The 47,543-nt window shown below is 73.3% G+C and carries 34 protein-coding genes and 1 pseudogene (1 of these 35 only partly in view); 10 read left to right on the forward strand and 25 right to left on the reverse strand.

Annotated elements, in window-relative coordinates; translation table 11 throughout:
- On the forward strand, nucleotides 1-764 hold the 3' portion of the coding sequence (locus C8054_RS03355) for a methyltransferase domain-containing protein (RefSeq protein ID WP_107155181.1). 19 nt of this gene lie to the left of the window's left edge; the window shows 764 of its 783 coding nt (coding positions 20-783); its start codon lies beyond the left edge, outside the window; its stop codon occupies nucleotides 762-764.
- Nucleotides 765-815: 51 nt separating this feature from the next.
- Here the strand turns inward: C8054_RS03355 and C8054_RS03360 are convergent, their stop codons facing one another.
- A complete protein-coding gene (locus C8054_RS03360) occupies nucleotides 816-1,520 on the reverse strand; it encodes a response regulator transcription factor (RefSeq protein ID WP_233219476.1) in 705 nt (234 codons plus the stop codon).
- Complete coding sequence (locus tag C8054_RS03365) at nucleotides 1,517-2,680, reverse strand: sensor histidine kinase (protein WP_107155183.1); 1,164 nt, start codon at nucleotides 2,678-2,680, stop codon at nucleotides 1,517-1,519. The genes C8054_RS03360 and C8054_RS03365 overlap by 4 nt, the downstream gene beginning before the upstream one ends.
- 135 nt (nucleotides 2,681-2,815) lie before the next feature.
- Between C8054_RS03365 and C8054_RS03370 the strand changes: the two genes are divergently transcribed.
- Nucleotides 2,816-3,499 carry a hypothetical protein gene (locus C8054_RS03370; protein WP_107155184.1) on the forward strand — a complete coding sequence of 228 codons (684 nt, stop codon included), beginning with the start codon at nucleotides 2,816-2,818 and terminating at the stop codon, nucleotides 3,497-3,499.
- Here the strand turns inward: C8054_RS03370 and C8054_RS03375 are convergent.
- Nucleotides 3,477-4,304, reverse strand: coding sequence for a hypothetical protein (locus C8054_RS03375; RefSeq protein WP_107155185.1), 828 nt, complete (start codon nucleotides 4,302-4,304; stop codon nucleotides 3,477-3,479). The two genes, C8054_RS03370 and C8054_RS03375, sit on opposite strands and share 23 nt — an antisense overlap.
- A gap of 290 nt (nucleotides 4,305-4,594) precedes the next feature.
- Between C8054_RS03375 and C8054_RS03380 the strand changes: the two genes are divergently transcribed.
- Entirely contained in the window at nucleotides 4,595-6,784 is a 2,190-nt protein-coding gene (locus tag C8054_RS03380) for a carbohydrate-binding module family 20 domain-containing protein (protein ID WP_107155186.1), read from the forward strand.
- Nucleotides 6,785-6,861: 77 nt separating this feature from the next.
- Here C8054_RS03380 and C8054_RS33325 read toward each other — a convergent pair.
- Both C8054_RS33325 and C8054_RS03390 read right to left on the reverse strand, forming a co-directional pair.
- Nucleotides 6,862-8,052 (reverse strand): annotated as a pseudogene (locus C8054_RS33325) (MFS transporter); the annotation flags it as partial.
- An 80-nt stretch (nucleotides 8,053-8,132) separates the two neighbouring features.
- Complete coding sequence (locus tag C8054_RS03390) at nucleotides 8,133-8,612, reverse strand: hypothetical protein (protein WP_107155187.1); 480 nt, start codon at nucleotides 8,610-8,612, stop codon at nucleotides 8,133-8,135.
- Nucleotides 8,613-8,922: 310 nt separating this feature from the next.
- Here C8054_RS03390 and C8054_RS03395 point away from each other — a divergent pair, with 310 nt between their 5' ends.
- Nucleotides 8,923-10,998 carry a family 43 glycosylhydrolase gene (locus C8054_RS03395; RefSeq protein WP_107155188.1) on the forward strand — a complete coding sequence of 692 codons (2,076 nt, stop codon included), beginning with the start codon at nucleotides 8,923-8,925 and terminating at the stop codon, nucleotides 10,996-10,998.
- A gap of 108 nt (nucleotides 10,999-11,106) precedes the next feature.
- Complete coding sequence (locus tag C8054_RS03400; protein ID WP_107155189.1) at nucleotides 11,107-12,756, forward strand: ricin-type beta-trefoil lectin domain protein; 1,650 nt, start codon at nucleotides 11,107-11,109, stop codon at nucleotides 12,754-12,756.
- An 85-nt stretch (nucleotides 12,757-12,841) separates the two neighbouring features.
- On the opposite strand, the gene C8054_RS03405 is transcribed toward C8054_RS03400, so the two are convergent.
- Genes C8054_RS03405 through C8054_RS03420 form a run of 4 tightly spaced genes read right to left on the reverse strand, consistent with a single transcriptional unit; the run spans nucleotide 12,842 to nucleotide 15,903 of the window.
- A complete protein-coding gene (locus C8054_RS03405) occupies nucleotides 12,842-13,603 on the reverse strand; it encodes an SDR family oxidoreductase (protein WP_107155190.1) in 762 nt (253 codons plus the stop codon).
- Complete coding sequence (locus C8054_RS03410; protein ID WP_107155191.1) at nucleotides 13,600-14,625, reverse strand: zinc-binding dehydrogenase; 1,026 nt, start codon at nucleotides 14,623-14,625, stop codon at nucleotides 13,600-13,602. Before C8054_RS03410 ends, C8054_RS03405 begins: the two co-directional genes overlap by 4 nt.
- On the reverse strand, nucleotides 14,622-14,957 hold the full coding sequence (locus tag C8054_RS03415) for an L-rhamnose mutarotase (protein ID WP_107155192.1): 336 nt from the start codon (nucleotides 14,955-14,957) through the stop codon (nucleotides 14,622-14,624). The genes C8054_RS03410 and C8054_RS03415 overlap by 4 nt, the downstream gene beginning before the upstream one ends.
- A gap of 1 nt (nucleotide 14,958) precedes the next feature.
- Nucleotides 14,959-15,903 carry an aldo/keto reductase gene (locus C8054_RS03420; protein WP_107155193.1) on the reverse strand — a complete coding sequence of 315 codons (945 nt, stop codon included), beginning with the start codon at nucleotides 15,901-15,903 and terminating at the stop codon, nucleotides 14,959-14,961.
- 157 nt (nucleotides 15,904-16,060) lie between these two features.
- On the opposite strand from C8054_RS03420, the gene C8054_RS03425 reads away from it, so the two are divergent.
- Complete coding sequence (locus C8054_RS03425) at nucleotides 16,061-16,756, forward strand: FadR/GntR family transcriptional regulator (protein WP_107155194.1); 696 nt, start codon at nucleotides 16,061-16,063, stop codon at nucleotides 16,754-16,756.
- A gap of 9 nt (nucleotides 16,757-16,765) precedes the next feature.
- On the opposite strand, the gene C8054_RS03430 is transcribed toward C8054_RS03425, so the two are convergent.
- The 8 genes from C8054_RS03430 to C8054_RS03465 all read right to left on the reverse strand — a co-directional run bounded on the left by C8054_RS03430 (nucleotide 16,766) and on the right by C8054_RS03465 (nucleotide 29,561).
- The gene (locus C8054_RS03430; protein ID WP_107155195.1) at nucleotides 16,766-17,647 is read right to left on the reverse strand and encodes an amidohydrolase; all 882 of its coding nucleotides are present in this window, start codon (nucleotides 17,645-17,647) and stop codon (nucleotides 16,766-16,768) included.
- Nucleotides 17,644-18,963: an enolase C-terminal domain-like protein gene (locus C8054_RS03435; protein ID WP_107155196.1), complete on the reverse strand. Its 1,320-nt coding sequence runs from the start codon at nucleotides 18,961-18,963 to the stop codon at nucleotides 17,644-17,646. The genes C8054_RS03430 and C8054_RS03435 overlap by 4 nt, the downstream gene beginning before the upstream one ends.
- A gap of 61 nt (nucleotides 18,964-19,024) precedes the next feature.
- Nucleotides 19,025-20,071 (reverse strand): ABC transporter permease, encoded by a 1,047-nt coding sequence (locus tag C8054_RS03440; RefSeq protein ID WP_107155197.1) that lies wholly within the window; start codon nucleotides 20,069-20,071, stop codon nucleotides 19,025-19,027.
- Nucleotides 20,064-21,605 (reverse strand): sugar ABC transporter ATP-binding protein, encoded by a 1,542-nt coding sequence (locus C8054_RS03445; protein ID WP_107155198.1) that lies wholly within the window; start codon nucleotides 21,603-21,605, stop codon nucleotides 20,064-20,066. Before C8054_RS03445 ends, C8054_RS03440 begins: the two co-directional genes overlap by 8 nt.
- Nucleotides 21,602-22,672 (reverse strand): sugar ABC transporter substrate-binding protein, encoded by a 1,071-nt coding sequence (locus tag C8054_RS03450; RefSeq protein ID WP_107155199.1) that lies wholly within the window; start codon nucleotides 22,670-22,672, stop codon nucleotides 21,602-21,604. The genes C8054_RS03445 and C8054_RS03450 overlap by 4 nt, the downstream gene beginning before the upstream one ends.
- A gap of 34 nt (nucleotides 22,673-22,706) precedes the next feature.
- Nucleotides 22,707-24,689 (reverse strand): alpha-L-fucosidase, encoded by a 1,983-nt coding sequence (locus C8054_RS03455; RefSeq protein ID WP_107155200.1) that lies wholly within the window; start codon nucleotides 24,687-24,689, stop codon nucleotides 22,707-22,709.
- Nucleotides 24,690-25,110: 421 nt separating this feature from the next.
- Nucleotides 25,111-25,410 carry an STAS domain-containing protein gene (locus C8054_RS03460; protein ID WP_107155201.1) on the reverse strand — a complete coding sequence of 100 codons (300 nt, stop codon included), beginning with the start codon at nucleotides 25,408-25,410 and terminating at the stop codon, nucleotides 25,111-25,113.
- Nucleotides 25,407-29,561 carry a SpoIIE family protein phosphatase gene (locus C8054_RS03465; protein WP_107155202.1) on the reverse strand — a complete coding sequence of 1,385 codons (4,155 nt, stop codon included), beginning with the start codon at nucleotides 29,559-29,561 and terminating at the stop codon, nucleotides 25,407-25,409. Before C8054_RS03465 ends, C8054_RS03460 begins: the two co-directional genes overlap by 4 nt.
- Before the next feature lie 432 nt (nucleotides 29,562-29,993).
- Between C8054_RS03465 and rph the strand changes: the two genes are divergently transcribed.
- Entirely contained in the window at nucleotides 29,994-32,600 is a 2,607-nt protein-coding gene (rph, locus tag C8054_RS03470; protein WP_107155203.1) for a rifamycin-inactivating phosphotransferase, read from the forward strand.
- Between the two features lie 6 nt (nucleotides 32,601-32,606).
- On the opposite strand, the gene C8054_RS03475 is transcribed toward rph, so the two are convergent.
- The 7 genes from C8054_RS03475 to C8054_RS03505 all read right to left on the reverse strand — a co-directional run bounded on the left by C8054_RS03475 (nucleotide 32,607) and on the right by C8054_RS03505 (nucleotide 41,239).
- On the reverse strand, nucleotides 32,607-34,298 hold the full coding sequence (locus C8054_RS03475) for a serine/threonine-protein kinase (RefSeq protein WP_107155204.1): 1,692 nt from the start codon (nucleotides 34,296-34,298) through the stop codon (nucleotides 32,607-32,609).
- A 197-nt stretch (nucleotides 34,299-34,495) separates the two neighbouring features.
- The gene (locus C8054_RS03480) at nucleotides 34,496-35,953 is read right to left on the reverse strand and encodes an arabinofuranosidase catalytic domain-containing protein (protein WP_107155205.1); all 1,458 of its coding nucleotides are present in this window, start codon (nucleotides 35,951-35,953) and stop codon (nucleotides 34,496-34,498) included.
- Nucleotides 35,954-36,225: 272 nt separating this feature from the next.
- Nucleotides 36,226-37,095 carry an STM4011 family radical SAM protein gene (locus C8054_RS03485; protein ID WP_107155206.1) on the reverse strand — a complete coding sequence of 290 codons (870 nt, stop codon included), beginning with the start codon at nucleotides 37,093-37,095 and terminating at the stop codon, nucleotides 36,226-36,228.
- The gene (locus tag C8054_RS03490) at nucleotides 37,092-38,417 is read right to left on the reverse strand and encodes an STM4012 family radical SAM protein (protein ID WP_233219472.1); all 1,326 of its coding nucleotides are present in this window, start codon (nucleotides 38,415-38,417) and stop codon (nucleotides 37,092-37,094) included. Before C8054_RS03490 ends, C8054_RS03485 begins: the two co-directional genes overlap by 4 nt.
- Entirely contained in the window at nucleotides 38,414-39,217 is an 804-nt protein-coding gene (locus tag C8054_RS03495) for an STM4013/SEN3800 family hydrolase (RefSeq protein WP_107155253.1), read from the reverse strand. Before C8054_RS03495 ends, C8054_RS03490 begins: the two co-directional genes overlap by 4 nt.
- Entirely contained in the window at nucleotides 39,205-40,284 is a 1,080-nt protein-coding gene (locus C8054_RS03500) for an STM4014 family protein (protein ID WP_107155208.1), read from the reverse strand. The genes C8054_RS03495 and C8054_RS03500 overlap by 13 nt, the downstream gene beginning before the upstream one ends.
- Nucleotides 40,285-40,306: 22 nt before the next feature.
- Nucleotides 40,307-41,239, reverse strand: a complete 933-nt coding sequence (locus C8054_RS03505) for an STM4015 family protein (RefSeq protein WP_107155209.1) — start codon at nucleotides 41,237-41,239, stop codon at nucleotides 40,307-40,309.
- Nucleotides 41,240-41,426: 187 nt separating this feature from the next.
- On the opposite strand from C8054_RS03505, the gene C8054_RS03510 reads away from it, so the two are divergent.
- Entirely contained in the window at nucleotides 41,427-43,289 is a 1,863-nt protein-coding gene (locus C8054_RS03510; protein WP_107155210.1) for a BTAD domain-containing putative transcriptional regulator, read from the forward strand.
- Here the strand turns inward: C8054_RS03510 and C8054_RS03515 are convergent.
- Nucleotides 43,253-44,176: a hypothetical protein gene (locus C8054_RS03515; protein ID WP_107155211.1), complete on the reverse strand. Its 924-nt coding sequence runs from the start codon at nucleotides 44,174-44,176 to the stop codon at nucleotides 43,253-43,255. The genes C8054_RS03510 and C8054_RS03515 overlap by 37 nt on opposite strands.
- Before the next feature lie 136 nt (nucleotides 44,177-44,312).
- Between C8054_RS03515 and C8054_RS03520 the strand changes: the two genes are divergently transcribed.
- On the forward strand, nucleotides 44,313-46,190 hold the full coding sequence (locus tag C8054_RS03520; protein ID WP_158273794.1) for a BTAD domain-containing putative transcriptional regulator: 1,878 nt from the start codon (nucleotides 44,313-44,315) through the stop codon (nucleotides 46,188-46,190).
- 188 nt (nucleotides 46,191-46,378) lie between these two features.
- On the forward strand, nucleotides 46,379-47,543 hold a 1,165-nt coding region (locus C8054_RS03525; protein WP_107155254.1), incomplete at its 3' end, for an endo-1,4-beta-xylanase.

The following is a 47,543-nucleotide window of genomic DNA, read 5'->3' on the forward strand; positions in this document are numbered from 1 at the left end:
TCGACCGTCAGCCGAACCCGGAGGCGTGGGTCGCGGTGCTCGACCGGCTCGCCGAGGAACCCTTCTACCAGGCCTACCAGCGGCGGGTCCGGGAGTTGCTCCATCCGGCTCCCGGGAGGCGCTACGTCGAGGTCGGCGCCGGCACCGGAGCGGGCGCGGCCTCCCTGCGACACGACCACGACGTCACCGTCGCCACCGTCGATCGTGCGCTGACGATGGCTGCTGCCCAGCGGGCCCGCGGCCTGTCCCAGTGCGCCGTCGCCGATGCCCATCACCTGCCGTTTCTCGACAGCTCCTGCGACGGCGCGTGGGCCGACCGCACGCTGCAACACCTCGCCGACCCGCCCGCCGCGATCCGGGAACTCGTCAGGGTCGTCCGGCCGGGTGGCCGCATCGTCCTCGCCGACCCGGACTACGACACCCAGGTGCTCGACATCGCCGACCAGGGTCTGGCCCGGCGCGTGCTGAGATTCCGGGCCGACGTCCTGCTGCGCAACGGCGCCCTGGCCCATCAGCATGCCGGGCTCCTGGCCGCACACAGCCTGCTCGACGTCGCCGTGGAGCCCTGGACGCTGCTGGTGCGGGACCCGGCCGCCGTGGACAACGTGCTCGGTCTCCGTAGCTGGGCGGCCACCGCCGCCCACCGGGGCGCACTCGACCCCGCCGAGGCCCGGGCGTTCGAAGCACAGGTCGACGAGGCCGTCGAGGCCCGCCGGTTCACCTACGCGGTGACGTTCTTCCTCACGTGCGCCACGGTCACCTGAGGCGAGCCGTCGATCCCACCCGGTGACTCCTCGGCGCGGGGCAGTCGACGCTCAGACGAGGGCGGCGTCGTGCACCAGCAGGGCGAGCTGCACCCGGTTGTTCAGGTCGAGCTTGGCCAGCAGCCGCGACACGTGGCCCTTCACGGTCGGCACGCTCATGCCCAGCCCGGCGGCGATCTCCGCGTTCGACCGGCCCTCGCCGACGAGCACCACCACATCCCGTTCCCGCTCGGTGAGGGCGGCCAGCCGGTCCCGCGCCCGGGCCCGACGGATCCCCGCGGCCGGATCCGCGATGTGGTCGACAAGTCGGCGGACCGCGGCGGGGGAGAGGATCGCCGCACCCCGGGCGACGGTGCGCACCGCGGCGAGGATCTCCCGGGGCGGAGTGTCCTTCAGCAGAAATCCGCACGCGCCGCCGCGCAGCGCGTCGAGCACGTACTCGTCGGCGTTGAACGTGGTCAGCACGATGATCTCCGGTGCGCCCGGCCGGGACCGGATGCGCCGGGTGGCGGTGAGCCCGTCGACGCGGGGCATCCGGACGTCCATCAGGATCACGTCCGGCCAGTGCGCGTGCGCCATCGACACGGCCTGCGCGCCGTCGGCCGCCTCGGCGACCACCTCGATGTCGGGCGACCCGCCGACGAGGATGCGCAGCCCGGAGCGGACCAGCGGATCGTCGTCCACGACAGCCAGCCGGATCGGCCGCCGGCCGGGGTCCGACGCGGTGGCGGACGGCCCGTCGGGTGCGTCGGTCAGGCCGGCCACGGCAGCCAGGCCTCGATCCGGTACTCCCCGCCCTCCGCGCCGTACCGCACCCGCCCACCGGCCATCGCCACCCGCTCGTCGATGCCGACCAGTCCCATCCCGCCGGGCCGGCCGCCACGCCCGCCGGTGCCCGGATGGGGATTGGCCACGACGATGCGCAGCCCTTCGCCGACCCGACCGGTCAGCCGGATCGTCGCGCTCGCGTCGCTGCCGTGCTTGCTCGCGTTGGTCAGCGCCTCCTGCGCGATCCGGTAGACCGTCCGTCCCACCATCGTCGGTGGCTCGTCGCCGGCCACCTCGTCGGCGAATTCGACGCGCATCCCCGCCTCGCGGGCGCTGGCCACCAGGTCGGGCACGTCCGTGAGCCCGGGTTGCGGCGGCTCGGGCCGGCCCGCCACGCCGACGACGGCCCGCAGCTCCGCCAAGGCCTCGTGCGCGCTGGACCGGATCGCCCCGGCCGCGACCGCGATCTCGTCGGGTCGCGCGTCGACACGCACCTCCAAGGCGCCCGCGTGCAGGCTGATCAGCGACATCCGGTGCGCCAGCACGTCGTGCATCTCGCGGGCGATCCGGGCCCGTTCGGTGAGCCGTGCCTGCTCGACGCGCAGGTGCTGCTCGGCCTGCAACCGCGCCGCGTGTGCGCGCAGCGAGGCGGTGAGCCGCCGGTAGGCCTGCACGAACTGGCCCCACCCGATCGCCGCCGCGCCGGTCACCGCGCGGAGGACGACATCCACCCAGACCGGATACGGCGGATCGCCCTGGAGCAGGAAGTAGCCCACGCCGGTGCCGACGTGCGCCGCGCCCAACGCGAACAGCAGCCGGGCCCGGTGTCGGATCGCCGCGGTGAACAGCGCCACCAGGATCGGCCCGGTCGCCGTCACCGAGATCACGCCGAACGGGAGCAGGGCGAGCAGCATCGCCAACGAGCGTTGCCGCCGCATCGCCAACGGAACGGCGCAGAGCGCCCCGAGCAGCACGTCGACCGGCCACGGGATCGCCGCCCCGGCGGCGGTCGCGTCACCGATCCGCAGCATCGTCAGCCCGTACCCGAGCGCCACGGTGACCGCCACGGCGTCCGCGACGCGGTCCCGCACGGTCGCCCGATCCCCTGTCGGGTCCGGCACGAGCAGGGCGAAGAGCGCGGCGGCCATGCCCGCAGCCTAGGCGCTCCGGCGGCGGGCGGTAGCTACCAAAGTAGGGGCGCGGCCGGATCCTCCGACCCGTGCGGTCCGGCGGGTCCATCGGCGATCGTCATCCCGGTCGGAGTACCCGAGCGGGAGGTTGACATGGTCGGAGAGGGGGCGGTCGCGCACGCGCTGCGGCGGGCGGTCGGGACACGGGGCCGGATGGTCCTCCTGGTGGTGACGATCGGCGTGGGACTCGCCGCCGCGGCGCTCACGGCCGGGCTCCCGTCCGGCGAGCGCACCGTCGCCACGGTCGGCGAGCTGGTGCACGGGGCCGTCTCCGTCCCGCTGCCGTTCGTGGGTGTGCTGCTCGCGAACGATCTCCGCCGGTTCCCCGACGCGGGCGTGCGGGCCACGATCGCCGCGGCGGTGTCGATCGCCGTGGTCGTGGGGCTCGCCGGCGACGCCCTCTCCGTCGCCGCGCTGGCCGTGGCCGGATCCACCGCGCCGGACCCGTGGGCGCACGTCGGCGCGATCGCCGTGGCGGGCGTGCTGGTGCAGGTGCTCGCGCAGCTCGTCGGAACCGGGCTGGGCTTGCTGATCGGACGGCCGGCGTGGGCCTGTCCGGCGACGATCGTGCTGCCGCTCGGCGCGTACGCGCTGCTGACCCCGCTGGCCGCGGTCCGCGACTGGCTCACCCCGTACGCGGCCCTGCGGGCGGTGCTCGTCGAGTCACCCGGGGGCCCGGGGTGGGCGCGGTGGGTGAGCGCGGCGCTGCTGTGGGGCGTGGCGCTCAACGTGGTCGGCGCCCGGAGGATCCGGGCTACCGGTGGTGGACGGTGGTGACGGTGACCCGGTCGTCGGTCGCCTCGATGGTGCCGGTCCACTCGCCGTCGTCCTTGTCGAACGTGAGGGTGGTGGTCCCGTCGACGGTGCGGTCGCCGGTGACGTCGAAGAAGCCCCGGGGCAGGTGGTCGCGGTAGAACGCGAGCACCCGCTCCGGGGCGGGCTCGACCAGGGTGAGCCGCGCGCCGGCGGTGGTGTCGGAGAGGTCGCGCAGCCGGCTGCCCGGCGGGAAGCGGAAGTTGAACGGCAGGTTCGTCACGCCCAGGTCCCGGCCGGTCAGCGCGGCCTCGGTGTCGTCCTGCGGCGGCGGCGCGGTCGTCCCGGCCGGTTGCGTGCGGGCGAAGGTGACGGTGGTGTCCCGGGAGCTGGTGATGACCGCGACGGTCCAGCCGCGTCCGGCGAGGTGCAGCGTCCCGGCGGTGTCGGTGCCCACCGGATACCCGGCCGCCGGACCGGCCTGACGGTAGTGGGTGAGCACCTGCTCCGGCGGGGGAGCGGCCAGGATCACCGTCGCCGAGGCCGGGTCGCCGAACACGGTGTCGACCTTGCTGCCGGCGGGAAAGCCGAGTCCGGGTGCCACCGCGGGGACGGTCCGTCCGTCCACTGTCGTGCCGCCGTCCCGGCTCGGGTCGGTCGACGGGCTCGTCGGCGCGGCGGCGCCGGTCGCGCCGGTGCTCGTCGGGCCGCTCACCGGCTCGGCCGCGCCGCCGCAGCCCGTGGCCACGGCCAGCAGCGCGAGCCCCGCCAGCGCGGGCAGCAGCCGTCGGGCCGGTCCGCGGGCGGGCGTGGTCGGGGCGTGTGCCATGACGGGTCCCTTCAGGATGCGGTGCGGCTGCTCCGATCATGCCGGCCCCGTCAACCGTCGTGTCGGCGGTCCCACAGCGTTGGAATTCTTGCCATCCGGTCGTCGGCGTGCCAGGGGCGCGTCTGGCCTGTTCAGGAGCGTTTTGAAGCGGTTGATGTTGCGGACCGGTTTCGAAAAGTTTGCCGCAAGGTATTGCAAAGACTTTCATGAATCCCGCATGGTGTTCGCTACCCGGATGGCCGTCCACCCCCGCGCACCCTTTCGAGCACCCCGGAAGAGGTACCCCTGCCATGGAATCCCCCAGGCCACACCCGCGTGGTCGCGTCGCTCGCCTGTTGCTCGCCGCCGCGCTCGTCGCGACCGGCGGGACGGCGGTCGTCGCCGCTGCCACCACCGCCACCCCCGCCCGCGCCGCTACCGTCCTCAACGACAGCGAGGTGACCGCCAACCTCTGGGAATGGAACTGGCCCTCGGTCGCCGCCGCCTGCACCGACCACCTCGGCCCCGCCGGCTACGGCGCGGTGCAGGTGGCCCCGCCGCAGGAGTCGGTCAGCCTGCCGAACAGCCCCGACGGCGTGCACCCCTGGTACGAGGTGTACCAGCCGGTGTCGTACAAGCTGGACAGCCGGTTCGGCAACCGGCAGCAGTTCGCCGCCATGGTCACCGCCTGCCACGCCGCCGGCGTCCGGGTCTACGTGGACGCGGTGGTCAACCACATGGCCGGAACCAACAACCCGGCCGGCACGCGCGGGTACGCCGGCACCGAGTTCAGCGGCTACAGCTATCCGGCGGTGCCCTACGGCAGCGGGGACTTCCACCGGCCGGGGGACAACTGCCCGACCTCCGGCGGCATCAGCGACTGGAACAACGAGTCCCAGGTGACGAGCTGTGAGCTGCTGTCCCTGTCGGACCTCTACACCGAGAAGGACGCGGTCCGCAGCAAGATCGCCGGCTACCTGAACGACCTGATCGGCCTCGGCGTCGACGGCTTCCGGGTGGACGCGGTCAAGCACGTCAGGAAGGACGACTTCGCGGCGATCCTCGGCAAGCTGAACAACACCGTGGCGGAGGGCCGCCGCCCGTACGTCGCGCAGGAGATCTTCGACGGCGCCAGCAACCCGGCGTTGCAGGCCCGGGCGTTCATCGGCAACGGCGACGTGCTCGACTTCGGGTACGCCAAGGGCATCCGCTCGGCGTTCCTGGGCTCCATCTCCTCGCTGGCCAACGTGCCGAACTGGAACCTCGACGCGCCCAGCGCCAACGTCTTCGCCATGGTCACCAACCACGACCTGGAGCGCGACGGGGTGGTGCTGTCGTACCAGAACGGCAGCGACTACGTGCTCGCCAACTACTTCGCGCTGGCGTACCCGCACGGCAAGCCGTCGGTCTACGACAGCTTCACCTGGTCCAACCGGAACCAGTCGCCGCCCAGCGACGGCACCGGGCGCGTCACCGACACGGTCTGCGGCGCGGCCTGGAACTGCCTGACCCGCAGCGTCGGCATCAAGGGCATGGTCGGCTGGGCCAACGCGGCCCGCCCGGTGAAGACGGTCTCGGACTTCACCACCGTGAACAACAACGTGATCGGCTTCCACCGGGGCGACCGGGCGTGGATCGGCATCAACGACTCCGGCACCGCCACCACCGCCACGTTCACCACCGGCCTGGCCGACGGGCGGTACTGCGACGTCATCACGGGCGGCGCCACCGCCGCCGGCTGCACCGGCGGCACGGTGACCGTCTCCGGCGGCCGGGCCACCGTGACCGTCCCGGCCAACGGCGCGGTCGCGGTCCACGTCGGCGCGCGGCCCGGCACGAGCCCGTCGCCGACCGCCTCCCCGACGGTGTCGCCGACGGCCAGCCCGACCACCAGCCCCACCGACCGGGTCGCCACCACGTTCACCGTGAGCGCGACCCCGAGCGCCGGCCAGGACGTGTACGTCGTCGGCAGCGTCCCCGAGCTGGGGTCGTGGACGCCGGCCAACGGCGTCCGGCTCACCGCTCAGGGCGGCGGCACCTACCGCGCGACCGTCGACCTGCCCCGGTCGACCGCGGTGGAGTACAAGTTCGTCAAGGTGACCACGGCCGGCGCGGTGACCTGGGAGTCCGGCGCGAACCGGAGCTTCACCACGCCGGCCGCCGGCACGTACGCGGTGACCGAGACGTTCCGCGGCGACACCGTCTCGACGGCGGTGGCCATCTCGTTCGCGGTCACCGCGACCACGGCCTACGGCCAGAACGTGTTCGTGGTCGGCAACGTGGCGGCGTTGGGCGGGTGGAACCCGGCCAACGCGGTCGCGCTGTCCTCGGCCACCTACCCGGTCTGGCGGGCCACTGTCGACCTGCCGCCGAACACCGCGGTCGAGTACAAGTACGTCAAGAAGAACCCGGACGGCTCGGTGACCTGGGAGTCCGGCGCGAACCGGAGCTTCACCACGCCGGCCGGCGGCACCCGCACCGCCACCGACACCTGGCGCTGAGCGTGCGCGGCCCGTCCCCGCACCTCGGGGACGGGCCGCGCCCGACGGCCGGGCCGGCGGGAACGGTCGGGCGCGTGGGTTCGCCGTCCGCGTCCGGCGGCCGCCAGCAGCGCCACGACCAGGCACGTCACGGCGGCGGCGACGAGCGGCGGCCGGCCGCCGAGGCGTACGGCCGCCGAGCCGAGCGGGATGGCCAGCGTGATCGGCCCGAACATCAGCGTGTTCGCGGTGCCGGACACCCGGCCGAGCAGCGCCGGCCGCGTGTGCGTCTGGACCGCGGTGACGGCGGCGACGAGCGTCCACGGCAGACCGACGCCGATCACCGCCGAGGCGGCGACGGTCGCCGGCCACCAGGGCAGGCACCGACCCAGGCAGCCGGCGGCGAACAGCGCGGTGCCGGCGACGCCGACCGCGACCGCGCCCCGCCTGTCGACGAGTCGTCCCACCGCCAGGCCGGCGAGCACCGAACCGCCGCCCTGGGCGCTGGCCAGCACGCCGAGGAACGTCGACGGCAGGGCCAGCTCCGTGGTCACCACGGTGTAGAGCGCGGCGGTGGTGAAGCCGGACATCGCGATCGACACGGCGGCGAGCGTCACCGGCACGCGCACCGCACGCTCGTCGAGGAGGGCGGCGAGTCCGGCGCGCAGGCCGGGTGGGCGGCCCGCCGCCGGGCCGGGCGGCGCGGTCGGCGGGTCGGCGGCGGCCTGGGTGCCGCCGGTGGCGGGTAACCGCAGCGCGGCGTAGAGGAGCGCGACGAGCACCGGCGCGGCGGCGCTGAGCACGGCCACCGGGTAGCCGCCCCGCCACGCGTAGAGGCCCGCGCCGGCGAGCGGCGCCACCAGCTTCATGCCCTCCTGGGCGCTGGACCGCCAGCCGTTGACGTCGGCGAGCTGCGCCGGGGACAGCGCCGCCGGCAGCAGCGCCGTCTCGCCGGCGTCGATCAGCACGTAGCTGACCCCGTAGGCGGCGGCGACCACGAAGATCAGCCAGGTCTGGTCCGGCCCGCGTACCGCGAGCAGACAGAGCAGGGTCGCGGCCAACGCCAGGTTGACGCCGATGACCAGCGGTCGCCGGGGCGTCCGGTCCAGCACCCCGCCGAGCCACGGTCCGGCCAGCACCGGCACGTACACGCAGAGCCCGGCGAGCGCGGCCTGCCCGGTGGAGCCGGTGAGGTCCAGCACCCAGATGCCGGCGACCAGGGCCATGGCGCTGCCGCCGAGCCCGGACAGCAGCGAGATGGTCACGAACAGTGCGGCATTGCGACGCATGAGTCGTCCTCCGGAACTGAGCGGGGATGACTCATATCCTCAGTTCTTGAGTGTGGGGCTGGCAATGCCGCCCGACGACGTCAATCCTTTGTTGACAGTGCGGCGGCGACGCGGTCCGCCGCGCTGCGGGCCGGCGCGGGTAGTCGCGGTCCGACGTCGGCCAGGTCCGCCACGAGGTACGCGGCCAGCGCGTACAACGGCCCCGGCTCGGCGTCGAGGGCGGACGCGCTGGTGTCGCGCACCAGCGCGGCGCGGCGGAACCGACCGTCCCACGCCCGGTCCGCCGTGATCCAGCGGTGCAGGTCCGAGACGGCGGCCCGCAGCGCCACCACCTCGGCCGACCAGGCCCGGTCGAGTCGTCCGAGTCGGGACCGGCGGGCCGCCACGAGTCGTTGCCGGCGTTGCTCGGCGGCCTGCCGGCTGCTCAGTCCCAACGCGCCGGCGATGTCGGCCCAGGTCGCGCCGTCGTGCCGGGCTCGGTCGATCAGCTCCAGCTCCCGCTCGTCCAGTCGGGCCCGGGCGGCACCGATCTCGGACAGGCCTGCCAGCTCCGGAGTCATCTGTCAACATTACATTGACACATCTCCGTCGGCGGGCCGCCCCGGGTCCGTGGCGTCCGGCCGGTCCGCCGCGACCGGCCACCCGTTCGCCCGTGCGAAGACATCGATGATTGTGACGACTTGACGTCCGGCGTGTTATCGCTCACAGTCGATGTGTGCATCTCCGGAATCGTGGCGCATCATCGGCGGTCCGGAGTGCCCGCCCGGCCCGGGCGCGCACCCCTCTCGCGTGGCAGCTCGAATGTTAGCGCTAACAGGCTGAGCTGTCCGTCGTCCTCGCACCGCGCGCCGGCCCGAACGAAGGAGGAGCATGGTGCGAATCAATAGACTCGCGGCCCGGGTCGGACGTGGCGGCCGGTGGTCGCGCGTCGTGGCCGCGACGCTGGCGGTGCTGCTCGGCGCCGGCATCGTCGCGGTGACGCCGTCGGGCGCGTCGGCCGCGACCGTGGACACCAACGCGTGGTACGTGCTGGTCAACCGCAACAGCGGCAAGGCGCTCGACGTGTACAACCAGGCGACCAACGACGGGGCCCGGATCACCCAGTGGTCCCGCAGCGACGGCAACAACCAGCAGTGGCAGTTCGTCGACTCCGGCGGCGGCTACTACCGGCTGCGCTCGCGTCACTCGGGCAAGGTGCTGGACGTCTCCGGCGTCTCGACCGCCGACGGCGCCAGCATCGTCCAGTGGACGGACAACAACGCCACCAACCAGCAGTTCCGGCTCGCCGACTCCGCCGACGGCTACGTACGGCTGATCGCCCGGCACTCCAGCAAGGCGGTCGAGGTGCAGAACGCCTCGACCGCGGACGGCGCGAACGTGGTGCAGTACAGCGACTGGGGCGGCAACAACCAGCAGTGGCAGTTGGTCAAGCTCGGCGACAGCGGCACCCCGGGCGGGTCGACGTACACCAACCCGGTGGTCTGGCAGGACTTCGCGGACGTCGACATCATCCGCGTCGGCGACACCTACTACATGTCCTCGTCGACCATGCACTACTCGCCGGGCGCGCCGGTGCTGCGCTCCTACGACCTGGTCAACTGGGAGATCGCCGGGCACTCGGTGCCCCGGCTGGACTTCGGCACCAAGTACGACCTCAACGGCGCCCGCGCGTACGTCAACGGCATCTGGGCCTCGACGTTGAACTACCGCAGCAGCAACGGCACGTTCTACTGGATCGGGTGCATCGACTTCAACAAGTCGTACGTCTACACCTCGACCTCGGTGAGCGGCACCTGGCAGAAGCGCTCCGAGATCAACAACTGCTACTACGACGCCGGCCTGCTCATCGACGACAACGACACCATGTACGTCGCCTACGGCAACAGCACCCTGAGCGTCGCGCAACTGTCCGCGGACGGCCTCAGCCAGGTGCGCACGCAGCAGGTCTACACCACGCCGTCGAACATCGGCACGCTGGAGGGCTCCCGCTTCTACAAGCGCAACGGGTACTACTACATCTTCGTCACCCGGCCCGCCAACGGTCAGTACATCCTGCGCTCCACCAGCCCGTGGGGGCCGTACGAGACGCGGCAGGTGCTGCTCAACATGTCCGGCCCGATCGCCGGCGGCGGCGTGCCCCACCAGGGTGGCCTGGTGCAGACCCAGAACGGCCAGTGGTACTACATGGCGTTCGTGGACGCGTACCCCGGTGGTCGCGTGCCGGCCCTCGCCCCGATCACCTGGACCAGCGACGGCTGGCCCCAGATCCAGACCGTCAACGGCGGCTGGGGCAGCTCCTACCCGTCGCCGCTGCCGACCCGCGCGGTGCAACCGATGACCGGTGCGGACACGTTCACCGGCACCACGCTGAGCCACCTGTGGGAGTGGAACCACAACCCGGACAACACCAGGTGGTCGGTCGGTGACGGGCTGCGGCTGCAGACGGCGACCGTCACCAACGACCTCTACAGCGCGCGCAACACGGCGACGCGGCGCATCCAGGGACCGACGTCGACGGCGACCATCGAACTGGACTACTCGACGATGCGCGACGGCGACCGCGCCGGGCTGGCCATGCTGCGGGACTCGTCGGCCTGGATCGGCGTACGCCGGGACAACGGCGCGACACGGGTGGTGATGACCAACAACCTGACCATGGACAGCGGTTGGCGCACCACGAACACCGGCACCGAGATCGCCGGCGCGGCGGTCAGCGGTGGTCGGATCTGGCTGCGGGCCAAGGCCGACATCAGACCGGGCAGCGGGCGGCAGGCGACCTTCTCCTACAGCACCGACGGGACGAACTTCGTCCCGCTGGGCAACGCGCTGACGTTGAACAACGCCTGGCAGTTCTTCATGGGCTACCGCTTCGGAATCTTCAACTACGCGACCCAGGCGCTCGGCGGCGCGGCCACCGTCCGCCGGTTCGACCTGACCACCCCGTGACGGGGCGCGGGCCGGACGCGTCACCCGCGCGTCCGGCCCGCGCGCTGTCCTGACCACCACCGGACAACGCCTGCGGCGGGCGTACCACCGTCGCGGAGAGGATCACCGATGAGACACCTCACCTCGGCCCGCCGCCGGGCCGCCGCCGTCCTGGCGGCCGGACTGCTGCTGGCCGGCGCGCTGGTCGGCCTGCGCCCGTCCACGGCGTCGGCGCTGGAGAACGGTGCGGCGCGGACGCCGCCGATGGGTTGGAACAGTTGGAACACGTTCGGTTGCAACATCAACGAGACGTTGATCCGGCAGATGACCGATGCGATGGTCAGTTCCGGGATGCGCGATGCCGGTTACCAGTACGTGGTGGTGGACGACTGTTGGATGAACCCGAACCGGGACTCGGCGGGGAATCTGCAGGGTGATCCGAGCCGGTTCCCGTCGGGGATGAAGTCGCTTGGTGACTACATCCATGCGCGGGGGTTGAAGTTCGGTATCTACCAGGGGCCGTTGACGAAGACGTGCGCGCAGTACTTCAACAGCTATCCCGGCTCCACCGGCGCGCAGGGCCACGAGGCCCAGGACGCCCGGCAGTTCGCGGCGTGGGGGGTGGACTACCTGAAGTACGACTGGTGCTCGCCCAGCGGCACGATCGATGATCAGGTGCGGGTGTTCAACCTGATGCGCGACGCGTTGGCCGCCACCGGCCGGCCGATCGTGTACAGCATCAACTCCAACAGCGTGCACTCGAAGACCGGTCCGCAGCGGGACTGGGGTGATGTGGCGAACATGTGGCGGACCACGGAGGACATCACCAACGCGTGGAACACCGGCCAGACCAACGGCTATCCGATGGGCATCCAGAACATCGTGGACGTGACGGTGCCGTTGGCCGGGCGGGCGAAGCCGGGCGCGTTCAACGACATGGACATGTTGGAGGTCGGTCGGGGCGGGATGACCGACACCGAGATGCGTAGTCACTTCGCGTTGTGGGCGGTGCTGGCATCGCCGCTGATCGCGGGCAACGACCTGCGCAACATGACGGCGGCCACGCAGACGATCCTGAAGAACGCGAACCTGATCGGTATCAGTCAGGATCCGCTGGCGTTGCAGGCGGGTCAGGTGTCGTTCGACGGCACCCGGCGGGTGCTGGCCAAGCGGTTGGCCAACGGTGACGTCGCGGTCGCGCTGTTCAACCAGGGCAGCGCCAGCACGACGATCTCGACGACCGCCGCCGCCATCGGCAAGACCGGCACGTCGTTCACCCTGCTGGACGCGTGGACCAACGCGACGAGCACCACCTCCGGCGCCATCTCCGCCACCGTCCCGGGGCACGGCACGGTCGTCTACCGGGTCAGTGGCGGCGGCACCGGCACCCCGCCCCCGACCACCGGCGGGGCGCTCGTCAGCGCCGCCTCCAGCCGGTGCCTGGACGTGCCGCAGAGCAACACCGCCAACGGCACCCAGCCGGTGATCTGGGACTGCAACGGCGCCGCCAACCAGCGGTGGACGTTCAGCGGGGACGCGATCCAGGCGCTGGGCAAGTGTCTGGATTCGCCGGCCAACGCCGGCGCGGGCACGAAGGCGCAGATCTGGGACTGCAATGGCGGCGCCAACCAGCGGTGGACCCGTAACAGCGACGGCACCATCCGCAACCAGCAGTCCGGCCTCTGCCTGGACGTCAACGGCGCCGCCACCGCCAACGGCACCACCGTCATCCAGTGGACCTGCACCGCCGCCGCCAACCAGCGGTGGACGGTGCGCTAGTACGTCCACCCGACGTCGCCCCGGCCGGGTCCCACCCGGTCCGGCCGGGGCGCGTCGTCGTGGAACCGCCCGCGTGCCGGGGGAGTCAGCGGGCGAGCCAGCCCCCGTCGACCGCGAGCACCGTGCCGTGCACGTACGCGGCCGCCTCCGAGGCCAGGAACACGGTGGCCCCGGCGAGATCCTCGGGCCGGCCCCAGCGTCCGGCCGGGATGCGTGCCACGATCGCCCGGTCGCGTTCCGGCTGGTCCCGCAACGCCTGGGTGTTGTCGGTGGCGATGTAGCCGGGCGCGATCGCGTTGACGTTGACGCCGTGGCCCGCCCACTCGTTGGCCAGCGCCCGGGTCAGCCCGGCGATCCCCGACTTCGCCGCCGCGTAGGACGGCACGGTCACGCCGCCCTGGAAACTCAGCATCGAGGCGGTGAATATGATCTTGCCGGAACCGCGCCCGACCATGTTCCGGCCGACCTCGCGGGCGAGGACGAACGGGGCGGTGAGATCGACCTCCAGCACCTCGTCCCAGTCCTCGTCCGGGTGCGCGACGGCCGGGGCGCGGCGGATCGTGCCGGCGTTGTTGACCAGGATGTCCACCGGCCGTTCCCGCCGGCCCAGCCATCCGGCGAGCGCGCGCACGGCGGCCCGGTCGGCCAGGTCGCACCGGTGCGGCACGAACGAGCGGCCGTGCGCGGTCACCCGCGCCTCGACCTCGCTCCCGGTCTCCTCCAGGGTGGCGCTGACGCCGATCACGTCCGCGCCCGCCGCCGCCAGCGCCTCCGCCATCGCCAGGCCGATCCCGCGCCGGCAGCCGGTGACCACGGCGAGCCGGCCGCTCAGGTCGAACGGGTTCACACCCCACCTCCACAGTCCACCAGCACCTTCACGTCGCCGCCGGCGGCGAGCGCCCGGAACGCCTCGGTGACGTCGTCAAGCGGCACGGTCCGGGAGATGAGCCGCGCCGCGGGCACCTCCCGGCGGTGCACCAGGCGGACCGCCTCGGCGTAGTCCTCCCGCTGGTAGACCCGCACCCCGATCACCTCCAGCTCGCGCCAGAAGATCCGGTGCAGGTCCACCTCCCGCGGCGTGGGATGGATCGCCACCACCACCAGCCGCCCGCGTACGGCGAGCAGGTCGGTCGCGAGGCGTACCCCGGTCGTCGACCCGGACGCCTCGAAGACCACGTCGGCGCCGGCGCCCCCGGTCGCCTCCTGGACGAGCCCGACCGGGTCCGCCGCCACCGGGTCCACGGCGGACAGGCCGAGGTCGGCGGCGAGCGCGCGGCGGCGCGGATCGATCTCCAGCACGGTCACCGTGGCGCCGGCCGCCCGGGCGACCGCGCCGATGAGCAGACCGACCGGACCCGCGCCGATGACCACCGCGTGCTCGCCCGCCGTCAGGCGGGAACGCCGCACGTCGTGCACGGCCACCGCGGTGGGCTCGACCAGGGCCGCCTCGGCCAGTGGCAGGTCGTCCGGCAGCGGCACCACGATCCGGGCCGGCACCGTCCAGGAGCGCTGCATCGCGCCGGGGGAGTCGATGCCGATGAAGGTCAGCCGGTGACAGATGTGCTGGTGACCGGCCCGGCAGGCGGGGCACCGACCGCACCAGTCCAGCGGCATCACCGTCACCGGCTCGCCCACCCGCCGATCGGTGACGCCCGGGCCGATCTCCGCGATGCGACCGGACATCTCGTGCCCGATCACCGCCGGCACGTGGACCCGGTGATCCATCGCGCCGTGCGCGACGTGCAGGTCCGTGCCGCAGATGCCGGTGTACGTCACCGCGATGCGTACCTCGCCGGGTCCGGGTGGCACCGCCCGGGTGTCCTCGACGACGAACCTCTGGTCGCCGACGTAGTGCGCGCTACGGTTCACCAAGCCTCCTCGGTCAGGTGCCAAACCTCGTGCATCGGTGCCCACCAGTGGCCGGAGCCAGGCTCGGCGAGCGATTCCTGGCAGGGGTCGGTCAGCCGCCACCACGCCCGGGTCTGCGGATCGGCGGCGATCCGACGCTGGTCCGCGTCGTGGTCGTCGCCGACGTACTCGTAGTAGCCGAACAGCAGGTCCCCGTGCAGGAAGATGCTGTAGTTGCGGATGCGCGCCGCCCGCAGCGTCTGCTCGACGCCGGGCCAGACGGCGGCGTGCAGCCGTAGGTAGGTTTCCCGGTGGTCCGGCCGCAGCCGGATCACCCAGCCGTAACGTCGCACCTCATGCCTCTCCGGTAGGGGTGTTCTCCGGTCGGCCGCTGGGCCAGGCGAGGTCACGCACCGGCGTCAGCAGCTTCTCGATGTCGTCGAGCAGCTCGGGATCGGGCTCGGACAGGGCCCAGCGCACGTTGCGGGCCATGTTCGCGGCGTCGGCGGAACCGACGAACGTGGTGGCGAACCGCGCCGGCGCGGCGGCGAAGCCGAGCGCGACCCGGGCGATGTCGACGCCACGTCGCGCACACAGGTCGGCCACGGCGGTCGCGGCCCGCCGGAGTTCCGGCGGGGCCGGATGCCAGTCGGGTGCGCCGCGCCGGGAGAGCAGCCCCATGGCCAGCGGGGAGGCGTTCAGCACCGCGGTGCCCCGGGCGGTGAACTCCGGCTCGGCCGTGGCCAGCGCGCGGTCCAGCAGCGTGTAGCGGCAGTACGACAGCACGGTGTCCAGCGGGACCGCCGCCGCGACCCGACGCAACGCGGCCAGGGGGTAGCCGGTCACGCCGATGAAGCGGACCTTCCCCGCGTCGCGCAGGCGGGCCAGCGCGGGCAACGTCTCACCGATGATCTGGTGGAGGTCGCCGAACTCGATGTCGTGACACTGGACCAGGTCCAGGTGGTCGGTGCCGAGGCGGGCCAGGCTCTCCTCGACGCTGCGGACCGTGCGGGCCGCCGAGAAGTCGAACGCCGCCTCGCCGTACCGGCCGACCTTGGTGGCCAGGACGTAGCCGGCCCGGTCGACGCCACGCAGGGCGCGTCCGAGCACCGTCTCCGCGGTGGTGGCGCCGTAGTAGGGCGAAACGTCGATGATGTTCACGCCGAGTTCCAGCGTGGCGCGCACGGCCTCGATGCCGGCCCGTTCGTCGATCCGGCCGAAGACGCCGCCGAGGGGGGAGGCGCCGTACCCGAGCATCGACACGGTCAGGCCGGTGCGGCCCAGCGGGCGGTATCGCATGGCGTCAGGACCCTTTCCGCGGACGGCGGGGCTGGCGACGACGGCCGGAGTCGGGCAGACGTCGGATGAATCTATAGTGGTGGGCACGGCCGCTGCCCGCCGCAGGCGACGGAGCCCCTTCCCAGGCACCCGGTGGGCCGGCCCGAAGGGGGCGGCAATGGCACTGACCGACGACGCGATCGCGCGGATCCGCGGCATGATCTCCAGCGGTGAGCTGCCGCCGGGCGCGCGGCTGCCACCGGAGCCGCAGCTCGCCGCGCAGATGGGCCTGTCGCGCAGCGGGGTGCGGGAGGCGGTCAAGGTGCTCGAGTCGGCCCGGGTGCTCGACGTCCGTCGCGGTGACGGCACCTACGTGACCAGCCTCGCCCCGCGGCTGCTGCTGGAGGGTCTCGGCGTCGCGGTGGAGCTGCTGCGCGACGACACGCTGCTGGAGGTGATGGAGGTCCGCCGGATGCTGGAGCCGGTGGCCACCGGTCTCGCCGCGTTGCGGATGACCGACACCGAGCTGGACGAACTCGACCGGATCCTGCAGGACATGCGGGCCGCCGCCGACGACGCCGAGAAGCTCATCCAGTTCGACACCGCCTTCCATCACACAGTGGTCGCGACCACCGGCAACGAGACGCTCACCTCGCTGCTCGACGGGCTCTCCGGCCGTACGCTGCGGGCCCGGGTCTGGCGAGGGCTGATCGAGGCCAACGCGGCGCACAAGACGATCGACGAACACCAGGCGATCTACCTCGCCCTGCGGTCGCGCGACCAGTTGCTCGCCCAGGCCACCGCGCTGATGCACGTCAACACCTCCGAGGCGTGGTTGCGGACCGTGCTCGCGGCCCAGGCGGGGGACGCCTGACCGGCCGGCTCATGTCGCCGGCCCGGGCGCGGCCGGTTCGGCCGGCGGTGTCAGGCGGTAGGTGCGTACGGCGGTGCCGGCGAAGATCTCCCGCCGGTCCCCGGGCGACAGGGGCGGCAGCGCGGCCGTCAGGGCCCGCCGCACCCCCGGGTAGTCCGACCTGAGCAGGCACACCGGCCAGTCCGAGCCAAACATCAGACGACCCGGGCCGAACTCGTCGACGGCGACCTCGACGAACGGGCTCAGGTCGGCCGGCGACCAGTCCGGTGCCGCCTCCGTGACCAGGCCCGACAGCTTGCCGGTGACGTTGGGACTGGCGGCCAGCGCGGCGAGCGGCTCGCGCCAGCCGGCCAGCCCGGCGGTGCCCCTGTCGATGCGCGGCTTGCCGAGGTGGTCGAGGACGAAGGAGAGCCGCGGCACCGCCCGGGCCGCCCGCGCCGCGGCGGGCAGTTGGTCGGCCCGGATCACCAGGTCGAACACCAGGCCGGCGTCGGCCACCTCGGCGAGACCGCGCCGTACGTCGGGACGGTCGAGGTGGTCGGGGTCCGCCTCACCCTGGACCTGCGACCGCACCCCGACCAGGAGTTCGCCGCCGGGCAGTTGCCGGTAGCGCCGGACGGTGGCGGAGACCTCGCCTCCGGCGATGTCGACCCAGGCCACCACGCCGAGGATCGCCGGCGTGTCCGCGGCGTGACCGAGGAACTCGGCGGCCTCATCGGGGTGGCAGCGGCCGCCCTCTACCAGCACGGTGCCGTCCACGCCGGCCGAGGCGAGTTCGGCGGTCAGGTCGGCGGGGGTGAAGGGGCGACGGATCGCCGCCAGCGCCGGGTCGTCGAGCCAGTGGTACCCGCGGTCGGGCTGCCAGAGATGGTGATGCGCGTCGATGATCATGGGAGCGCGGCCCCGGTCGTCGCCACCGTCCAGCGGGGTCCGTCGGGGAAGCGGTAGTCGGCCAGCGAGGGCGCGAGGATCTCCGCGCTCATGCCGGGGGAGCGGGGCGCGAGGTAGCGGCCGTCGCGGATCCGGACCGGGTCCGCGAAGTGCTCGTGCAGGTGGTCGACGTACTCGATGGCCCGGTCGGTGGTGCTGCCGGTGAGGGCGACGAAGTCGAACATGGCGAGGTGCTGCACCAGCTCGCACAGCCCCACCCCGCCGGCGTGCGGGCAGACCGGCACGCCGAACTTCGCCGCGAGCAGCAGGATGGCCAGGTTCTCGTTGACCCCGGCGACCCGGCAGGCGTCGATCTGGACCACGTCGACGGCGTCGGCCTGGAGCAGTTGCTTGAACATCACCGCGTTGTGCCCGTGCTCGCCGGTGGCCACCTTCGTCGGGGCGACGGCCGAGCGGACGGCGGCGTGCCCGAGGATGTCGTCGGGTGAGGTCGGCTCCTCGATCCAGTACGGGTCGAACGGGGCCAGTTCACGCATCCAACGGATCGCCTCGGGCACGCCCCACACCTGGTTGGCGTCGACCGCGATGCGCACGTCCGGGCCGACGGCCCGGCGGGCGATGCCCAGCCGGCGTACGTCGTCGGCGAGGTCCCCGCCCACCTTGAGCTTGATCAGCCGGAACCCGGCCGCGACCGCCTCCGCGCAGAGCCGGGCCAGCTTGTCGTCGTCGTAGCCGAGCCAGCCCGGCGTCGTGGTGTACGCCGGGAAGCCCTCGGCCAGCAGGCGGCGCTCCCGGTCCGCCCGCCCGTCGACGGCGGCGCGCAACAGCACCAGCGCTTCGTCCTCGGTGAGGGCGTCGCGCAGGTAGCGGAAGTCGACCTGCGCCACGAGCTGCTCCGGGGTGAGGTCGGCGAGCAGCTTCCACAACGGCTTGTCGGCCCGCCGGGCGGCGAGGTCCCAGACCGCGTTCACCAGGCCGCCGGCGGCCATGTGCACGACCCCCTTCGCCGGGCCCAGCCAGCGGATCTGGCTGTCGCCGACCAACCGGCGCGCGAGCGTCCCGGGGTCGGCGACCAGCGCCTCGACCGGCTGGCCCTCGAGCATCGGGGCCAGCGACCGCAGCGCCCGGATCTGGATCTCGGTGCCCCGCCCCACGGTGAACACGAGGCCGTGTCCCTCGGCGCCGGCCGAGGTGCGCAGGATGACGTAGGCGGCGGAGTAGTCCGGGAACGGGTTCATCGCGTCCGAGCCGTCGCGGTGGCGCGACGTCGGGAATCGGACGTCGATGGTCTCTACGGATGTGATGTGTTCGGACAACGGTTCTCCCGGTCGGTGGAGGTGGGCTGGCTCGTCGGCGGCGCCGGACGCGGCGGCGGCGTCATGTCTGCGCCTTGCCGCCGGTGATCCGGGAGACCGTCAGGGCGACCAGGATGACGGCGCCGTTGAGGAAGTTCGTCCACTGGGCGGGGACCCCGGCGAGCGTGAGCACGTTGATGATCATGAAGAGGAGCAGGACGCCGGTGAAGGCGCCGAACACGCTGCCCTTGCCGCCGTTGAGACTGACCCCGCCGATGACCGCCGCCGCGAACACCTGGAAGATGGCGCCGTCGCCCTGCGCCGCCGGCACCGCGGCGAGCCGCCCGCTGATCAGCAACCCGGCGAGCGCGGCCAGCACGCTCGCCACCACGAGGGCGGCCCACAACACCCGGTCGGTGCGGATGCCGGCGGCGCGGGCCGCGTCGGCGTTGCCGCCGATGGCGTACAACGCCCGGCCGACACGGGTGTAACCGAGCACCACGATCCCGACCGCGAACAACAGCAGCGACACCCAGATGGACGCCGGCGCGCCGAACCAGGTGGCCGAGCCGAGGTAGGTCATCGACGCCGGCAGCGCGAAGAACGTCTGACCACCGGAGATCCCGGTGAGCAGTCCGCGCAGGACGATCAGCATGCCCAGCGTCACGATGAAGCCGTTGAGGCCGAAGCGGACGATCAGCAGCCCGTTGACGGCGCCGACCAGGGCGCCGACGAGCAGGACCACCGGCACCGCCAGGCCGTCGGGCAGCACGTCGAGCCCGAGACCGCGGGTGAGTGCCGGGTCGACGACCAGCCAGGCCGCGATGCCCGGGGCCAGGCCGAAGGTGGACTCCAGCGACAGGTCCATCTTGCCGGTGATCAGCACGATGGTCTGGGCCAGCACCAGGATGGCGATCTCCGACATGCTCTGCAGCACGTTGAGGAGGTTGTCGGTGCTGAGGAAGACGGGATTCACGAGCGAACCGACGACGGCGACCGCGATGATCGCCGGCACCAGGGCCAGGTCCCGCAGGCGGGTGAGGACCAGGCTTCGTGCGGAGGTCGACGGCGGGGCCGACGGGGACGCCCCGGCCGGCGGCGACGTCATGGTGGACAGCGTCTCAGGCATGGTGGAGATCCACCCCTTCCATGGCGGCTACCAGCTCGTTGTCGGGCCAGCCGTGGGCCAGCTCGCGGATGACCCGCCCGGCGAACATGACCAGGACGCGGTCACAGATCCGCAGGTCGTCGAGTTCGTCGGAGACGATCAGTACGGCGGCGCCCCGGCGGCGTACCTGTTCCACCACGCCCAGCAGGGTCTGCTTGGACCGCACGTCGACGCCGGCCGTCGGCGTGATGAGCACCAGCAGTTTCGGGTCGTTGGCCAACGCCCGGCCCATCACCACCTTCTGCTGGTTGCCGCCGGACAGGTCGGCGACGGGGACGTGTGGTCCGGCCGCCTTGACGGCCAGCTCGGTGATGGCGGCGCGGGCCGCGGCGTCCCGGCGCCCCGGTGAGATGAGCCCACGCCGCGCGATGCGCTCCGGCACGGTCATCGTGACGTTCTCCGCGATGGACAGCAGTGGCACCAGGCCCTCGCGGTGCCGGTCCTGCGGCACCAGGCCCACCCCGGCGTCGAGGGCGTCGGGCACGCTGCCCGGCCGCAGCACGCGCCCGTCGACGGCGACCGTCCCACCGGCGCGGCGGGTCAGGCCGACGATCGCCTCGGCCACCTCGACCTTGCCGCTGCCGCCGCCGCCCGCGAGGCCGACCACCTCGCCGGCCCGGGTCTCCAGGGACAGTTCGGCGCCGGACGGGGTGACCAGGTCGCGGACCGACAGCAGCACGGGGGCGTCGGCCGGCAGCGGCGGGTGGTCGGCCGCCGGCATGGTCACGTCCTCCCCGGTCATGGCCGCCACCAGGGCCGGCCGGCTCAGCTCGGCCACCGGTGCGGTGACGACGTGCCGAGCGTCGCGGAAGACCGTCACCTGGTCGCAGATCTCGTAGATCTCCTGGAGGTGGTGGCTGATGAACAGGAAGGTCACCCCGTGGGCCCGCAGGTCACGGAGCCGGTCGAACAGCCGGTTGATGCCGGCGCCGTCGAGCTGCGCGGTCGGTTCGTCGAGGATGATGAACCGGGCGCCGAACGACAGCGCCCGGGCGATCTCCACGAACTGCCGCTGCTCGACCGACAGGGTCGAGGCGGGTTGCCGCACGTCCACGTCGACCGACCAGGTCGCCAGCAGTTCCTGCGCCGCCCGGCGCAGCCGCGACCAGCGGATCAGCCCGCCGCGACCGCGGTCGTGCCGGTTGAGGAACAGGTTCTCCGCCACGGTGAGCGTGGGGATGATCGTGGACTTCTGGTAGACGCAGGCCACCCGCCGACGCCAGGCGGCCCGGTCACCGAGCGGCGGCGCGGGCCGGCCGTCGAAGGCCACCGCCCCGTCGTCCGGCGCCTGGAGGCCGGTGAGGATGCTGACCAGCGTCGACTTGCCGGCGCCGTTGCGGCCCACCAGGGCGTGCGTCTCGCCGGGCCGGACCACGATGCCGGCGTCGGCGAGGGCGGTCGTCGACCCGAAACGCTTGGTGATGTGGACGGCCTCCACGACGGGCCGGAGGTCGCCGGCCGGCCCGTCGGTCGAGGCGGGTGAGCGGACGCTCATGCGGTGTTGCCCCACAGGGACCTGTCGTCGAACTTCAGGGTGGGCTCGCCCGCGACCGGCGCGCCGTCCTTCGTCACCAGTGGCGCGGGGAGCTGGTCCTCCAGCAGCCCTTCCCGTACCTGGATGATCGTGCTGTGGTGGTCGGTCGGGCCGGGCTGGAACGTCTTGCCGTCGATCGCCGCCTTCACGTACTCCAGGCCGTACCTGGCGTACAGGTCGGCGGGCTGGCTGACGGTGGCGTCGATCAGATCCTTGCCGATGTCGGCCAGCTCCTCCGGGATGCCGTCGTTGGAGACCACGAAGACGTGCTTCGGGTCGCTCGCCGGGACCTGGAGACCGCGCTGCTTGAGGATCTGGAGCGTGCCGGAGAGCGCGAACGAGGACTGCATGTAGATGCCCTTGATGTCCGGGTCCGACGCGAACCGGGTCTGGAGCTTGCTGGCCGCCACGTCGGCCTTCCAGTCGGTCGCCTCGCCGAACACCGTGACGCCCGGGTAGTCGGCGCGCATGCACTCGTGGAACGCCTCGGTCCGGTCCCGGCCGTTGATCGAGTCGAGGCCGCCCTGCAACATCACCACCTTGCCCTTGCCGCCGAGCTTGGTGCCGAGGAACTTGCACGCCTTGGTGCCGTAGGCACGGTTGTCGGCGCGGATCACCATCGCCACCTCGCCGGAGTCCGGGCGGGTGTCGATGGTGACCACCGGGATCTTCTTGGCGGCCAGTTGCTGGAGCGTCGGCGCGATCGCGGCGGTGTCCTGCGGGGCCATCACCACGCCCTTGACCCCCTGGCTCATGAAGGTCTGGGCGTTCGAGATCAGGTTGGCGATGTCGTTCTGCGAGTTGGTGGTCTTCAGGTCGACGCCCAGCTCGTTCGCGAACGTCGGCACGTACCTGATGTACGAGTTCCAGAAGTCGGTGTCGGATCGGGGGTAGTCCACCCCGACGAGCGGGGCGGAGCCGCCCGAGCCGCTGTCCTTCCCCGCACCGTCGCCGCAGCCGGCGGCGAGCGTGGCCGAGGCGACGAGCGTCATCGTCAGGCCCAGCCCCAGCAGAGCTCTACGGGTCATCGTGGTCCTCCAGGTCGGACGTGGCTTCGGGGATTCAGACGGTGGCGAGGGTCCACAGCAGGTTGGTGCTGCCGTCCCAGCTCCACTGCTTGACCGTGGAGCCGGAGGCGACCTGGCCGCCCCCATCGAGCACCAGGCCGGTGGCCCGGTTGGCGATCCGGTACCGCCCGTTGCCCTGGTCGGTGAGCTGCCACTGCTGGCTGTTGCCGCCGTTCCAGGACGCCTGCTGGGCGGCGGCGCCGTTGGTGGTCTGGCCGAACCCGTCGACGACCATGCCGTTGGTCCGGTTGACGATCCGGTGGTACCCGGTGCCCAGGTCGACGAGCTGCCACTGGAGGTTCGTGCTGCCGTCCCAGCTCCACTGCTTCAGCGGGGAGCCGGAGGCGACGTTGCCGCCGCTGTCGAGCGCCAGGCCGTTTGTCACGTTGGTGATCCGCTGCCAGGTGGTCGAGCCGCCGCCGAGCGCCGGGATCGGGCCGCTGAACGTCAGCTTGACCACGTACGCGGGCGCGTTGAACGGCGCGCCGGCGGACGGCATGGTGATCCGCAGGCCGCTGGAGTCCTGGGTGCGGGTCGGCAGGTTGACGTAGCTGCCGGCGTTGGTGTCGAGCAGTTGCACCCCGGTCAGGGTGCCGAGGTTGATCCGGCCCGACGCCAGCGTGGTGATGGTGGCGGTGCTGCCCGGCCAGCCGAGGAACGTGGCGTACAGCACCCGGTTGTCCTTGCTGCGGGTGAACCGGATGTCCCGGGCGGTGCCGGCGCGCGGGGTGCTGAAGGAACCGCCGCCCATCTGGGTGGGGCCCTCGCCGTACGTCGTCCAGGCCCGGGTGGCGTAGACGGACTCGCCGAAGCGGCGCAGGTAGTCGCCGATGGCGAGCAGGATGCTGCGCTGTCCGTCGGGGATGGTGCCGTCGGCCACCGGCGCGATGTTGAGCACCATGTTGCCGTTCTTGCTGACCCGGTCGAGCAGCGAGTGCAGCATCTGGTTCAGCGAGTAGTAGCCGATCCCCACCGTGTAGCACCAGCTGGAGCTGCTGATGCTGTCGTCGGTGAGCCAGTACGGCTGACGCAGTGCGGCGGGACCGCCGCGCTCGTAGTCGAAGACCGTGCCGCCGAGGTCCAACCCGTCCTTGTAGGTGGCGACGACCTCCTTGTTCCACGCCACGGCCCGGTTGTAGTAGTAGGCCAGGAACCGCAGCCGTTGCGCCTCGCTGATCCGGCTGAGGTTGAAGTCCTGCCAGATCATGTCCGGCTGGGCCTGGTCGATGACCTCGCGGAGCTTGTCGTACCAGAGCTGCTCCTCCGCCGCGGTGCCCAGTTGCCCGTAGAGCTTGCGCAGGCTGGCGTCGGACTGCTGCGGTGCCCACTGGTAGAAGCCGGTGAAGTTGTACGCGTGGTGCATGGCGACCATGACCTTGAGGCCGCGGGCCCGGATCGCGTCGGTGTGCAGGCGGAGCAGGTCCAGCCGTGGACCGCGGGCCACCGAGTTCCACTCGTTGACCTGGCTGTTCCACATGGAGAAACCGTCGTGGTGCTCGGCCACCGGCCCGGCGAACTTCGCGCCGGCGTCGGCGAACAACTGGGCCCACTCGCCGGGGTCGAAGTTGCCGCCGGCCGAGCGCAGCCGGGGCGCGAACTGCACGAACCGGCCCGACCGGTCGTTCGCGCCGTTGATGAAGTTGTGGTAAGGCCACACCGACGGGTCACCGTAGACGGACTTGTGGTGGTTGTTCTCGTTGGAGCCGTTGTTGTACATGTTGCGCGGGTACCACTCGTTGGCGTACGCCGGAACGCTGAACGCTCCCCAGTGGAAGTAGACGCCGAACTTGGCGTCCTGGAACCACTCCGGCGCGGCCGGGTGCTGACCGACCGACGCCCACGTCTCGGCGTAGCTGGCGGGTCCGGGGATGGCGGCGGCGGCGGACCCGGGACGGAGGACGCCGCCGACGGCGACCGCGGCCCCGCCGGCACCGAGAGCGGCGAGGAGTGAACGGCGGGTGAGGTGGGGACGGGACATGGTGATCCCTCCGAAGGTGGTGGGTGAGGGGGCTCACATGACTGAGACATCAGACGTTAAGCGTTACATCTGCGTAACGTCAACGCTTGCACTCGGGTAAAGGTGGGCAGACAAGAGGCCATACGTCTTATGAATGCCGCGTCAGCGCCGCCACCAGCGTTAACGCTAACATCGATGCTTCTGAAGGTTGCGGGATGCGAGGGGTGCGGTGCTGCGGGGACCGGGTAGGAAGCACAGGTTCCCAGTGGCTCCGGCGAGCAGGAGCCGCCCGAGCGGAAGCGAGGGACTCGTCGAAGGGCCTCGGAGATGTCACGAGGAAGCTCCCGGGGAAACGCCGGCGGGGACGCTCGTATCAGAACGATCCGCTGGGCACCGTCAGCTCAGCCGGAGACCGTCCGCCCGCCCACCTCCGGTCGGATCCTCAACCGCTGCGCACGGTGGTGAGGTCGGCCAGCCCGGAGATGGTGAGCAGCGGTTCCAGCAACGGACTGGCGACGAGCGCGATGCGTTCGGCGTGCGGGAACAGCACGGCCAGGCCGGCGCTGTCCAGATATTCCACCGCGGTCAGGTCGACCACGAGGGGGCCGCCGTCGGGCCGGACGGCGTCGTCGAGCGCGGCGGCGAAGGCGGCCGCGTTGCTCATGTCGATCTCGCCGACCGCGGTCAGCACGCGCCCCCCGTCGGGGTCGCTGCCGGTGGTGAGCGTCAGGGCCGTGCTCATCGGATGATCCTTGCCTGCATGTCGACTGTGGTGCCGGTGGCCCCCGGGGTCACCGTGATGGAGTCCATCAGAGCACGCATGAGCACCAGCCCGCGGCCCCGGTGCGGGTCCGACGGACGGTCCCGGTCCCGCCAGTGCCCGCTGTCGGTGACGCTCAGCCGCAGGGCGTCGGCGGTGGCGGCGGCGCGCAACCGGATCCGCCCGCCGGGACTGTCCCGGTGGCCGTGCTCGATCGCGTTGGCGCACGCCTCGCCGGCGGCCACCAGCACGTTGTAGGAGTTCGCCGGGGCCAGCCCGCACCGGTCCAGCCACCCGCGCAACGCGGTACGCACCTCGGCCAGCCGGGACGACTCGGCGGGGAAGTCCAGCTCCAGCGGCCCGGGGTGCCGGTAGAGCAGCAGAGCCACGTCGTCGTCGTACCCGGCCTCCGGGGTGAGCTGGTCCATCACCGCGGTGGCCAGCGCCTCGACCGGGACGCCCCGGCCCTCCTGGATCGCCGTGACGGCCCGGTCGATGCCGGCGGTCAGCGGCTGGCGGCGCCGTTCGACCAGCCCGTCGGTGTAGAGCATGAGCGTGGCCCGGGCCGGCACGGTGACCTCCGCCTCCGGGCGTTCCCGCCCGGTGCGGACCGCGAGTGGGCGGGACCGGCCCTGGTCGAGGAGTTCGGACGTGCCGTCGGGGTGCACCACGATGGCCGGTGGGTGCCCGGCGCTGGAGTAGCGCAGCCGGCCGGACGCCGGGTCCAGCACACCGCAGAGGACGGTCGCGCACTGCGCGCCCGGGAGCAGGGCGGCGAACCGGTCCAGCGCCATCAGCGTCTGGGCCGGGCTGGCGTCCTGCAACAGCAGCGCCCGGCACGCGCTGCGTAGCTGCCCCATCACGGTGGCGGCCCGCAGGCCGTGGCCGACGCAGTCGCCGACCACGATCGCGATCCGCCCGTCCGGCAGCTCGACCGTGTCGTACCAGTCGCCGCCGACCTTGAGCGGCAGCGACGCCGGGGCGTAGCGCACGGCGAAGCCGGCGGGCAGCTGGGCCGGGCCGAGGATCGCCCGTTGCAGGGCCAGCGCGGTCTCCCGTTGCTGGTCGATCTGGTGCACCCGGTGCAGCCCCTGGGCGACGTGGCCAGCGAGCAGCGCCAGCAGCGTCTGGTCCTGCTCGGTGAAGGGCCGCTTCTCGCCCAGGTCGATCCAGAGCGCCATGGTGCCGTCCGGATGCTCCAGCGCGATGCCGGCCCCGTGCGCCGGCGTCGCCACCGGGGTCAGCAGCGGCGTGTCCCGCAACGCCAGCAACTCCTGCCGGCGCTCGTCGGGCAGAGTGTCCCACTGGAGCAGCGGGTCGGTAGCGGTGACGTCAGGCCCGGCGGTGTCGCCGAAGACGGCGGTGACCACGCCGGTGGCGCGCCACAGCTTGCGCATCTCGTCCAGCACCCCGTGCAGGGCGTCGGCGAGATCCTCCGCCTGTGACAGCCGGAGGCTCAGCCCGGCCAGGGCGGTCTCCCGCTGCACGGCGTAGTGCTCGGTGGTGACGTCGCGGAACGTGCCCACGATGACCCGGCGTCCGGTGTCCGGGTCGTCGACCTGGTTGAACGCGGTCGCGATCCAGAGCCGGTGCCCGTCGCGGTGGGTCACCGGCACGGTGTAGGTGCCCTTCGTCTGGCCGATCAGCACCGAGAACGCGGCGGACACCTGACGGTGCGCCTCGGGTTCGGCCTCCGGGTCCGGCCACCACGGCTGCACCGGCAGGTAGGGCAGGTCCTCGGGGCCGTAGCCGAGGATGTCGGTGAACGCCGCGTTGATCTCGACGACCGCGCCGGCCTCGTCGCAGACGAAGAACGCCTCCTGCAACGAGTCGATGAGCGCGGTGCGCCAGCGGGCGTGGTGGTTGCGCAGCCGGGCCAGCTCCACGTTCGCCCGCACCCGCGCCAGCAGCTCGGCGGCCGGGAACGGCTTGACCAGATAGTCGTCGGCGCCCGCCTCCAACCCCTCGATGGCGGCCTCCTCGCCGGCGCGGGCGGACAGCAGCAGCACCGGCGTGCCGGCGGTCCGGGAATCGGCCCGCAGCGCGGCCACCAGTTGCAGGCCGTCGAGCCGGGGCATCATCACGTCGCTGACCACCAGGTCCGGCGTGTGCGTGCGGGCGGCCTCCAACGCCTCCTGGCCGTCGGCCACCGCCCGCACCCGGTGCCCGGCCGAGCGCAGCAGACGGGTGAGGTACTCGCGCATGTCGGCGTTGTCGTCGGCGACCAGGACCCGGGCCGGGACCTGCCCCGGCCGGGCCGGCGCGGGACCCTCGACCGGTGTCGCGTCCTCCCGGACGACCTCGGCCGTCGGGTCGCCGGGCAGCCAGCGCAGCGCCTCCTGCACGAACGGCTCGGCGGAGACCGCCACCCGGCCGGAGCCGGCCGGGGCGATCGCGTCGGCCGGCAGGTGGGCGTAGCCGAACGGCAGCCGGACCGTGAACGCGGTGCCCCGGCCCACCGTGCTGCTGGCGGTGATGCTGCCACCGTGCAGCGTGACCAGCTCCTTGACCAGGGCCAGCCCGATGCCGCTGCCCTCGTCGGAGCGGGAGCGGGCGTTCTCGATGCGGTGGAACCGCTCGAACAGCCGGGGCATCTCCTCCTCGGCGACGCCGATGCCGGTGTCGACCACCCGAAGCACGGCCTGCCCGTGCTCGGCGCGCAGCTCGACCCGCACGCTGCCGTCGAAGGTGAACTTCAGGGCGTTGCTGAGCAGGTTGAGCACCACCTTCTCCCACATGCCGGGGTCGATGTGCACCGGCTCGGGCAGGGGCGGGCAGTCGACCTCGAAGGTCAGGCCGGCGCGTTCTACCGCCGAGCGGAAGACGCTGGCCAGGTCGGCGGTCACCGCGGCCAGGTCCACCGGCTGGTAGCGGGCCTGCATCCGGCCGGCCTCGATCCGGGAGAAGTCGAGCAGGCTGTTCACGAGCTTGCCCAGGCGCAGCCCGTTACGGCGGATGACCTCCAGCTCCTCGCGGACCGGCCCGTCGGCGTCCCGCAGCCGGCCCCGCAACTCGTCCACCGGCCCCATGATCAGCGTCAGCGGGGTGCGGAACTCGTGGCTGATGTTGGAGAAGAACGCGGTCTTCGCCCGGTCCAGCTCGGCGAGCTCCTCGGCCCGCCGCTGCTGGGCCTGGTAGCTGCGGGCGCTGGCGATCCCGGTCGCCACATGCCCGGCGGTCAGTTCCACGAACCCGCGGTAGCCGTCGTCGAGGGCCCGGTAGCGGTTGAGCCCGGCCACCAGGAACCCGTACGGCGTGCCGCCCTGCTGGCGCAGCGGCACCAGCAGGGCCTCGGTCGGCGGGTCCGGCCAGGCGCCCGTCGGCAGGTCGTGGCGCACGGCGGAGTCCAGCGGCACCCGGACCAGGTCCCCCTCGGTGACCGCCCGGGCCGGCCAGACCGCGTCGGGGTCGTCGAGCGAGAGCGTGGCCGGCGCCGCCGGATGGCCGGCGGCGAACCCGGTCGCCTCCGCCAACCGCGCGTCGCCCTCGTCACCGAACAGGTACGTCAGCGTGAACGGCAGGTCGTGCGCGTTGCGCCCCAACTGGCGACCGGCGAAGGCGAGCGTCTCCTGCTCGGTGCGGATCACGCTCGGGTCGGAGCCGAGGTCCCGCAGCGTGGCCATCCGGCGCTCGCCGATGACCCGCTCGGTCTCCTCGCTGACCACGCAGAGCATCCCGACCAGCGTGCCGTCGTCGTCGCGCAGTGGGCTGTAGGAGAACGTGTGGTAGGTCTCCTCCCGGTAGCCGGCCCGTTCCAGGAACAGCAGCAGCCCTTCGTCCCAGGTCGCCTCGCCGGTGCGCAGCACGGTGTCGATGCGGGGGCCGATGTCGGCCCAGATCTCCGCCCACACCTCGTTCGCCGGTCGGCCCAACGCCCACGGGTACTTGCGGCCCAGCGTGTCGCGGCGGTAGGCGGCATTGCAGAAGAACGTCAGCTCGGGGCCCCAGGCCATCCACATCGGGAAGCGGGAGGAGAGCAGGATGCGCACCGTCGTCCGCAGGCTCTGCGGCCACGCGTCGGGCTGCCCCAGCGGATGGGTCGACCAGTCGACCCGAGCCAGATCCGGGCCGATCTCACCGTCGACGGCGAACACGTCGGCACGTGTCCGCGGGTCGGTGCCAGCGCCGGTCATCGCCCGAGTCTCCCTCACCACAGCAGATCCCGCTCGTCCAGGTCGACGCACCACCGTGGGCGACAAATCCGGATACAACCCGTCAGCGAGTCGCTCGAACGGCCCCTCGGAGTAGCTCTCCGTTCCGGTCTTGCCCCGATGGCGTCCCTGCCATGCCACCGACCGCCGTCGGGAGTGCCACACTCCCGGCCGCTGCCCGCCCGGCCGCTGTGACGCTTCCCGTCGTCGTCGGCCGAGGCGTGGGTGTGCGCGGACCGGGGCCTGCCGCCGGACGCCACGGACGCCGCGGGGAAGGCCGGAAAACGCCGAAGGCAGGGAGACGCGCTCCCTGCCACTTCTAACGTATATCGCACCCCGGGGCTTGCGGCAAGACCCCGGTGGTGCCGCAGAATCGTCGGCCGGACGCGGATGAGCTGGGGAAACGGGGGCACGATGAGGGCCGGACGATACGTGGTCGGGTTCGACGAGATCGACGAGGAGCAGCTCGCAACCGTCGGTGGGAAGGGCGCGCACCTGGGGGCGCTGTCGCGGCTCGACGGGGTGAGCGTGCCGCCCGGCTTCTGTGTGACCACCGACGCGTACCGGCGGGCCGTGGCGGACCTGCCGGCACTCGACGCGCCGCTCGACCGGCTCTGCGGGCTGGGCCCCGACGAGCGGCAGGCGATCCGGACGGTCAGCGCCGAGATCTGCCGCGTCGTCGAGGAGGCGACCGTGCCGGGCGAGGTCGCGGCGGCGATCAGCGGGGCGCTGGCCGGGCTCGGCGCGCACGCCGCCTACGCGGTGCGGTCCAGCGCGACGGCGGAGGACCTGCCGACGGCCTCCTTCGCCGGCCAGCAGGACACCTACCTGAACGTGGTCGGCCCGGACGAGATCCGCACCCACGTCGCCAGGTGCTGGGCGTCGCTGTTCACCGAGCGGGCGGTGACCTACCGCCTCCGCAACGGCATCGATCACCGTACGGTGCAGATGGCCGTGGTGGTGCAGCGGATGGTGCTCCCGGACGCGGCGGGGATCCTGTTCACCGCCGACCCGGTCAGCGGAAACCGGAAGGTCGCCACCGTGGAGGCCGGCTTCGGTCTGGGCGAGGCCCTGGTCGCCGGCCTGGTCACCCCGGACCGGTTCACGGTACGCGACGACCGGGTCCTCGCCCGGACCATCGCCACCAAGGCGCGGGCCGTCCGCGCCGTGCCGGGCGGCGGGACGCGGACTGAGGCGGTCGATCCGGCCCGGCGGGAGCAGCCCGCGCTGACCGACGAGCAGGTCGTCCGTCTCGTCCGGCTCGGGCGGCTGATCGAGGCGCGGTTCGGCGGCCCGCAGGACGTGGAGTGGGCCCTGGCCGACGGCGAACTCCACATCCTCCAGAGCCGCCCGATCACCACGCTGTTCCCGGTCCCGGTGGTCGACGACGGGCAGAACCACGTCTACCTCTCGGTCGGCCACCAGCAGATGATGACCGACGCGATGAAGCCGCTGGGGCTGTCGATGTGGCGGCTGACCGCCATGGCGCCGATGCACGAGGCCGGTGGCCGGCTGTTCGTCGACGCCACCCGGCACCTGGCCACCCCGGCGGGCCGGGCCGCCTTCCTGGACCTGATGACCAGATCGGATCCGCTGACCAGGGACGCGCTGGAGACGATCCTGGAGCGCGGTGACGTCGTGCCGACGCGGGCCGACGACGGCCCCGCCGGTCCGCCCCCCGGGCTGCCGTCGGCGACGATCGAGACCGACCCGGCCGTGGTCACCGCGCTGATCGAGCGGAGTCGGGCCAGCATCGCCGCGCTGCGGCGCGACATCGGCACCCGGACCGGGCCGGCGTTGTTCGACTTCCTGGTGGCGGAGGCGTTCCCGGAGCACAAGCGGGCCCTCGTCGACCCGGTCAACATGCAGGCGATCATGGCCGGGATGGAGGCCACCTGGTGGCTCAACGACAAGCTGGGGGAGTGGCTGGGCGAGCGGAACGCCGCCGACACGCTCACGCTGTCCGCCCCCGGCAACGTCACCTCGGAGATGGGCCTGGCGCTGCTCGACGTCGCCGACGTCATCCGCCCCCACCCCGAGGTGGTGGCGTTCCTGCGGGACGTCGCGGACGACGACGGCTTCCTGGACGAGCTGCCGAAGCTGCCGGGCGGACGCGAGGCACACGACGCCCTCCAGGACTACCTCGACCGGTACGGCATGCGGTGCGTCGGCGAGATCGACATCACCCGGCCACGGTGGAGCGAGCGGCCGGCCACCCTCGTACCGCTGATCCTCGACCACGTCCGGAACTTCGCGCCCGGCGCCGCCGGACGGCGTTTCGCGCAGGGCCGGCAGGCGGTGCAGCGGAAGGCCCGGGAGGTGCTCGACCGGCTCCGGGCCCTGCCGGACGGGGACCGCAAGGCCGACGAGACCCAGCGGATGATCGACCGGGTCCGGACCTTCATCGGCTACCGCGAGTACCCGAAGTACGCCATCGTGAGCCGCTACCTCGTCTACAAGCAGGCGCTGATGGCGGAGGCCGACCGGCTGGTACGCGACGGTGTGCTGCCCGACCGGGAGGACGTCTTCTTCCTCACCTTCGACGAGTTCCGCGACGCGGTGCGGACGCGCCGGGTGGACGCGCGGCTCGTCCGCGAGCGCGCGGAGACGTTCCGGTTCCACCAGGCGCTCACGCCACCCCGCGTGCTCACCTCGGACGGCGAGGCGGTCCACGGGGCGTACCGGCGCGACGACCTGCCGAGCGGCGCGCTGGCCGGCGTGCCGGTGTCGGCCGGCACGGTGGAGGGTCGGGCCCGGGTCATCCTCGACCTGGCCCGCGCGGACCTCGAACCGGGCGACATCCTCGTCACCGTCCACACCGACCCGAGTTGGACGCCGCTGTTCGTCGCCGTGGCCGGCCTGGTGACGGAGGTGGGCGGGCCGATGACCCACGGCGCGGTCATCGCCCGGGAGTACGGCCTGCCGGCCGTGGTGAACGTGCCGCGGGCCACCCGGCTGATCCCCGACGGGCAGCGGATCCGCGTGCACGGCTCCGGCGGGTACGTCGAGCTGCTGACCTGATCCGGCTCAGGCGGCGCCCCGGTCGACCAGGCTGAACGTGGTGTCGATCGGGGCGTCGCCCATCTCCTGGACGTAGATCTCCTTCTCGGTGTCCTCCCACTGCACCACGCCGTACTTCTCGCTGACGATCGAGTAGGAGGTGCGGCCCTTGTCGTCCTTGCCCTCCTTGGAGATGCTGAACACGGTGGCCCCGGTGGGTTCGCACTCGGCGCCGACCAGGGACGCGTACCCCTCGGGGTCGAGCTTGACGCCGAGGCACGGACGGTGCGCGATGTCCGGGTTCACCGACTTGATCATGTAGTCGACGCCGACCGGTTCGAGCACGAAGAGCGCGTCCTTGCCGGTGCCGTCGCCGACCGTCAGCTCACCGTCGAACGGCAGCGACAGGTCCCGGTCGATCTCCACCACGTGCAGCAGGAGCCGGCGCTGACCGGCCAGCATGGCCCGGGTCCGGTCGGCCGTCGCCGACGGCGACCCGCCCGGGGTGCGGGACGCGGGCGTCGCGGCGGGCGTGCCGCCGGTCGAGGGGGACGCGGACGGCGGGCCGCCAGGGGTCGGCGTGCCGCTGCCGGCGGAGCCGGTGGGCGTCGAACCGGACCGGTCGCCCACCAGGTCCGCGCCGAACAGCGCGGCCGGCACCAGCACCGCCATCACGGCCGCGCCGGCGGCCAGCCCGATGAGCCGGCGGCGCCGCGTCGTGGCCGCGCCGGCGTCCGCCGCGGCGCCCCGGTCCGTGCCGTCGGGGCCGCCTCCCGCCGCAGGGTCGGCGTTCGCTCCCGCGCCGGTGGCGGGGCCGGGACCGGCACCGGGGCCGCTCGCCGCTGCCGCGCCGGCGGGCGTCACCGGCCCGGCGGCCCGGACGGCGACCCCACCCGCCGGCGCGGCCGCGGTCAGGAGGCCGTCGAGCAGGTCCCGGGCCGAGGGCCGGTCGGCCGGATCCTTCTCCAGCGCCCGGGAGACCAGCTCCCGCAGCGGCCCGTCCAGACCGGTCAGGTCCGGCGGCTGGGTCATGATCCGCATCGCGGTGGCGGTGGCGGACTCGCCCTCGAACGGCGTCCGGCCGGTCGCGGCGAAGGCGACCACGGCGCCCCAGGCGAAGATGTCCGCGGCCGGGCCGGTGCGTTGGCCGGACGCGCTCTCGAACCGCTCCGGAGCCATGTACGCGACGGTGCCGACCATCTGGTCGGTCCGGGTGTGCTGGCTGGTGGCCTCGAACGCGCGGGCGATGCCGAAGTCGATGACCTTGATCCCGCCGGGCGCGACCAGCACGTTGGCGGGTTTCAGGTCCCGGTGGATCACGCCGGCGCCGTGGATGGCGGTGAGCGCGGTGGCCACCCCGACCGCGATGCCGTGCACGCCGGCCGTCGTCATCGGCCCCCGGTCCCGGACCACCTGCACCAGGCTGGGCCCGTCGACGTACTCCACCACCAGGTACGGCGGTTCGTGGTCCGGGTCGGCGTCCAGCACCTCGGCGGTGCAGAACGGCGGCACCTGGCGGGCCCGGTTCACCTCGCTGCGGAACCGGCCCCGGAACTCGTCGTGGTGGGACAGTTCGGCGCGGACCACCTTGACCGCTACCTGCCGGCCCTGGGGCGACCGGGCCAGGAACACGCTGCCCATGCCGCCCTCGCCGAGCCGGCCGAGCAGTTCGTAGCCACCGAGCCGGACCGGGTCACCGGGACGCAGTCCCTCGTTCACTCCGGGCCTCCGCAGGCCGCAACCGCCCCGCGAACCGACACGCCTGTCACGCAGTTCCCCTTCGGACGCCCCGATGACCGCCCGCAGCCTACCGTCCGTCCCGCGCCCGCCCGGCGTGCGGCGTCCCGTCCCCGGCGACCGGGTCCGCCCGTGATCCGGCCGCCGCCCCGTGGGGACCCGGCGGCGGCCGGATCGGCTCAGCGGTAGCCGGCGGCCACGACGTTGGCCTGGACCGCGTTCTCGGTCGCGTCCGAGGGGTAGCCGGCCACCATGGCCCCCTCGTAGAACGTGCCGACGCTCTGGTTCTTGTTGTCGATGCAGCAGTCGCCGCCGCTGCCCAGGATGATCGCGCCCTGCTTCTTCATCGGGCTGTAGCCGGGAGGCAGCGACCCGTCGTAGAGCGTGTACAGGTTGCCGGACTGGGCGTTGCTGCCCTTGATGGCGAACCGTGAGGTGCCGTTGTTCTTCAGCGTGGCGGTGACGAACTTGCTGGTGAAGGCGCGCTGGTTGGGGTTCCAGGTCTGGCTGCCGCCGGGGTAGAGGCCCCACTCCAGGTCGGCCTGGACCCAGGGGCCGCTGCCGGAGCAGCCGCCGAACCAGCAACTGGTGCCGAAGTAGATCGCGTCCATCGCGCCGGCGCCGTCGGCCCGGCGGGTGGTCTCGCTGTTGCCGTAGTCGAAGCAGCAGCCGCTGTTGACGTGCGTGCCGCTGGTGACCATGTACATGCCCTCGGGCGCGCTGCCGGTCGGGACGCCGGTCAGGTGACCGTCGCGCCAGTAGCTGCTGTTGCCGGGGATGAACAGCGAGTACGCCTTCGCGCCGCCGACCGTGATCGCCTCGCGGTTCGCCACGGCCGGTTGTACCGCGCCGCCGATGCCGCCGGAACCCTGGTAGCCGAGGTTGTTGCCCCGCGTCGTCTGGTCGTAGATCCAGGTGATGACGCAGGTGGTGTTGGCGCAGAACGAGTCCTGCGCGGCGGCGTTGGCGGGCCCGCCCGCGCTGAGCGTGGCGATGTCGCGGGTGGTGTTGTCGGAGGCGCGGCGCACCTGGTAGAGCCGCCCGCTGTAGGCGCGGAACAGCGCCCGGGTGGTGCTGTGCGCGGCGACGCAGGGGGTGCCGCCGGCCGCGTAGATGTCACACGGCCCGTCGCCGCCCGGGGGCGGGGTGCTCGGTGGCGGCGTGGTGGGTGGCGTGCTCGTCGGCGGCGTCGTCGAGGGCGGCGTGCTGACGCCGCCGGTGCAGGTGGTGCCGTTGAGCGCGAAGCTGGTGGGGGCGGGGTTGCTGCCGGTCCACGATCCGTTGAAGCCGAAGCTGGTGCTGCCGCCGGTGGGGATGGCGCCGTTGTAGGAGACGTTGGCGGCGGTGACGGCGGCGCCGGTCTGGATGATGGTGGTGTTCCAGAACTGGGTGACGGTCTGGCCGGCGCCGAACGTCCAGGTCAGTCGCCAGTTGCTGACCGGGTCGCCGAGGTTGGTGACGGTGACGTTGGCGCCGAACCCGCCGGACCAGGACGAGGAGACGGTGTAGCTGACCGCGCAGCCGGTGGCGGCCGCGGCGGGCAGTTGGGTGGCGGTGAGGCCGGCGGTGGTGAGGGTGAGTGTGGTGGCGGCGGCGATCAACGCCGCCCGGTGGCGGGGATGGTGCGTGAGTCGCACGGGGACCTCCCGGTCCGTGAGTGGCGGTGGCGACGACCGACCGAGGCGAAGTGAGCGCTCACATATGGCGCATGAGGTGAGCCTCGCGCGGGGGAGTGGCCGGTTGTCGACCCCTGCCGTTCCTCGGTCAACCGTCCCGAGCAGCGCCGGCCTGCCCTGGACCGGCGGCGGTGCGAAGTGCTGAGCTCCCGGTGCGCTCGCCAAGAGGCACCTGTCAATGTTTTCGTTAACATCAACGGTCTGTCAATGGGCGGAACCGTTCCGACCGGCCGTCAGCGCGGCGTCGAGGCCGGCGGCGGCCAGCCGGCCGGAATCCGCTCCAGCACCCCACCGGCGAAGACCTCCCGCAGGCCGAGCGGCTTGAGGTGGACGTATCCGATGTGGCAGTCGCAGACCGCGGTCTCGCACCCACGGGGCTTCAACGCGGCCCGCCACGAGCCGTCGTAGAGGTTGCCGATCGGGGTGGGGATGAAGTGGCACCGGCGGACCGTGCCGTCGCCCCGCACCGAGACGGCGGTCTCCCCGGCGTGGCACGGCCGGCCGAGCGACAGGTGCGGCCGGACGCTGTAGCCGAAGTGCGGGTCCAGCGCCGTCCAGGCCGCCTCCTCCTCGGCGTCGTAACGGCGACCCTCGGCCGCGTTGACCCACAGGTAGACGGCCGGCGGCAACGCCGCCCGCAGCGCCCGCGCCTCGTCGAGGTGTTCGGGCAGGCCGACCACCCCCACCGAGTACCGGACGCCCAGCTCGGTCAGGCGCGCGCAGCGGCCCAGGAACCGCGCCCGCTCGACCTGCCCCGGGTGGTAGGTCGTCCAGAGCGCGGCCGAGCCGGGGTCGGCGTCGGCCAGCCAGTCGACGCGGGCGGCGAGATTGGTCTGCACCACCACGCGGTCCACGTGCGGCAGGTGCGACAGCGACACCATCGCGTCCCGGTACCAGCGCCGGGTCAGCGCCTCGCCCCACGGCGTGAACAGCACCGACAGCCGCACGTCGGTGGTCGCCGCGACCCAGCCGGTGAACCGGGCAAGCGCCGCCCGGTCGGCGCGCAGCAGCTCCGGCGGGTCCTGCCGCTTGGCGAACGGACAGTAGGGACAGTCGTAGTTGCAGCTCGCCAGCGGACCGCGGTAGAGGATCGACAGCGTCATCGCAACGCGTACCCGGTCATCGCGTGCCGGACCTCGGCGGAGGTCAACCACGGGCCGACGGCGTCGGAGCGGGCCAGCCCGGCCGCGGTGAGCCGCAGCCCGCCGTCGGTGGCCCAGCCCCGCTCGACGAGCCGGCCGAGCTGCGGGAAGTCGTCGACCGGCAGCCGCCCGAAACGGGCCCGGTAGGCGTCCGCGTCCACGCCGTCGGCGCGCAGCAGCGACGTGAGCAGCCAGCGGCGCCGCTGCTCCGCGTCGTCCAGCCGGAAACCGAACTCGGCGTACGCGAAGTCGTCGGCCTGACGGCCGAGGTAGTCGTCGAGCACCGCGCGCACCTGCGTCACGCTCACCGCGTAGTCGAAGGAGTAGTGCAACGCGGTGGTGTAGGAGCGGGCGCCGCAACCCAGCCCGACCATGCCGTCGTCCTGGCAGCAGTACCCCGGACCGTCGACCGCCGGCGCGTCGGCCCGGCGGAACTGGCGCATCGACTCCTGTCGGTAACCGGCCGCGCCGAGCGTCTCCACCGCCTGCCGGTAGAGCGCGAGGCGCTGGGCGTCCCAGTCGGCGCGGGCGTGCGCCCGCCGCCCGAGCCCGGTCAGCGGCCGGACGTAGAGCGGATAGAGGAACAGCTCCTCCGGCCGCCAGGCCAGCGCCGCGTCCAGGCTCTGCCGCCACGTGTCGGCGGTCTGCCCGTCGATGCCGTAGATCAGGTCGATGTTCAGCGTCGGGATCCGCGCGTCCCGGATCGCGGCCAGCGCGGCCTCCACCTCGGCGCGGCGTTGCGGCCGGCCGGCGGCGCGGGCCTCCACGTCGAGGAAGCTCTGCACGCCGATGCTCACCCGGGTGGTGCCGTGCGCGGCGAGCACCGCGAGCCGGTCCGGCGTCGCGGTCGCCGGCGAGGTCTCCACCGACAGCGGTACGCCCGGCAGGCGCGCGCCGAGCGTCTCGGTGGCGACGGCGAACAGCGCGGTCAGCTCGTCGGCGGTGAGGTAGGTCGGGGTGCCGCCGCCGAACGCGGCGCGGGCGAACCCGGCGTCCGCGCCGAGCGCCTCGGCGACCCGCCCGGCCTGCCGGCGCACCTGACGTAGGTATGCGGTGACCTGCTCGGCCGGTGCGTTGGCGCGGGTGAACAGGTTGCAGAAGCCGCACCGCATCTCGCAGAACGGCACGTGCAGGTAGAGGAAGAGCGCGTCCCGCGCCTCGGCGCGCCACACGTCGGCCAGCCGGGGCCGGGGCCGCAGCGCCCGGTAGGAGGTCTTGTGCGGGTACGCGTAGAGATACTGCTGGTAGGCGGAGCCGTCGAGGCTCGGTTCGGTGCTGGTCACCATTCTCCCGGGTGCAGGGTGAAGTCGGCATAGGGGACGGTCCACACCACGTCGTGGCCGATCCGGTGGCCGGTGTGGCCGTCTTCCCCGTAGGCGGTGCCGTGATCGGAGCAGATGATCGTGAACACCGGCCGGCCCCGACCGGTGACCAGCCGGAACAGCCGGTCGATCCGGCCGTCGACGTACTCCAGCGCGGCGGCGTGGCTGGCCCGGCTGTCGGTCTCGGCGCCGGGCAGGTGGTGCCGGTTCGGCTGGTGCAGCGCGGCGACGTTGAGGAAGGTGAACAACGGCCGGGCCGCCGGCACCCGAGCCAGCACCTCGGCCAGCCGGTCGAGTTGGGCGTCCAGGCAGGTGGGGGACGTGACGCCGAACTCCGGCTCCCAGTGCGCCTCGGCGAACAGGCCGGGCAGCACCGCGCCGAGCGGGGTACGCCGGTTGAAGAAACCGACCCCGCCCAGGCAGAGCGTGTGGTAGCCGACCGCGGCGAGCGCGGTGGGCAGGTCCGGGGCGTCGAACACCCAGGTGTCCGCGCCGGCCGTCTCGCTGCCCGGGAACGCCGCCGCGAACCGCCGCTCGTGCGGCCCCGGCGTGGTCGGCGTGGGCAGGAAGCCGGCGAAGAACGCGTGGTGGGCGGCGTAGGTGAAGCTGGCAGGGGAGTGCCGGCGCTCCCACCGGCCGCCCGGCAGCGCCCGGGCCAGCCGTGGCGTCCGCCCCGTCGCGACCAGCTCGGCGGCCACGTCGTGGCGCAACGTGTCCAGCGTGACCAGGAGCAGGTCGTGGCTGCCGATCAGGCCGCGCATGCGGCCACCCCCGCCCGCCACCGCCGCCACCGGCCGCTGGTCAGCGCGTGCACCTGTTCGGCGTAGCCGTCCCGGCCGTCGGTCAGCACGCCGGGCAGCAGGTCGCCGAACGCGTTCACCTCGGCGACCGCGTGCCGGCGCCACCCGGTCAGGAACATCAGGTCGACGCCGACGTGCAGCGAGCCGGCGAAGCAGGCGGCGACGCGCTCGCAGGTCTCCATCGCCGCCGACCAGCCCGCCGGGCCGGCCGCGGCGCGCAGCTCGGCCAGGTCGCCCCGGGCGTTGCCGAGGTGCAGGTTGGTCAGTGGACCCCGGGCGGCGCGCACCACCGCGTGCGTCGGCCGGCCGGCGACCACCAGCACCCGCACGTCGACCACCCGGTCCCGCAGGCCGGCCTTGGGCAGCCACCGTTCGACGTGCAGGCCGTCCGGGGCCAGCCGGTCGACGATCGCGGCGATCGTCGCCTCGTCGGTGTGCCGGCGGACCCGCAGCGAGTTGAACAACCCGTCCGGGGTGGGCTCGACGGTGGTGTCGGCCCGCACGCCGCGCGGACCGACCGCGAGCGCGAGCACCCCGGCGGCGGACGACCCGTGCGCCGGCTTGACGAACACCCGCCCCCACCCGGCCGCCGCCATCGCCTCGCGCAGCGCGGCATAACCGTCGACCGGCGGCAGCGCGCCGGGCACCGGCACGCCGGCTGCCGACAGCACCGCGTGGCAGCGCCGCTTGTCGCAGAGCACCGCGACGTCCGCCGGCGGGTTCAGCAGCTCCGCGCCGCCGGCCGCGACCCGGTCGAGCCCGGCCACCAGGCCGGCGTACGCGTCGGCGAGGCCGATCAGCTCGCCGTGCCGGGCGACGGTGGCCGACCGTCGCAGGAGCCGGTCGACGTGCGGATCCTCTCCCGGGGAGTCGACCCGCACCAGTGCGCCGGCCGGCGGCGGGACGGCCCCGGTCAGCACGTCCGCCCAGGGCAGGACGGCGGGGGCGGGCAGCCCCGCGGCGCGCACCGCGCGGGTGAACAGCGCCACCCGGCGGTTCGCGGGATTGCCCACCACGGTCAGTCGCATGTCAGCACGCCACCGCCACCGGTCACTCCCCGACCGCGGTGTAGTAGTAGTCCCGGCCGTCGTACGTGTCGGCGGTCCGCGGGTCGGAGACGTCGACCTCGACGCCGGGCAGCGCGGCGACCACCGACGCGGCCACCTCCTCGGACAGGTAGTGGTGGTGCAGGTCGAGCCGGCGCAGGTGGGTCAGCGGCTGCCCGGCCAGCAGCGCCGTCGCGCCGGCGTCGCCGAGCACGCCCATGGACAGGTCGAGGACCTCCAGCCGGCCGACGACCGGCGCGTCGGCGACCGCCGCGGCGATCGCGTCGGCGTGCTCCGCGTTGCAGAGCGCGAGGTGCCGTATCGCCGGCAGCCGGTCGCCGGCCAGCACCGCGGCCAGGTCGTCCACGGTGGCGTCGCCGCCGTAGTCGGCGACGCCGAGCCACAGGTCCAGCCGGTGCAGCGCCGGCAGGTCGCACGCCGCGACCGCGCGCACCACCTCCGCCGGCAGGCCGCCGGACTCGATCCGCAGCTCGCGCAGCGCGGTGTGCCGGACCGGCTCCAGCCGCAGCCCCTGCGCGCCGCGGATCCACAGCACCTCCAGCGCCGGACACGCGGCCAGCAACGGCGTGACGTCGCCGTGGGTCAGCCAGGAGATCTCGCACTGCTCGCCGACCAGGTCGGCCAGGAACACCGCCCGCAGCCCGGTCCACTTCGACGCGGCGTCGACCAGCAGGTCCACCGGCAGCGGGCGCTCGTACGCCTCGCCCCACTCGCCCACCACCACGGCGCGTACCGCCTCGGCCGGCACCTCGTCGAGCAGGGCGCGGACCAGGCCGGCGAACTCGGGCGGGTCGGCGTCGAACTCCTCGACCTCCAACCGCCAGGCCACGGCGGACGGATCCGCCGGCAGCGCCATTCCCGGTGTGAACGGCAGGACCGGCAACCCGGCGAACGACGAGACGTGCGAATTGATCACACCAACCTCCGGTGCGGCAGCGGCAAGGGCGGCGGAACCGTAACAGGCGGCCCCGACACGACCCGGGGCGGTGGACTCCTGCCGTGCGCAATATCCGGACAGGTGTGCGGTAGGTCATCGTCGAGTTGCTTTCCGTCATGGACAGTCGTCTGTCGGTCGCCTAGCCTCCCGGTGGGGGGAGGCACCCATGGCCGCTGCCGTGGACCCGGTCCGGATCAGGGTGCTGGGCCCGGTCGCCGCGCTCCGCGGCCCGGTGGAGATCCCGTTGGGTCCCGCCCGGCAACGTGCGGTCCTGGGCTACCTCGCCCTGCACCCCCGGCAGCCGGTCCTGCTGGGCGCGCTCACCGAGGCGCTCTGGGGCGACGACGCGCCGGACAGCGGCGCACACCTCATCCGGACGTACGTCGCCCGGCTGCGCCAGGTGCTGGAGCCCGACACCGCGCCCCGGGCCCGCACCAACGTCATCGCGTCGGTGCCCGGCGGCTACCGGCTCGACGTCCCCCCGGAGGACGTCGACGCGTGCCTGTTCCGGACGCTGCTCGGCCGGGCCCGCAGCCGGTGGGCGGCCGGCGCGCCCGACGACGCGTTCGAACTGCTCGCCACCGCGCTGGACCTGTGGCGGGACCCGACGCTCACCCACCTCACCGGCCTGCTGGCCGGTCCGCGGCACGTCACCGCGCTGCGCGCCGCCTGGGTCGACGCCGGCCTGCTGTACGCCTCGGTGGCGGTCGACCTGGGCCAGACCTCGCAGGTGGTGCCGGTGGTCGAGCGGCTCGCCGCCGCCGAGCCGTTGCAGGAGGCGGTGCAGGCCCGCTACCTGGAGGTGCTCGCGGGCAGCGGCCAACGCGCCGCCGCGGTGCACCACTACCTCGACGTCCGGGCCCGGCTCCGCGCCGAGCTGGGTGTGGAGCCCGGGCCGGAACTGCGCCGCATCCACGCCGCGTTGCTGCGCGCCGGCGACGCACCGGCCCTGGCGGCGTCCGGCGCCCCGGCCCGGTCGCGGACCGCCCGGCCGCCCGGTTGGCGCGGGCCGGGGCCGGCCGTCGGAACGCTGATCGGCCGGGACGCCGAGGTCGCGCACTGCGCCACGCTGCTGGTGGCGCACCGGCACGTGACCATCGTCGGCCCGGCCGGCTGCGGCAAGTCCGCCACCGGCCTGGCGGTCGCCGAACGGGTCGCCGCCGTGTTCCCGGACGGCGTCGCCGCCGTGGACGCGGCCGAGGCCCCGGACTGCGGGGCGGTGCTGCGCCTGCTCGCCGGGACGCTGGGGCTGGCGGCCACCGCCGATCCGCTGCGCGTCGTCGGGGAGCGTCGGATGCTGCTGGTGCTCAACGACGTCGAGCACCTGGCCGGGCGCGCCGCGGAGATGATCGAGTACGCGCGGCGCCGCTGCCCCCGCACGGCCGTGCTGGTCACCTCCCGCCGCCGGCCCGGGCCGGCCCGCGAGACGGTGTTCCGGCTCGGCCCGCTACCGGTACCCGGGCCGGCGGACGCGGACACGCTGGCCGCGAATCCGGCGGTGCGCCTCTTCGTCGACCGGGCCCGGCTGGTCCGACCCGGTTTCCGCCTGTCACCGGCCGACGCTCCGACGGTGGCCCGGATCTGCCGCGAGCTGGACGGGCTGCCGCTGGCCCTGGAACTCGCCGCCGCCTGCCTCTACACCGACAGTCTCGACGGCGTGCTCCGCCGGGTCGCCGACCCGCTCCACCTGCTGCGACCGCGGCGGCGGGGACACCCGCGGCACCACCGGTCGCTCACCTCGGCGCTACGGCGCAGCCTGGCCCCGCTGCGCCCGGCCGACCGGGCGTGCCTGGCCCGGTTGGCCCGGGGAGAGCTGCGCTTCTCCCTGGACGACGCGGTCGCGCGCTGCGCCGGCATCGTCCCGGACGGCGAGGTGCGCGACGTGCTCGACCGGTTGGCCGACGAGTGCCTGCTGGAGCCGGACGGCGCACGCTACCGGCTGCTGCGCACCGTGGCGGTGGCCGCAGCCGGTGAGCGCGACGGGGACGACGGTCAGGCGTTCCAGGGCATGGTCGGGAACCAGCCGTAGCCGAACTTGGCGGGCAGCCGCACGTCCCAGTAGAAGACCAGGAACGCGCCGAGCACCAGCAGCGCGACGCCGACCAGCAGGCCGGCCCGGCCGGGCCGGGACAACCACCGCTGTACGCCGCCGCGCGTGCCCAGCACCAGTAGCAGCGCCAGCACGACCATCACCAGGATGTTGCCCAGCGACTGGAGGACGAGCGCCAGCGCGCCGTAGAACGGGTTGTGACTGTCCACCGCCTGCTCCAGCAGCTTGTGGAACAGCGGATACGGCCGCCCGACCAGGAAGCCGCCGACCAGGGCGCCGAGCGTCACCAGGCGGGCCGTGGGCCGGTTGGCGAACGGGTCGGGGAGCAGCCCCAGCGCCGCCAGGCCGAGCGCGGCGAACGCCAGCCCGATCAGCCCGAACACCACTGACGCCTGCACCAGCCGGACCGGGAAGCCGGCGCCGACGGTGGCCGTGGAGAGCTGGGGGAGCCGGGACCCGATCAGCACGGCCACGAAGCCGTACACCGCGGCCACCGACACCAGCCCGAGCGCCAGCCAGCCCAGCGGCGCCAGCACGGCGGCGACGCGCCCCCGGCGCGACCCGTCGGCCCGGCCGGCGACGTCCGGCAGCGCGCCGAACACGGCGATGTTGCAGGCGGTGAACGTGCCGGCGAAGCCGGAGACGAAGGCGAACAGGGCGCCGGCCGCGGACCCGCCGATCACGGTCTGCTTGGCGTCGGTGCCGAGCACGGAGTTGGCGACGGAGTCACCGATCACGTGGTCGACCAGCTCGAACGACCAGAGCATGGCGAGCAGCAGGCCCCCGGCCACGGCCACCAGCGCGGCGATCGGGCGGCGGTCCCGGGTGAGTGGGCGGTTGGCGGTGGGTCTGGCGAGCGTGGTCATCGACGATCCTCCCCTGGTTCGCGTCCGGGGCGAGCGTTCCGCGCCGGGCCGGCAAACACGAAGAAGCGTCGCACGAGCGGTATGCAGCATTCTTGACGCGCAGACAGGGAACGGTCAGGGAGGGAAGCACCGGTCCGTGGGACGTGACTTCTCCGTCACCGTGCTCGGCGCGGTCCGGGTCCACGACGGCGGCACGCCGGTGGCGCTCGGTCCGGCGAAGCAGCGCGCGTTGCTGGCGTTGCTGGCCCTGCACGTCGGGGAGAACCTCCCGATCGAGACGCTCGCCCGGTCGCTGTGGGGCGACCGTCCGCCGCCCAGCGGGAGCCGTCTCCTGCACACCTACGTGGCGCGGTTGCGGCGCGCGTTGGAGCCGGCGTCGCCCCGGCACGCCCGTACCAACGTGATCGTCTCCGCACCCCGGGCGTACCGCCTCCAGCTCCACCCGGACCAGGTCGACCTGCCCCGGTTCCGGCGGCTCACCGAGGCGGCCCGCGTCCTGGCGCGCCGAGCCCACCGGACGACCGCGTTCGCGCTGCTGACCGCCGCGGTCGCCGGCTGGTCCGATCCCGACCTGACCGACCTGCGCGCGTTGCTGCCGGGGTCGGAGACGGTCGCCGCGCTCCGCCGGGAGTGGGTCAACGCCGGACTCGGTCTGGTCCGTCTCGGTCTGGACCTCGACCGGCCGGACGAGGTGCTGGCCGTCGCGGCACGGCTCGCCGCCGCCGAGCCGCTGCACGAGGCCGTGCAGGCCGGGTACGTCAGCGTGTTGGCGCGGACCGGCCGGCGGGCGACCGCCCGGGACCGGCTCGCCGAGATCACCGCCCGGCTCACCGCCGAACTGGGCATCGAGCCCGGTCCGGAACTGGCCGTCGCCGGCCGTGAGCTGCGACGCGGTCGCGTGCCGCGCCGACCCCGGACGCCCCCGCCGGCCCGCGACGCGGCCCGCGGGGGGCCGTCCGAACCGGACCCGGCCCCGGACGACGCGGACCTGATCGGCCGGGAGGCCGACCTCGCCGCGTTGTCCGACCTGCTCGCCGAGCAGCGGGTGGTCACCGTGGCCGGGCCGGCGGGCGGAGGCAAGTCGGCGCTCGCCGCCGCCGTCGCGCGGCGGGTCGGCGAGGGGTACGCCGACGCCGTCGTCACCGTCGACCTCGCCGCCGCCCGCACCCCGGCCGACGCGCTGCGGGCGGTCCGTCGCCGCGTCCGCCGGACCGGCCCGGACCCGGCACCCGTGGCCCGGCTGCTGGCGGACCGGCACCTGCTGCTGGTGCTGGACAACATCGACCGGCTCACCGACACCTGCGCCGGCCTGGTGCACGACGTGGTGCGGGCCGGGCGCCGGGTCACCGTGCTGGTCACCTCGCGTGAGCCGCTCGGCCTGCCCTACGAGTCGGTGTGGCGCCTGCCGCCGTTGCCGGCGCTGACCACCGGCCCGGACGGGGTACGCGGCATGCCCGCCGTGCAACTGTTCGCCCGCCGGGCCGCCCGGGCCCGACCCGGCTTCGAGCTGGGGGTCGAGGAGATCGGCACGGTGGCCACCATCTGCGGCCTGGTCGACCGGCTGCCGCTCGCCGTCGAGCTGGCCGCCGAACGGATGGCCGACCGGACCCCGGACGAGCTGCTGCGCCACCTGGACAACCCGCTCGCCACCCTGGAGCCGCCCCGACGGCCCGGGCAGCCGGCGTCCGGGCGGTCGCTGTCCGCCGCGCTGCACCGCAGCCTCGACTGCCTGACGCCGGCCGAGCGCTGGTGCTTCGTCCGCCTCGGTGGCCTGCCCCGGCTCTTCGGCCTGGACGAGGTGGACCGGGTCTGCGGCGTCGCGTCCCGGTGGCGACCGGGCACCCGGGTGGTGCTCGACGGGCTGGTGGCGAAGTCGTTGTTGACGGCTCGGCACGACGCGGCGCGTCCCCGGTACACGATGCTGCGCACCGTGCACCGGTTCGCCGCCCGGCTGCTCGCCGCCGAGCCGGGCCGGTCCGGCGCCGTGCCGGCGTCCTCGGGCGGGGCGGGCTGACCGGCGCCGGCCGCAGCCGGCTGTCTCCCGCGTCTTGACGTGCCGCATGTTATCGCTCACAGTCGATGGCAGGGCACAGGCACCGCAAGGCTCACCGGGCGAGCCGCGCTGGCCGGACCCTCGGCACCGCCGTCGAGGCGGGACGAGGCGTCGCACCACCACCGCTGCAACCCGGAAGAGGAATCCGCATGAGACCCATGAGAGCCCTGCTGTCCACCAGCCTGTTGGCCGGCGCGCTAGCCGCCGGCATGGCGGTGGCGCTGGCGCCCCACGCCAGCGCCGGCACCACCCTGGGCGCGTCGGCGGCCGAGAAGGGCCGCTACTTCGGCGCCGCGGTCGCCACCGGCAAACTGTCCGACAACACGTACGTGACGGTGCTGAACCGCGAGTTCAACTCCGTGGTGGCCGAGAACGAGATGAAGTGGGACGCCACCGAGCCCCAGCAGGGGCGGTTCAGCTACACCGGTGGTGACCGGCTGGTCAGTCACGCCCGGGCCAACGGGATGAGCGTGCGCGGCCACGCCCTGCTCTGGCACGCCCAGCAGCCGAGCTGGGCGCAGGGCCTGTCCGGCACCGCGCTGCGCAACGCCGCGATCAACCACGTCACCCAGGTCGCCACGCACTTCCGTGGCCAGATCTACGCCTGGGACGTGGTGAACGAGGCGTTCGCCGACGGTGGCAGCGGTGGGCGCCGCGACTCCAACCTCCAGCGCACCGGCAACGACTGGATCGAGGCGGCCTTCCGGGCCGCGCGGGCCGCCGACCCGGGCGCGAAGCTCTGCTACAACGACTACAACACCGACGGGGTCAACGCGAAGTCGACGGGCGTCTACAACATGGTGCGGGACTTCAAGTCCCGGGGCGTGCCGATCGACTGCGTCGGCTTCCAGTCGCACCTGGGCACCACGATCCCGGGCGACTACCAGGCCAACCTCCAGCGCTTCGCCGACCTCGGCGTGGACGTGCAGATCACCGAGCTGGACGTGATGACCGGCGGCAACCAGGCGAACATCTTCGGCACTGTCACCCGGTCCTGCATGGCGGTGTCGCGCTGCACCGGCATCACGGTGTGGGGCGTGCGGGACTGCGACTCGTGGCGGGGCTCGGACAACGCGCTGCTCTTCGACTGCGCCGGCAACAAGAAGGCCGCCTACACGTCGGTGCTGAACGCGCTCAACGCCGGTGGTTCCAACACCCCGCCGCCGACCACGCCGGGCAACCCGACCACGCCGCCGCCGAGTCCGACGACGCCGGCGCCGCCGGTGCCGGGTGCGTGTTCGGCGTCGGTGTCGCTGAACTCGTGGACCGGTGGGTTCGTGGCGACGGTGAAGGTGACGGCGGGTTCGGCTGGTA

It is taken from the genome of Micromonospora sp. RP3T (genome assembly GCF_003027925.1).
Taxonomy (GTDB): Bacteria; Actinomycetota; Actinomycetes; order Mycobacteriales; family Micromonosporaceae; genus Micromonospora.

Excerpts from the sequence above, each read along its gene's own strand:
- C8054_RS03495 (WP_107155253.1), bottom strand. The coding sequence starts at position 39,217 with ATGCGCGGCCTGATCGGCAGCCACGACCTGCTCCTGGTCACGCTGGAC.
- C8054_RS03510 (WP_107155210.1), top strand. The coding sequence starts at position 41,427 with ATGGCCGCTGCCGTGGACCCGGTCCGGATCAGGGTGCTGGGCCCGGTC.
- C8054_RS03445 (WP_107155198.1), bottom strand. The coding sequence starts at position 21,605 with ATGAGCGTCCGCTCACCCGCCTCGACCGACGGGCCGGCCGGCGACCTC.
- C8054_RS03500 (WP_107155208.1), bottom strand. The coding sequence starts at position 40,284 with ATGCGACTGACCGTGGTGGGCAATCCCGCGAACCGCCGGGTGGCGCTG.
- rph (WP_107155203.1), top strand. The coding sequence starts at position 29,994 with ATGAGGGCCGGACGATACGTGGTCGGGTTCGACGAGATCGACGAGGAG.
- C8054_RS03395 (WP_107155188.1), top strand. The coding sequence starts at position 8,923 with ATGGTGCGAATCAATAGACTCGCGGCCCGGGTCGGACGTGGCGGCCGG.
- C8054_RS03425 (WP_107155194.1), top strand. The coding sequence starts at position 16,061 with ATGGCACTGACCGACGACGCGATCGCGCGGATCCGCGGCATGATCTCC.
- C8054_RS03375 (WP_107155185.1), bottom strand. The coding sequence starts at position 4,304 with ATGGCACACGCCCCGACCACGCCCGCCCGCGGACCGGCCCGACGGCTG.
- C8054_RS03390 (WP_107155187.1), bottom strand. The coding sequence starts at position 8,612 with ATGACTCCGGAGCTGGCAGGCCTGTCCGAGATCGGTGCCGCCCGGGCC.
- C8054_RS03515 (WP_107155211.1), bottom strand. The coding sequence starts at position 44,176 with ATGACCACGCTCGCCAGACCCACCGCCAACCGCCCACTCACCCGGGAC.
- C8054_RS03465 (WP_107155202.1), bottom strand. The coding sequence starts at position 29,561 with ATGACCGGCGCTGGCACCGACCCGCGGACACGTGCCGACGTGTTCGCC.
- C8054_RS03365 (WP_107155183.1), bottom strand. The coding sequence starts at position 2,680 with ATGGCCGCCGCGCTCTTCGCCCTGCTCGTGCCGGACCCGACAGGGGAT.
- C8054_RS03420 (WP_107155193.1), bottom strand. The coding sequence starts at position 15,903 with ATGCGATACCGCCCGCTGGGCCGCACCGGCCTGACCGTGTCGATGCTC.
- C8054_RS03370 (WP_107155184.1), top strand. The coding sequence starts at position 2,816 with ATGGTCGGAGAGGGGGCGGTCGCGCACGCGCTGCGGCGGGCGGTCGGG.
- C8054_RS03440 (WP_107155197.1), bottom strand. The coding sequence starts at position 20,071 with ATGCCTGAGACGCTGTCCACCATGACGTCGCCGCCGGCCGGGGCGTCC.
- C8054_RS03400 (WP_107155189.1), top strand. The coding sequence starts at position 11,107 with ATGAGACACCTCACCTCGGCCCGCCGCCGGGCCGCCGCCGTCCTGGCG.
- C8054_RS03460 (WP_107155201.1), bottom strand. The coding sequence starts at position 25,410 with ATGAGCACGGCCCTGACGCTCACCACCGGCAGCGACCCCGACGGGGGG.
- C8054_RS03430 (WP_107155195.1), bottom strand. The coding sequence starts at position 17,647 with ATGATCATCGACGCGCATCACCATCTCTGGCAGCCCGACCGCGGGTAC.
- C8054_RS03455 (WP_107155200.1), bottom strand. The coding sequence starts at position 24,689 with ATGTCCCGTCCCCACCTCACCCGCCGTTCACTCCTCGCCGCTCTCGGT.
- C8054_RS03380 (WP_107155186.1), top strand. The coding sequence starts at position 4,595 with ATGGAATCCCCCAGGCCACACCCGCGTGGTCGCGTCGCTCGCCTGTTG.
- C8054_RS03450 (WP_107155199.1), bottom strand. The coding sequence starts at position 22,672 with ATGACCCGTAGAGCTCTGCTGGGGCTGGGCCTGACGATGACGCTCGTC.
- C8054_RS03485 (WP_107155206.1), bottom strand. The coding sequence starts at position 37,095 with ATGACGCTGTCGATCCTCTACCGCGGTCCGCTGGCGAGCTGCAACTAC.